Consider the following 57,671-nt stretch of genomic DNA (forward strand, 5'->3'; position numbering starts at 1 on the left):
ATGTGTTTCTGCTGTTTTTTCACCCAGATCGTCCACCTCGATTAACGTAGCAACAGGCATAAAATTATCAATCATCAGATGCAGCTTCTCGTGTTCGACAGTGCTAAACGCTAGGTATTGGACCTTTCCACAACTTTGAGCTAGTTCTCTTACGGTATTTTGCATGCCCTGTTTGATGATCTCATCGGCATCGTCAATGACAAAAGTCTGAATACGATTTAAATTAAGACCTAATTTTAGATATATAGCACGGGCACGGGTCGGGGTAGCTACTACAATATCTACACCACGTACCAGCTCTTCGATCTCTTCTTCCACACTTCCACTGGCTTTTAATCCCATGATATAGAGATTTCTATTGCCACTGATAGCTAGAAATCGATCAACTATTTCGGTAACTCTTTCTTCATTAGGAGCTAGAATTAAGACTTTTGGGGCCTCATCGTGCGTGTATTTTAATCGCATCAGTACTCCTAGTACATATGTAGTTGTTTTCCCGGCTCCTTCTGGCGCAATACCGATGATGCTGTGCCCACCGACAATTCGGGAAAGTGATTTTAACTGGAACTCTTTTGCTGTCAAATACCCCAGATCATTCATGGTTGCATGAAGATGTTTACTAAGCTTTAATTTCTCTAATGACACTGTTGAATGATTAAATTATATCAAACCACAAAGGTAGCTAAAATACTTTTCTTTTGTACGGAGTATCTAAATCAAACAATTTATCTCAATTCTTGTTAGACCAAATAGAAGTATATTGTTTTCGCAATTATTAGCCTTCCATCTGTCCGAAAGATTAACATTTACTTAAACATACATTAATATAATGTTGATGGATCATTGCTTACTTTATACCTGATTTACATATTTACGGAGATGGCATGAACCGACAACTGAACATGGATTTGACAAATGATGAGTTTCAGCAATTCTTAACTGGAGACGAGTTCGTATTTCGAAAGGTTTTCAACTGTTACCATCAGGTCTTATACCGTTATGCTTATGCCGTTATTAAATGCGATTTTGAAGCCGAAGAAGTAGTACAAGAAGCGTTTATTCAACTTTTTAAGGGTTGTCAAAGTATGAAAGATCCCGGCCAGCTCTATCCGTATCTGTTTGTTGTTGTGAAACGTCAGCTGATTCAGAGCTTCCGCAAGAAACTTGTTCAAGCTAAATACAATAGATATGTTGAACAAAATTGGACAGAAGTAAGCCGTTGTACCCAGCATCAGTTAGAGGCTAGCGATCTTACGAATATGCTGCAGTCTGCGATGGAGGATCTGTCTATTAAGGAAAAAGAAGTGTATACACTCAATAAACTTAGTGGACTTAGCTACGATGAAATTTCTGATTTTACCGGGGCGTCTAGAAATACAATTAAAAATCAGATTATATCAGCTTCAAAAAAAATAAGGATACAACTTCAGAAATATTATTTTCTCTTTTTGTTTTAAATCTTGTTTTTATCTCCGAGCATTATTTATTCCTCCTAATTCTTGCCAAAAGAGCATGCTTTTCGAACTTTCTTAACGATTTCTCGATTGGATTGCCTATCTGTTTTAACATATTTTAAAAAAATCTATCGAACAATAGTCCTATCGGTAGACCTTAAGCTATTATACTATTAAAAGCAAGGTATTATCAGTGACAAAGGATCAATTATTTCGTTTATTTATTGCCTTCCGCGATGGAAATATCAGTGGGGAGGATCTACATACATTGACGACATTCGTAAATCAGGATTCTGATGATCAATGGCTGGATCAATTGATGGATTCTTTCAAAGACGAACAGTCGCAACGGATGCTCTCTTCTTTACGATCGGATCGTTTGTTTGAAGCCGTTATGCATTCTGTAAATGAATCAAGGGCAACAGTGCCGCATTTTAAGAGATTCAAATCATGGTATGGTGCTGCTGCTGCGTTGTTGGTATTCTGTTTTAGTCTACTGTTCTTTTCTAAATCCAAAATGAAGGATGAAGCAACATACGCATCTAGTGTGGTTTTACCGGGGAGTCCGAAAGGAAATTTGTTGTTGGATAATGGCGAGGTTATCGATTTGGACAAGCTGAGTGCGGACACGACTATTGTACTTGATGGATACAGCGTGACAAAGGACAAGCAGGGTGAATTATCCTATACGCTGGCCGGTACAGGACAATCTGACCGAATAATATACAATACTATCGTGACCCCTAAGGGGGGGGAGTATAAGCTGTGCCTGCCGGATGGTACGCAAATATGGGTCAATTCTTCATCTCAATTAAAGTATCCACTGAATTTTGGGAAGGATCGACGTGAAGTAGAGCTGGATGGTGAAGCTTTTTTTGAAGTGACCAGATTGAAGTTCGGTCAAAAACATATTCCTTTTATCGTAAGAACCCGTAAGCAGGAGCTTGAGGTATTGGGGACAACATTCAATGTTAATAGCTACGATCCAGAGATACGTACGACCTTGGTTGAAGGGGCGGTACGATTGAGATTTGACGAAGAACAGCAGGTGCTAAAGCCTAATCAGCAAGCGATCTATAATCCGCAAAGTGAGAAGGTCTCTGTAAAGCCTATTGACCCATTTTATACGGTTGCTTGGCGCAATGGCTCTTTTGCATTCGACAACGCTAACCTTTATGATGTGATGGCTACGATAGCGCGATGGTACGATGTAAAGGTAGACTATAAGGGAGATTTTCAGGATGTTTACTTTTCGGGTACGATCTCCCGTTACGCGGATATCAATAAACTATTAAAGCTAATTACCCTCACTGGGGGTGTTCATTTTGAGCTGAAAGAAAGGAGGGTATCTGTTATGAAATAATTTCAGAATGGATAGCTAAAGATTCAGGAGCGTTGCGACCGCTCCTGAAATTTAGTCCTATAAAAAGACTACCGATTGAAAGATTAACGAATAAAAAATCAACCAGATGCAAATTAACAAAAAAAATCTGGTAGGATGTCCTGTTGTTGTACAGGAACATACTGCCAAAATCCCAATAGCTATGAAATTGTCTTTGGCAATACCGCTTTTATTGGCTGCAAGTCTGCAAGTTAAAGCGTTTACTTTTGGACAACGTATTACATTGAATAAGAAAAACGTCAAATTAGAGTCTGTTTTGAAAGATTTACAAAAGCAGACCGGTTATAATATTTTCTATTCGCAGTCCTTGTTGTCAAATAAGAAAAGGATAGACGTATATTACAGTAATGAGCCTTTAGAGAAAGTTTTAAAAAACGTGTTGTCGGTTCATCAATTGGGCTATCAAATCGTCGACAGAGACATCATATTGACACGCACGATAGCAACAGTCGAGCCGATGGTGGAATCATCGTCGATTGTCGCTTTGCAGCAGAAGATCTATTCTGGAATTGTAACTGATAGCAAAGGGCAACCGATAGAAAACGTCACAATAGTGGAAAAAGGTAAATCTAACCGTACGCTTACCAAAGCCAATGGCGAGTTTGAGATCAAAAGCGCTGCCGCAGATCCTACCTTTCAGTTTTCAATCTTGGGCTTTCAAAGCAAAGAGATTAAGCTTCGTGCGGGAGCGATCACCCAGGTGGCTATGCAAGAGTCTATATACGATATGGATGAAGTGGTAGTTGTTGGGTACGGCCAACAGAAGAAGGTAAATCTTACTGGTGCCGTGGACCAAGTAACATCCGAAGTTTTTGAGAATAGACCCATTACCAATGTAGCGCAAGGCTTGGTAGGTGTTGTGCCTAATTTAAATATCCAGATGCTTGATGGTAAGCCCAATCAGTCACCAGGTTTCAACGTACGCGGGACCACCTCCATCGGTCAAAAAGGAGATGCGTTAGTACTTATAGATGGCGTAGAGGGCGATCCGATGATGCTCAACCCCAATGATATTGAAACTATATCTGTTCTCAAGGATGCGGCATCGGCTTCCATTTATGGAGCTCGCGCTGCTTTTGGGGTAGTACTAATTACCACCAAGTCAGCTAAAGAAGGTAAGACCTCCATCACCTATAGTACCAATCTTTCTATCAAATCACCAACCACCGTTCCAGACAATATTACCGAATCTTATCCTTGGGCCAAAGGTTTTAATGATGCTTGGTCTCGCTGGAATGATAGCGGTACCACACCAACAGCAATCAATAAAACCTTACCATTTTCACAGGCCTACCTAGCTGAGATCAAGCGTCGATGGGAAGATCCCACATTGCCCCGCATTGATGTCAATCCAACGACAGGAGAGTACATGTATTTCTACAGCACAGATTGGTATAAGGAGTTATATAAGGATAATTTTATAGCGCAGGATCATAATATTTCCTTGTCTGGTGGTAATGATAAAGCGGTGTTTTATCTGAGTGGACGCTATAATGGTCAAGATGGCCTGTTTCGGTACAGCGAAGATAAGTATGATATGTACAATCTACGTGCGAAGGGCTCTATACAATTGACCGATTGGCTACAAGTAGATAATAATACGGAGTATTCCAAGATGCAATATTTTCAACCGATCAACGTCGGTGAAGGTAGTGGAGTATGGCGCAATATTGCCGACGAAGGACACCCATTGGCACCTTTACTCAATCCAGATGGAAGCCTTTCTTTTTCATCAGCCTATACCGTAGGAGATCACTATATGGGTAAAAATGGGATAAATTCTGATCATCGTTTTCTCAAAAATAGGACTGGGGCTGTTGCTAGTTTTTTTGATAAATCATTGAATTTTAGGACTGATTTTACCTTTCAAAGTACTGATATTGGTTCGCAGCAAAATAGAGTTCAGGTACCTTATAGCCGCTACGAAGGAGTGATAGGCTATACCGGTACGAATACGAACGATCTACAGGAGAGACGTAGGACTACTGAATATATGGCTACCAATATCTATGCAGACTATAAGACTTCTTTGGCAAATAGTCATAATCTATCGCTGTTGGTGGGCTACAACTATGAGCAGTCGAAATATAAAAACCTTACCGCCCAACGCAATGGTATAGTGTATGCCGATGCCAGTGATATCAACCTTGCCTTGGGACAGAGTATTGTTACTACTGGAGGCTATAAGAAATGGGCTATAGCTGGGGGATTCTTTAGGGTCAATTATGACTTCAAAGAACGTTATCTCTTGGAAATAAACGGCCGCTATGATGGTTCTTCCAAATTTCCGTCTAATCAGCAATGGGCATTTTTTCCGTCTGCATCAGCGGGCTGGCGCATTTCGGAAGAGGGTTTCTGGAAAGTAGATCAGAAATACATATCCAATCTGAAGCTGAGGGCCTCGTACGGTAGACTAGGTAACGGAAATATCGACCCCTACACATTTATGGAAAATTTTAGAGTGACGCAGTCGGGGAGAGTTATAAATGGAGTGCGACCGCAAAAGACCGAGCAGCCCAATGTGGTGCCAGGTGGTTTGACCTGGGAAAAATCGGCAACTAGTAATATCGGTCTTGAATTCGGTTCCTTCAGCAATCGCTTACAGTTTACTATGGACTATTACAAGCGAGCTACTACCGATATGTTTACAGTAGGTCCCACCTTGCCTGCTATATTTGGGACAGAGGTTCCAAAAGGTAACTATGCCGATTTGGAGACGCGGGGGTGGGAGCTCAGTGTTGCCTGGAAAGATCAGTTCGAAATGAAGAATGAGCCTTTTAAGTATGATGTACGCGTAGTATTATCTGATTATCAAGCTGAGATTACGAAGTATAACAATGCTGATATGCGCTTGAGTGATTATTACGTAGGACAAAAACTAGGTGAGATTTGGGGATATCAGGTCGAAGGTTTGTTCCGGTCGGAAGAAGAAATTAAAAATTCGCCATCTCAATCAAATATTCCGAATACCAATACCCGTAAAAACTATCCGGGCGATCTCAAATTCAAAGATCTTGATGGTGATGGAGTGATCTATCAAGGGTTGAATGAAGCAGATAATTCGGGGGATAAGACCGTTATCGGTAATTCGACGAGTAGATACTCTTTTGGTGTCAATCTGGGTGGCGAGTGGAATGGCATATTTGTTTCGGCGTTTTTTCAGGGAGTCTTAAAACAAGATTGGTATCCAGCTCCAGAGTCTCGTTTTTGGGGACAATATAATCGTCCATACAATTCATACCCGAAATGGCACGAAGCCAATATGTTTAGAGAAGAATTGGGTAATTATGATGCGTATTTGCCGCGCTTGGTCGGTTATATCGCCCAAGGGTCAGGTCGCGCATTGAATACACCGAATGACAGGTTTCTACAGAATGCGGCGTACATCCGTCTACGCAATCTGCAGGTCGGATACAATCTTCCACAAAAAGTAGCAGCCAAAATAAAAGCATCTAATCTAAAACTATACATGTCGGCGGAAAATATCTGGACCTGGTCACCTATGTACAAATGGACGAGAGATACTGATGTGACTAATATTTATGGCTCAGATAGAGATCTTAGTGCTGGAAACAGTGGCGATGGATATAACTATCCAATGCTGAAAGCTATGTCTTTTGGTCTGATGGTCGGATTTTAATCAATAATAGAAAACATGAAAACACTTAATTATATTTTCGTTGTATTTGCACTGTTTACGATGGTATCATGCGATCTGGAAGAGATGCCCGTAGATACAGCGACAAATCAGGCGATATTTGAATCCGTGGGTGGATTGGAACTGTATTCCAATTCTTTTTATGACATCCTTCCCAATACCGATGTCGGCGTGTTACAGCGCGATGATCTTTCTGATCTTGTTGCGCGTAATGGGGTGGATGACTTTCTGGCTCCAAATGCGTTGAGCCCGATTACTAGCGGCGGCTGGGAATGGAAAGATCTTAGGAATATCAATTATTTTATTGAAAATGCGGGTAAAAGTTCGGTGGTTAACAAGAACCACTTTGTAGGCGTAGCTCGTTTTTTTAGAGCATTGTTCTATTTCGAGAAGGTCAAGCGATTTGGTGACGTACCTTGGGTAGACCAAACCATCGCGATTGATAACGATGCAGTACTCTATGCCAAACGGGATGATCGATTTGTAGTGATGGAAAAAGTGTTGGCAGATCTAGATTATGCGATTGAGCATATCGAATTAGCTACCGATGCTTCAGCAACACGCATTACCAAAAATGTAGCTCGTGCCTACAAAACACGCATCTGTCTGTACGAAGCCTCTTTTCGTAAATACCATATCGATTACAATAAGCAGTCTACAGCACAGCAATGGTACCGTGAAGTGGTCAAAGAAGCCAACGCGATCACTGGATTTGTCTTACATAGATCATCTGATATAGAAAAATCTTATCGGGAGCTTTTTATTGCCAAAACCCCTTTTGTTGACGAGACTCTACTTGCTGTCGTACTCAATGCTAATTTGCAGGTGTTCAGTTCTGCCAATAGAAGATTTATCAGTCCTACTTATGGTAATAGACCTAGTCTCACCCGCGATTTTGTGAAGATGTATCTGAATGCGGATGGTTCGCGCTTTACCGACGATCCTAGTTACAAAACGAAACCTTTTGTCGACGAAGTCAAAAGTCGGGATTTAAGATTAAAGCAGACTATACGTTCTGGTAATTATGCACGTACGGAAAATGGGGTGCCTGTTGTTTCTGCTCCCAATTTTACACAGACTTATACCGGTTATCAGCCCATCAAGTGGTGTTACGATGAACGGTTTCCGTATGATGATGAGAGTCGCAATGATAATGCACACATCATCATGCGATGGGGAGAGATCCTGCTCAATAAAGCAGAGGCTTTAGCCGAACTAGGTGAGTTGACACCGACCGAGTGGAATAATACGATAGCGGCACTTAGAGAGCGTGCCGGTATACCGACAGCAGCGGCAAGACAACTACCTACAGTAGCTGATCCCTATTTGTTAAACTACTATAAGGGACGATTTACAGACCCGGTGCTATTAGAGGTTGTCCGGGAACGAGCGGTAGAGATGATTTTTGAAGGATTGCGCACAGATGATCTGATCCGTTGGAAATTAGGAGAGCTGTTTCAGACATCTGCCATGAATGGAATATACGTGCCTGGACTGGGTGAACATGATCTTAATGGTGACGGCAAGAAAGATGTATATTTTTATCAGGGACAGAAACCGACTTCAAGTACGGCAGGTATCGCATTTGTTAATGTCAGCCCTTCTAGTGCGGTGGGACAACTGCAATTATCTAATGGTACTTCAGGAGAGGTGTTATGGAATCCGGGTGAGCGTAAATGGGAAGATAGAAAGTATCTATATCCTATCCCACAAAATGCAAAAGATAGAAACAATAATTTAGGACAAAATAAAGGTTGGGAATGAAAAAAATAATTATAACATGCCTATTTATAATCGGCATCGCTGTTGGAACTAGAGCACAACATAAAAATGAAAATACGTATCAGGTAGCTACATTCAATATCCGTATGGATACTGAAAAGGATGGTCTCGATGCTTGGCCTAATCGTAAAGACATGGTCAATGGATTGCTACGCTACCATGAATTAGATATTATCGGCACACAAGAGGGGTTTAGACATCAACTCGATGATATAGGACGTATTGATTACCTCAAGTATGTTGGTGTGGGACGAGACGATGGCCAGCAAGGAGGTGAGCATTCGGCAATATTTTATAACGTTCACAAATTTTCAGTCTTGGACAAAGGTGATTTTTGGTACAGTGAGACTCCGGATAAACCGGGCAAAGGTTGGGATGCGGTCTGTTGCAACAGGATTTGCTCTTGGGTTAAGTTGAAGGATAAAAAAAATGGAAAGCAGTTCTTTGTTTTTAGTTCTCACTTCGACCATCAGGGAGTAAAGGCAAGAGCGGAATCCGCCAAATTAATGGTCAAGAAGATCGCTGAGATTTCCAAAGGAGCCCCGGTTATTGCGCTGGGCGATTTCAATGCGACGCCTGATAGCGAGCCGATTGTTACGATCAAGCATAGTCTCAAAGATGCCTTTGATATCACCCAAATTGCACCATATGGTCCAGTTGGTACTACCAATGCATTCAAATGGGATGCTCCTATGAAGCAACGTATTGATTATATTTTTGTAAACAATGGTGTTCAGGTGTTGAAATACGCATCATTGGTGGATGCGTTGCATATGCGTTTTCCTTCGGATCATCTTCCTGTTGTGGCGAAGCTGAAGATAGATTAGGGACGAAGTAATCACATTCTTTTATTGACCGTCTAAGTTCTCCGATTGTATTCGTACAATGTTGTTAATACTTAGACGGTTTTTTTATGTTTTATTTTGCGTAAATCTCTACAGCTTTCATGTTTTCCAGAGAAAGACTTTTGCCCTTAGCTTGTAGGGTGACACTTGTTTGCTTCAGATCGGAACTGATACTTACTCTTAAAATAAGTGACTCATTAGGATCATAAGCCAGCAATTTGAAAGTATTGTAAAGTTCTTGTTCATCAAATTCCAGATAAGCGTTATACTTCTTCCCGTCTTTAAAGAAAGTTAGAAGGAGATATTCAGGTAATGGGCGTTGTTCGAGCGTTTGTTGGATAATCGCTTCATTGAACAGTTGGTACCTTTCGCCGTTGAAGAATCCGAATTTCAAGCCCATTTTGGTTTGACCAAAATCAGTAATCTCTACCTTCCAATTGAATTTAGAACGGTATTTACCGGTCCATATGCCAAATGGGATAGGGGAGTTGTGATTTACTATTCTTCTAAATTGTCTATTGTCTTCGCAGCTACAGGTGTCGTTCAGGACCTCTTTACGTACATCTTCCCGTACGACGTCGTAGTCCTTTAGTGTAGTTCGGTTTATTTCTTCGGCTTTAAAGACAGCTATTTCTCGAGTATCATTAAAACTTGATATCCACAATACTACATCTCCGCCCGGGGCGATACCAGCGATCAGTTCATCATACTTTCCTTGTATTGTTTCTTCCAGTGTTCCATTGATGTCATGTCTAAAGCCTTTTTTGAAAAAGTTAGAGAGCATTGCTTTATCCACGGCTGTATTTAAAGCATAATACTTGTCTTCTAGAAAAGAATACCAGTAGAGGTTTAGGCTATCAGGCAGTACAATGTCGCCATCGTCTGATGATTTAAATGTAGATTGACCTACTCCCCATTGGTTTGAATATACCTTTCCTGTTTCCAGTAAGGTGACAGGGTTTCGGTCTCCTTTTACCGAGATCGCAAATCGACTTTCGGAAAGTAGTTGTATCGGGTAGCCTTCGGGTGTCGCGATCCCCTGTTGGTAGTTGTATTTCTCTGTTTTGGCGTATGCCATTTCGTTACTGTATCTTGCCCTTTCTTCACCGGAGGTGCCCCATAAGGCGAAAATACAGATGAGAATCAAGAGAGCCGATGTGATTTTAAGTGCCTTTCGGTTTCTTTTAAAAAGGAACGAAACCAAAAACAGTATGACAAAATGTATGGGTATGGCCGAAAGAATTAGCACAATAACAAATAGCTCCTGAGGTACATATGAGCTATTGTGTATAATTTGAAACTGCAGAAAGAACAAGTATATCAGAATGTCAACTATTCCAATAGCCACAGAAAGAAGAAATATTTTGAGATAGTATTTCATATAGGGTCAAAAGCAAGTTAAGTCTAGGAAGTAAAAGTAGTTTTCTTTTTATAAAACAACTAGAGATAATGGCAATTATTGTAATCTAGTATGCTGCTACTTTTTGGAATATCTTTAAAAATAATGCGCTCTATCCCGATGGTCCTAAGTGAGCCTGTTTTATTTTGAAGTTGTTGTTGAGTAGGGGCTTGAATTTATTTTCGGTGGATCTATTTACTATTTAGTAAGAGAATCCGCCCGGGATATCTAAACGGATGGATTGTTTGGTTTTGTCTCTGTCATTATCACATATGCAGCACATTGAACGTATGACCATCAGGATCTGCAAAAACAAAACCGTAATAGTGTTCTCCAAATTCCTGTGGTCTTGATAGAATTCTTCCTCCGGCCAGTTCAATTGTGTCGGCCCATCTATCTACTTCATCTTTGCTATCGGCCGAGAGTGTAAACATTACTTCAATAGCACTTTCAGCATCAGTAATTTTAATCTTCATGTTGCTCTCAAGTACATCTTTTAGAAAGAAGTTTATTACAAAATCATCTTTTCCTACCACGAAGCTTGTGAGATCATTTGTAGTAGCGTGTCTGCCATTTGGCCTAAATCCTATTGCGTTGTAAAACTTGGTTGTTGTTTCTAAATTATTTACTGCGAGATTTGCCCATATTTTCGTTGGATTCATGTATAGATTTTTATGTAAAAATAAGGATTAGAAGAAGATACTTCCTTTTCCCATGACAAGAAAAGTATTTCTATATTTTGCTGTAAACATAGATGATTTTAATATTCTAGACTTCGTATAATGTAAGACCTTGTCTATTGTCTTCCCAACAATTCCTTTATCCGTTCCCTTTCCTTATCCGATAACGGGATGGCCTGTTCTATGATTGGGAGGATTTCCAGCTTTCGGTCCGTTTGGAGCAATAGGTCTAAAAATCCGAGATATGTACGTATCAGATCTGCTTTAATGCTTACAAATGCACGTGGATCAGCGATGTAAAGCTCCTCTACCAGTTGCAGCAATGTGGATTTTCTTTTTTTGTCCTTTTCTGAGGTGTCGTATCTGGGGAGGAGATCCTTTTGAGCTAATTCTTGCATTTTGATAGTCACGGCTTGCTCACGGACATATTTTTTTTGTTTACGGTCCAACAGATCGCGGAGCTCCGTCATCAGTCTACGATATACCACTTGATGTTCCTTTTCGCTGAATAGATTGCCTTCATTGGATAATACGATTTCCGACTGTTCAAAATGGTTGAAAAAAGCAGATTCTACATACACTGAATGATGGAATTCTATTGCATTATTATTAAAACTACTCAGTACTTTGGCTACTTCCATTTTTTGACTGTTGAGGAAATAGTAATAGTAGCGGTCTCCAATCGGCTGCTTCCATCGTATATAGTTGACTTTAAATATAAACGAGTTCTCTTCTGGACTGTATATTGTAAATGATGTTGTATCTGTCTCTTGGATCAGTTGATCGTAAGCTATGACTTTTCCATTTATTTTGATGGTATAATCGAGATCTTTGTTTAGATGTAGGAACCAACCAAATTCCTGAGCTAGAAAATCTGTAAATTCCTCCGATTCCAACATTGCGGCATTTAAGCCAAATATACCCTCCAATACGACAGTCGTACCCGTAGACGCTGCATTTGATCGTTGAGGTTCTGAACTTTCATACTCCTCTTTTGATGCCCTGTCTATTACCAATCTGTATGTTATTACTTCATTATCCACCGCTACCACGGTGTGCCAGATAGCACGTGTTGCAAATAGCGAAAACGAAAACCGTCCTTTGCCTTTCTTTCCTCGGGTATAGGAGCTACGTTTGGGCGCTGTTTTTTTGAGTGAATCCAAAAAATTACCAAATGAATGGGGCAGTAGGTCAGGAACGATGCCTTCGCCGTTGTCCATGATACGGATACGTTCTATATAGCCGAGTTCATTGCTGGATATATCTATAGCTACAGAGGTGGCTTTCGCATCAAATCCATTCCAGATATACTCGGCAATAACCTGTTTGGGATCCTTTGGTAATCCCGCCGATTCTATACTTGCATTTGTTATTTTGGTACTGTTCTTCATTATGGATCAAGATTTCGTATTTCAAACCTACATAAATTCGCTCATTTATTTAGAAAACGCGTTCCAATTTTGAAAGGAACGCGTTTAGATGTTTTAAAAGAAAAGCACCAGAGATTAAATCCAGTATTTTTGTGGTTTGAAGAAGACTTTACTTAACTCCTTCCAATGCTCTATCAGCAAGTATATATTTAGTGCTAGTATAATCAGGTCAAAATAGAGAAAATCCATAGCCTGACTAATGTAGACATGACTGAAAAACATACCTAATGAGATAGGAACTAAAAATACAGCGCCAAAGAGCGATGTTCTCCTAAATAGTAGGAGCAAGCCACCTATAAGCTGCGCAGCGCCAATCACCCAGATAAATCCGGTGCGTTCCCATATCAGATAAAAATCAAGAAAATCGCCTTCAAGACCAAAGTCTATATACTCTTGCGGATCGATTTTGCTTGTCAGCTTCTCATATCCATGTGGTATATATACATAAGCTAAGAATGCCCTGAAGATATAGCTGACATAGGTTTTGATTTTCTTTAAAATATCCATATGCTATTTGTTGTTTATGATGTTGAAACCCATTAAACGTCCGCTACCTTTGAGACGGAATGTCTCCTTAGTCTCGCCGCTCTTTGGATTAAATTGATAAGCTCCTGCAAAATTTTCCTGCGAATTGTTTGTGATAAAATAAATATGTTCTTTATGAAAAAATGGGTTTTGGTAGGAATAAAAATTGTCGGGAAGCATATCTAAGCGGGTAGCTTTTTTTGTAGCGACATCAATCTCATTCCAATACCAAATATCTTTTCTATATCCTACACCATGTTGCCCACCACCATAGTAGGAAGTTGGTCTACTTGAGATTGTCGTATATATTTTGTTATTGTGGGCAAATATTCTGTTAAAATCGGAAGGATACTGATAGTCCGATATTTTGATCTCAAAGTTTTGGTCAAATTTTGTTTCCCCTTTTTTGATACGGAGTATTTTAGATTCCGGTTTCTGCGATTTCATATCGCCGATCGCGATCATATACAGGTCCTTGGTTATTTCATCGATACTCCATAACACATGATCGGCAAATAATCCCAAGTGAGTGGCGTTAGGGTAGGATGTTACGGCGTCTATTTTATTGCTTGCTAGATCGTAAACCACAATTTCAGCTTTTTGTTCTTTTGGAGTAATCTGCCAAGCCGAAGTGCGTTGTCCATGCTGTATGTCTACAAATAGCTTATTGTCTCTTTTTGCTAGTATCAGTTGGCCGGCAGCTTCGTAGGGACTTCCGTCAGACAGAGCAGAGAGATCAATTTCGCCCGTACGTTGCATAGTGCCGGGATTGAACTTCTGTATCTTTAATCCACCAGCAGATAAATCCCAGTAGTATCCCTCCGAATCATTGACTACCAAGAAATTGGTCTCATAGGTATTGTTTGGAGTTGCAATAAAGCCATTGTTAGAGAATTTTCCTGCTTCTAGCTTATATTTTGAAATACCTATATCTGTGGCAGCAGGGCCATCCTTCTTGTATAGTATGTTATCAACTATACGTCCTCCTGCCGAGTATCCTAGCTGGTAAAAAGGGACTGTTGATAGATTGATCTCCCGTGCCTTGTTGTCGCCTAGCGCATAGATTCCACCCGACCATTTTTCATTACCATTAAATATTACCCATGTCTCATCCTTCGGGAGATTATTGTTTATGGGAGCGATAGGCGTATCGTCCTTTTTGCAGGAAAATAACAGACATGTCGTCAATAGCGCCATGGCGGTCCGTTTAAAAGTAGTCTTTCTCATGATATAAATTGTTAAAAAATTTGATAAGCGATTTTTAGATGAAATGATCTTCCCGGCTTTTGTACATTAAAGTTGTCGTAAAGCCGGGTATTTCCGATATTTTGACACTCGACAGCTGTATTTATCTTATGATTGGCAAATTGGTAGTGTACCCCGATATCCTGTGCCCATTGCCCCAGTCGTGCATCGTTAGGTATAATTAGATCTGACTCGACCTGATCGGGATTTCCAAAGATTGTCGGTTCTTGACTTTTTGGGATATCTGTGAGGTAGAATCGGTGTACATAGTTGAGATTCCATCGTACGCTCAGTCTGTCTGTCGATTTCATGATGTTACGCACTTGTCCGTTTGCAAATAAGTTTCCAAATAGGAATGGAATATTTGCCACACGCGACCCTTGGTAGATTTTGAATTCATCTTTTTCATTGATACGACGAATATCCTGATATGTAGCATTACCGCCAAAATCTAGACGCTTATTGATGTTGTAATTTGCCTCTATTTCGATACCTTTGATTTCTACCTGATGAAAGTTAATATAGCGACTGTAAGGAATGTCGGGTTGTAGAAATATAGCCTGTTGCACATTCCGGTAAAATAGGCCCGCGGTCACACTTCCGTTGTTCTTCGGCTGACCAAAGCTGTAGTGGGAATTGATGTTTATGTTATGGCTTTTCTCAGGTTTTAGATCTAGATTTTCTTTGATTAGGATAGCGTCACCAAATACTTCTAATTCATCAGGGAGACGTGTCGCATATTCATAAGACAACTTTAATAAATAGTCATTTTTATTCCATCGAAGGCCAGCTAGATAGCCCAATCTATTGGAGGATTGATTTGATTGCCAGGCAAAATTAAACTTATCTGTCGTGAATCCTGATGTTTCGCTACGATAGTGTTTTAGCGCGAAAATACTCTCCATCTGTCTATCAAGCCAAAGTGATCTGGCTCCCAGAGCCACTATGTTTTTTTTATAGATAGCTGGAATACGCAGTACGTCAAGCTGATGTACTGGAGAAACTGCTCCTAATGGGTCGCTACCTTCTCTTCGTTGTGTATAGTACAATTCGCTGAGTTCGATATGATGTTTGTTGTTGATCTTATAGGTTCCGTTTATCCGCATCGATATCAAGTCGTAATGAAGACGTTGATCACTCCCTCCTTTATTTATTTCCCCACTCACTTGATCGTTGAGAATAATATTACCATCCCAATCATATCGAACACGGGCTGTATCTATAAAACGAGTGTTAAAGCGGCTATAATTAAAAGTAGAGTGCATCGCAAGCTTGGTATCAAAGAATTCTTTTTTATAGGATACCACTGTCCCGTAGTTCTGTTCTATGCCTTTGGCTTTGCCAAACACCTTTCCCATTTCACCATCATTTTGAATCTCTTTAGCAAAGTCCGAGAGTATGAACGATAGTCTGATGTCATCGGCCCATCTTTTGTTCCGTAGACCCGTAAATACTTCGGTATAGTATGATCTGGTAGCATCATGAAAGCGCTTTATATTTTTAAAGTATTTTTGACCGGTTTTCGCTTCTACAAAAGGAGCGTTTATTGTATAATTATTGTCCGAGTAATTGAAGCTACTGTTCGATCCCAGATATACAGAAGGATCGGAACGGCCTACTAGAAATAAATTAACGGTTGATCTATGCGTATTAAAAGAAGCTGCCTCATGTGCTACCTCCACAAAGGTAGATGTGGGATTGCGGGTCACTAAATTAATAGCACCCCCTAGTGCATCCGACGACAGATATACTGGTGTCGCCCCTTTGTACACTTCGATTCGTTCGAGCATATTGGTGGGGATAGTGCCGATGTTGAAGCCATGTCCATAAAGCTCAATAGGGATACCGTCCTTAAAAATCCGGATGGCCTTTCCTTGTAATCCACCTAGATTTACCTGTACCGGTGAGCCTACATTGCCATCGCTTCTGGTTTTGATACCTGTACTCTTATTGAGAAGATTGCCAATATCGCCTGCCTTATCGTACATTCCCTTCATATTGATTATTTGTACCGCAAAAGGCGAAGTCTCTAATTTTTCCTGTATAGATTGAGCTGCTACGACCACCTCTTCTAATTGTTTGAGTGTATCCTTTTGTACAATGGAATTTTCGAAACATAGTCCTCCTTGGCAAGGGTAGTATATTCCTATAAATAAGCAAAGAAAGAGACAATGCGACATATTTTTTATTTAGATTAGTTTTAAATAATGTATTTTTGTGCAAATCTATTTGCCGCAGCGATAATCTCTGTTACGAATTTGGATGAAAGATTTATTATAAAGGGTTTTTAATTATGTGCTATAGGATTGATGCTTCCGATTTTTTGGAAAAGATGAATTATAACAAGAGTATCGCTGCCGGCACCATCCCGAACCCAAGGAAAGTGGGGGAGGGCATACCCGGAGATATCGCTATATATGAGGAGACGATTAGAAACGATCTTCATATTTTTACTGCCAATTATCATTTTCAAGACAATCTGGTTTTGGATTGTCCTGAAGAGAATCCTTTTTTAGAGCTCCACCTTAACCTTTCCAAATCATCAATCTATTACAAAAACTCGTTTAATATTTCACACGAGGTGGCACCTATGACCGGTAATTTGGTATATATCACACCTACGGATGCGGTGGCAGAGATCCAATTTAAAAAAGGAATAACGTATCAGACGTTTGATATTCATCTTCCATTGGCGATACTGACTCCTTATTCCGGTCAAAACAGATTGTTGGATGCATTTTTAACAAAGATAGACCAGGGGCGAAGTGCTGGCCTCACAGACAATAATATCAAAGTTAATTCCCGGATATGGTTCGCCGCACAGGAAATCCGTAGCTGTACCTATGAGGGGCTGATGCGCAATATATACATCGAATCGAAGGTGCTCGAAATCCTAGCTTTGTGTTTTGAAGATGAAAATACCGATCATATACGCCTGTCAACAAGAGATGTCGATTGTATTCATGTTGCGGCAAGTATTATACGTGATCGTGTAAACAATCCAATTACGATCAGAGAACTCGCAAGAGAAATAGGTATCAATCAGACTAAGCTGAAAATAGGTTTTAAAAGCGTCTTTGGTACCACTGTTTTTGGGTATCTGCAGGAATTGAGGATGAATAATGCTAAACAGTATATTCAAGAAACAGAGCTGTCTATCGAAGAGATAAGCCAACAGTGTGGTTATATCAATATATCAAATTTCAGTACGGCTTTTAAAAAGCACTTTGGATTATCCCCTAGTAGCTTACGGAGGTCTGGTATTAAGGTGTTATAAAAACATTCTTTATTATATTTTTCAATCCCCAGACGTACTCGGGGATCATAGAAAAATATCCCTTTGCGAAACCCTATCAGCGAATTTGTGTTTTTTAGATGCGATGACTTTTGGCTAACGTACTCACTTTCTTGCCTTATGAGAAATATTATTAGAATATCTATTTATAGACTTGTAAAAGAATAGATCTTTAGAATAAGGTGATGCTCATGAATGATGAACCCTATAATAGCAATCCTTTTGCCAGTTGGGCAGATATAAACTTAGAAAAATATGAGGAAAGTAATAGCAGCAATGAATATGACGGTCGATGGATTTTGTGATCATACCTCGGGAATTCCTGACGAGGAAATACATCAGCATTATGCAGATCTGTTGCGAAGTGCAGGTGTCGCTTTATACGGTAGAATAAGTTATCAGCTTATGGAAATTTGGAAGACAGTGCTTTCAAATCCAACTGGCGATAAGGCTATGGACGATTTTGCGCTTGCCATAGACAGTACCCCTAAGCTTGTTTTTTCGCATACGCTGAAACAGATTGATTGGGAAACCGCAAAATTAGCTACGCAAGATCTACAGAAAGAGGTTTTACAACTCCGAAGACAATCTGGCAAGGACATTTTTGTGTGTAGCCCGAGTTTGATTGTAGCGTTGACGGGACTTAATCTGATAGACGAATATCAACTTTGTATTCATCCTGTTATTGCAGGTGGCGGATTGCCATTATTTAAGAATATTAGCGAGAAAATTAACCTCAAACTGATAAAGACCAAAACATTTAGTGCAGGTGCAGTTATACTGTATTATGAGCCTGTCAATGAAAAAAGGAGTGATCCATATTGAAGTATTTCTGTCTCTATGGAGTTGTAGGCTGGAGGTGGTCTCTTTGTAAGATTATGCTTCTTTGATTGGAAATATATAGCGTCATTTGTTGTTTTTTTTTTTTATATATTTTAAATACTTTGATTATAAGTTGTTTAGTTTTTGTTGTATGATGCTATTGTTTAGTTTTGGATTTCACAATCCGAATACAACTTACACACAATAGCCAGGAAATCCTTAGTTAAGATACTTCTATCCTACAGCGGGTAGTAGCTCTCTAGTAGCTCTTTGGTACCTCTCTAGTACCTCTCTAGTACCTTTCCGGTACCTTTTCAGTACCTTTCCCGTAGCTTTACAGTACCTTTTGGGTAGGTTATTAGTAAGTTACGTTAACCATAAACAATTAATCATTAACAATTATTCTGTCCCTTCCTGCCTCATTATGTCATATCCTGCCATTTTGGACAGGCTGTTGTCGTTGCCTTTGCACTTTTGATCTGTCAACAAAAAAATAATTATCATGGCAAAACAAAAAAGTTTTATCAAAATGCAAGGCAAGGTGGGAGACCTTTCATTCAGTAAGAGCAGAACGCGTCGCTACGAGGTGCGTACACCTGGTGGAGCGGACAAGCAACGGATCATGACCGATCCCAATTTTCAACGGACACGGGAGAATATGGCTGAGTTTGGTTCGGCAGCGGCGGTAGCCAAGCTGATCCATACACAGCTCACCAATCTGCTGTTGTGCCTTGGTGATACTATGTTGAGCAACCGTTCTACCTTTCTTGTGCTCCGTTTCCGTAACAATGATACGCGTCTTAGAAACGAACAATACGGCAACATTAACAACAATATCGTTGTTGTTTTAATACGTAAAGAAAATCTATACAATATTTTTTAAGTTTCTTTTTGTTAGGTTTTTAACTGTTTTATTATAATCTTTTAGTTTAATATTGGGAGTCCGAGAATCTATAAAAATAGAGGTAAGGGTTTTTGTCGTTCCTGTAGATTTTAAAAGTATCGGCGCTAGTTTTGTTTTATAGTAAAGTGTTAACTGGCTTATTGTTAGTGTATTAAAACAGAGGTAGAGGGGGCAAGAGTCTGATGTGTAAAGAACTGAGAAGCCCACAGAGCACGGTTGGAGACTCGGTCGAGTTAATTTCATCACCTTTTGTTTTCCAAATTAAATTCTGTATGTTCCATTTGTGTTTTTATAAGCTTTTATTATCAGGTTGTTATAGTGTTTTATATTAATTAATTCTTTGTGTAGTGTGTAGGCTTGATTACTGCGTATTGCAATAATCGATTGAAACGAAAAGCCGCCGAAAAGGCGCGTGTATAGAACAGATTGGAGAGGTGAGGAATTGGGCGTGCTTCTTTTTTTGTTATGATTAGTTTTCTCCAGATTAGATAGGGGGAAGTTGCTTATATCAAGGGAAAGGCTTCGGAGCAAAACATCGGGGATTGGAAACGATGGACGACAAAATTGGGATAGAGAAAATAGCAGTGGTTAAAAGATGTCTACGGAGAAGGGAGATTGGATCTGCTATCGGTAATGCTTAATACATAGGAGATAACATGAGTCGAGTAATTCTTCTAATCGACTCATGTTAGAAATATAAGGATATACTACTTCTTGTCCAGTAGTTGTATGTATTTTTCGTAACCTGCTTCCTTCATTTTTTCTTTAGGAATAAACTTAAGCGAAGCACTGTTTATGCAGTAGCGAAGACCTCCTTTATCTACGGGACCGTCTTCAAATACATGGCCAAGGTGAGCGTCTCCGGTCTTGCTTCGTACTTCGATGCGGCGCATTCCGTGAGAGTTGTCGGAGATCTCTTCAATCAGATTTTCACTGATTGGCTTGGAGAAAGCTGGCCATCCGCAGCCGGCATCAAATTTATCGGTAGAGATAAACAAAGGTTCTCCTGTCGTAATATCTACGTAAATGCCTTCTCGAAACTCTTGGTCGTATTCATTGCTAAAAGGACGCTCGGTGGCATTATGCTGCGTTACCTCATACTGAAGTGGTGTGAGTGTTTTTTTTAAGGTCTCTTTGTCTGCCTTTTTATAAGTTGCAGCTGGGGCCGGGTTAGCCTTTCGAGCTATTTCAAAGAGACTGGGACCGATATGGCAGTATCCGCCTGGGTTTTTGTCTAAATATTTTTGGTGATACGTCTCTGCGTCGTAGTAGTTATACAATGGTTCTACCTCTACGACAATCTCGGCATGGTATTGCTTCTTTAGCTCCGATAGACGCTCCTCGATAACAGGTATATCTGCAGTGTTGGTATAGTATATTCCGGTACGGTACTGTGTACCTACATCATTTCCTTGTTTGTTGAGCGTGGTAGGGTCGATGGTTTTAAAGAAAAGATCGATTAAGAGTTTGAGATCGATGACTGCTGGGTCATAGTTTACCTTTACGGTCTCAGCAAACCCCGTATTACCAGTGCAGACCTCCGTATAAGATGGGTTTTCGGTATCACCATTGGCGTAGCCCACCTCAGTTGATGTAACGCCCCGTACCTGTTTAAAAAAATGCTCAGTACCCCAAAAACAGCCGCCTGCAAAATATATGATCCGATTGTGTGGGTTTGTAGTATCTGTCGTGTCCATAGTATGTTGTTTTGTCGATTTCAAATCTGATGTTTTCTGCGAAAAGCCGATCTGGCTAAGTAAAAATATGCCTATAGCGAGCGCAGTAAGTGCTAATATCTGCTTCATTTTTTATTTCTCTTTCCATAAGAGCATAATTGATCTTACGCTATTTGATCTACAAAGATAATGCCTTGCTAGCTGTTATTTGCTAAAAAAGCTTTATGAATGATCATTGTGTGCTCTTTTTACAATAGGAAGACGAATATGGTCTGAGCATCACGAGGTGAGCCCGAAAAGGAACAAATTATCTAGATTAAATTTTAAAAAGGGTTGCTTTAAGCTTCAAATGCCTGTCTAAAGTCGCCAATGAGATCATCTATATGTTCTATTCCTACAGAGATACGGAGCATACCACGGTTTATTCCCGCTGTTTTTTTCTGTTGATTGGAATGATGGCTACCCCACATGCTCGCTGGGTGTACGATAAGAGATTCTACGCCACCAAGACTTGCTGCATTTGCAAACACTTTTAGATTTTTGAGAATATTTTGTGCGCGATTATATTGTTCGTCTTCGGTAGAGCCTGCAACTTCGATGCATAGCATGCCAGTAAAGCCCTTCATTTGTCTACGTGCGAGTTCGTGCTGTGGATGGGTGGGAAGTCCGGTGTAGATGACGGATTTTATGTGGTTGTTTTGGGACAGCCATTTGGCAAGCTGTAGTGCGTTTTCATTGATCTGGTGTACGCGCAGGGCTAAGGTCTTTAGTCCACGAAGGAGTAACCAGGAGTCAAATGGGCTAAGGCTGGCTCCCAATACTAACGATCGTCGCCAGACTTTATGAATATAATCCTTAGTACCACATACAGCACCTGCCGTCAAATCGGAATGTCCGCCTAGATATTTGGTTGCACTATGTACGATGACATCTATGCCAAATTCGGCAGGCACTTGATTGATGGGTGATGCAAAGGTATTGTCTACCATGGTCGTAATACCCTTTTCATGGCCTAGTCGACCGATGAAGGCAAGGTCGGTGATGTCTAGATTTGGATTGGATGGTGTTTCAATATAGATTAGTCGTGTATTGGTGCGGATTGCCTCGCTAAAAGATATATTATCTGTCTGGTCTATCTGTGTGATATCTACATCGTAATCTTTTAGAAACTCTTTTAGAAATAGGGAAGCACCGGAATAATGGGATTGCTGTGCAATAATATGGTCACCCGATTTGACTACGGCTAATATAGCGGTGCTGATCGCGGCCATTCCGGTAGCTAGTACTAGCGCATCTTCTGTTTTCTCAAGTGAAGCTAATATGGCGGCAACCTGACTGTTGGTAGGATTGCCATGACGATGGTAAAATTCGGGATGTTTCGTTTCGGTTGCTGCTATAACGTATTCATCTAGATTGTCACTAGCTAGATAGGTGGAGGTTTGAAATATAGGAGTCACTACGGCACTGGTTTGGTTATATTCTTTGCCGATATGTATACTGTTTGTTTCTAATCTTGACATGGTGGATCCGATTTTATAATTCTAATGTACGAATAATCTATTAATCTAGTGTAGATTAAGAAGCATTTATTACATGTGCTGATTTAATCCTTTTTATTAGCTTTTTTTGTTCGTATTATTTTGTACCGTATGGTTTGAATAATTTGGGTTATGAAAAGCTAGGCATACTATGTAATTAGTTATATTTCCTCTATAAAAGAATCTAAATGGATGAGGAGAGCTACAAAATTCGCTTTTATATTACGACGCAATCATATTGCGTGTAAGGTCGAATTTGTGTAGGTTTGTGTAGGTAAGACGCTAGCGAACATAGCGTAAAAGGTGTTTAATTTTTAATCAGAAAGTGATGATAAAATCAAAAGGTTATGCCGCTAAGGATAGTAATTCGAAACTGGAGTATTGGGAGTTCGAAAGAAGAGAGCTTGGTGCCAACGATGTGTTGATAGATATCTTGTATAGTGGGATCTGTCACTCGGATATCCATCAGGTGCGCGATGAGTGGGGAGGTACGCAGTATCCGATTGTCCCGGGCCATGAGATTGTAGGACGTATAAGTTCTGTAGGGACTGCTGTGACTAAATTCAAAAAAGGTGATCTTGCTGGAGTAGGTTGTATGGTGGCATCTTGTGGGCAGTGTGAAAACTGTAAGTCGGACCAGCAGCAGTTCTGCTTGGAAAAGAAAACGGTATGGACATATAACAGTAAAGATGTTATGCATGATCATACTTTTACATTTGGAGGTTATAGCAGTAATATTGTGGTAGATGCTGATTTTGTGCTGCATATACCACCATCTTTAGATATTAAGAAAGTTGCTCCTCTACTTTGCGCGGGAATCACGACATATTCGCCGTTAAAAAGGTGGAATGTGAAAGAAGGCCATCGTGTAGGTGTATTGGGATTAGGCGGATTAGGGCATATGGCTGTCAAAATCGCAGTAGCTATGGGAGCTGAAGTGACTATGATTAGTCATTCGCCTCGTAAAAAAGCTGATGCTACGCTGCTCGGGGCACAGCACTTCTTAAATACGAATGACCCTGAAGATATAACAGGGTTTTTAGGCTATTTTGATTTTATTATTGATACGGTGTCTGTGCCGCACGATTATAATATTTATCTGAATTTGCTGAAAACTCGAGGGGTGCATATTTGTGTAGGTATCCCTGCTTCTCCTATGGAGATTGACGGTCGTTCTATCATGGGGGGAAATAAAATATTAACAGCGTCGAGTATAGGAGGGATACAAGAGACGCAAGATATGCTTAACTTTTGTGCCCAACATAATATTCTTCCTGAGACGGAAATGATTGACATCGAGTATGTAAATGAAGCTTATCAACGCGTGTTGGATAGTGATGTGAAATATAGATTTGTTATTGATATGACCTCAATAGATGGATAAGTACCATTGATAACCACTGGGGTTGATTATCCGTTATATAATGATAACGCGTTCCGAATGAATTCGGAACGCGTTTTTTTTTTTTGCCTTTTAGCCAAAGGTTTTCCACTATTCTTTTTGCCATTTTTCAAATAGGAAAAACATGGCTCCTATAGCTACGGCTCCGATAGAAAGATATGTGTTTAATGTATGGAGTCCATCCGAAGTCTTCCCTGTTTTTTGACGATAAGATTTGACTACCTCGAAGGATGTTGACTGATTTGCAATTGAAGATTCCTGTTTTTCGGATTTAAGTTGTGTTGGTGTTCGCCAGGTGTCATAAGGTCTCGGACGAAAGTTAATACAGATCGCTAGTAGCTTGTAGATGTCTTCTGACGGATTGGATGTAATGCCCGATACATAGTTTTTTAACGGCCTTAGTTTGTCAAGGTCCATCAAACTGAGCTGATGGAGTACTATATCATAATCCGTTGAGCATGATAGAAATCTTCCAACGGTCTTGTTATCCCCCGGAATGGGGTCTTCTGATAACCGCTGTTTTATCAGTTTACGAAGTTTACCTGTTGACGGATTCTGTAATTCAATAGGTAATCCTCCTACACGTTTTTGTTCTAAAAAATATGCGACTACTTCGCTCTTAAATTGCTCAAACATAAACCAAAATTAATGGAGTATGGCTGTTTAAAATTACGGGAAACCGTAAAAAATCAATGAATAATATAAGCTAAAATGGTTCCGTATCCTTGGAATTTTTTGAATTCGACGGCACTATTGGAATTAATGGTGGAATAAAAGGTACGATTGGAATTACCATTAAATCAGGGGTTAAACTATGCTAGGTTTGCTCTCAGAATCTGGTCTAGGGGTCGCCACGATATTGTTGTGATCTAAAAAAAGATAAGATACTATCGAGAAGATATTGCAGGAACTGTTTGCCGGTTTGGGAAGCAGCATATAGCTCCCGCAATGGACACTCCCACTTCCCAAAAAAATCAGAAGGCCTTCTGAAAACAATGTAGTATTCCGGTGCGCGATGCATCGGAGCTACCCAGTTTTTGACTTTTAATTTTTTTAAAATGTGGGTATTAACCTTAGCGCTACTAGCAGGTAGCTCCTTGAATAATAGTGTGATTTCTAGTTGTCCTAATACAACTGCACAGGCCGTTTATCAGTCGCATCCTGAAAGTGAAATAGGGAAAGTGAAAAGTATTGTAAGGCCCATTCCTCCAGTGATTCGTATGGCAAATATTGACCAAGAAGGTGGTACAGGCGGAGATAAGGGCGGGACACGTCCCCCAGTGAAACCGTTGAAAATGTACTGCTATGTTGACCAAGAAGGTGGTACAGGCGGAGATAAGGGCGGGACACGTCCCCCAGTGAAACCGTTGAAAATGTACGGCTATGTTGACCAAGAAGGTGGTACAGGCGGAGATAAGGGCGGGACACGTCCCCCAGTGAAACCGTTGAAAATGTACAGCTATGTTGACCAAGAAGGTGGTACAGGCGGAGATAAGGGCGGGACACGTCCCCCAGTAAAACCGTTGAAAATGTATTGTTAACTATGAAATAGATTTGTGTAGAGGTATAACGAAATAAAAGGGGGATTCGTCTCCCTTTTATTGGTAAAGGTGCTGTGGTTGATAACGAGATCACGTTATTCGATTCTGAATCGTATAAATAGTGTCTTTTTAGTATCTTGATCAAAAAAAAAAATTGAAAATAAGTGTCGTTTCTTTTCTTCCAATTTTAACTCTGATTTCCTGTCAGAATAAACATGTAACTTCGATCGCAACGAACTCAGTAGAAGATAGTGTCTATATTAAAGCAATGGACTTCCTGGATAAAGGGCAGTCGGACAGTGCTTTTATTCTCTTTGATAAGGCAAAGGATGCTTATCTTGAAGTAAAAGATAGTACATGGGCTGCATTTTGTATGATTCAAATGGCTATAACGTTAACGGAAACGGGGGATTATTTTGGTGCAGAGGAACTGTCCTTTCAAACCTGGAAATACCTAGATCATACGGATACTAGTCATTAAATATGATTAGTTCAAATTACAACAATATAGCTAATGCCACTGGGCAGTTAGGCCATTTTGAAGAAGCGTTGCCCTTTTACGATAAAGCGCTAAATTATGCTACAAATCCAGAGCAGAAAAGAAATATTTTGAATAATAAAGCAATAGTATTATTTGATTTACGACGGTTTGAAGAAGCATTGAAGATATATGAAAAGCTAATAGTAGAAAAGAGAACTAAAAATGTTTCGTATGCTAGAGCGCTGACTAATTATGCGAGCACAAGGTGGCGGGTAGACAAGTCATATAATCCGTTGCCTGATTTTTGGAAGGCCAAGAGTATTAGAGAGGCTAGCCAAGATATGGGCGAACACAGTTCTATTTATTCTCATATGACAGCGTACTATGAAGGACGGAATGTGGATTCAGCAATTTTTTATGCGCGGAAGCGAATGGCTGTAGCTCTACATGTAGAGACGCCCGAAGATCTTCGAAATGCGCTCACGACGTTGATTCGTTTGGAACCTAGTGATTCTTCCAAAGGTTTAATCGACCGTTATAAGCTTTTGCAAGATAGTGTAAATAGCGCAAGGTCACTTTCTAAAAATCAGTTCGCCTCGGTCCGTTATGAAGCTGAGAAAAACAAAGTCGATAATGCACAGTTGAAAAATAGTCTCTCTGAAAAGATACAGAAGATCAATTTACAGCGAGTTTGGGCTTTAATCGGCGGAATCTTTATTTTGTTATTCGTTGTATGGGGATATGTTAGATCAAAACAGCGTAAAGAACGAATGAAGGGAGAAGCTGCCGAACGCATAAAGATAAATGAGTTGCGAACATCGAGAAAGGTACATGATGTTGTAGCTAATGGTCTGTATCGTGTGATGTCGGAAATAACATATGTTGACGTAATAGATAAAGAGGATATATTAGATAAGATCGAAGACATGTACAGTCGGTCTAGGGATATTTCTTATGAAGCGGAGATAGGCAATGAATCCGATTTTTTATAGTTCGACCAGGTTATTAGTAGCTTGTTGAAATCTTTTTCGAGGGTCAAGCATAAAGTATTTATTGTTGGTAATGAGGAGGCAATCTGGGACGGAATGTCAGTAATGGTAAAAGAAGATATATACCTTGTATTAGTGTAACTTATGATCGATATGAGAAAACAAAGTAGAGCTGAGACGGTCTTGGTCCGATTTGTACGGAAAGCACAGTATTTTAACATAACGTATAAGGATAATGGGGGAGGTGTGAAAGAAATTAATGGCAGGAATGGTATTCTGAATACGAAAACCCGTATTCAGGGGATGGGAGGAAAGATTATCTTTGAGAGTAAAGAAGTTGATGGATTGAGAATAAATATTCAGATTCCCGTCATTTAAACCATTTTTTTTATATATAAAAAAGTATCGATTGCTGAAGATCATGAGCTAGCTAATGTATCTGTACCAGCTCCCTCTTTTGCAGATTAGCGTCTGTGGAATTTTAATTCAACTATTTGTGATTTTCGAATGTTATAAATGATTGCGTTTTTAGTATCTTAATCGCAAAATTATAGCTTTGAAAATTGGTGCCGTTTTTTTTCTGTTATTACTGAGTGCGGTTTCATGTCAGTATAGGGAATCTGTGTCGATAAAAACGGAACCTGTCAATGAGTCCTTATATCGAGAAGCATTAAGATTTCTGGATAAAGGTGAGTTGGATAGTGCATTTGTTTTCTTTGACCGCGCTAAGGATTTGTACCTCGATGCTAAGGATGATAATGGTGTCGCATCATGCCTGATTCAAATGGCTATGACACTTTCGGATGTTGGTGATTATTTAGGTGCCCAAGAACTATCTTATCAAGCATTCAAATACCTTAATGTTAAAGATACTACCGAACATCACTTGATCAGTATCAACTATAATAATATTGGCAACGCAACGGCTCAGTTGGATGATTTTGATGAAGCTTTGCGTATTTATGATCAAAGCATTAGGTTCGCAACAGATACGGATCATAAGGAACAGGTCTTAAATAATAAAGCTGTAGTATTATTTGATGTACGACGGTTTAATGAAGCATTGAAAATATATGAAAAGCTAATCGCCGAAAAAAGAACTAAAGATATTTCGTATGCTAGAACGCTGACCAATTATGCAAAGACAAGGTGGCGGGTAGACAAGTCTTATAATCCTTTGCCTGATCTTTGGATGGGCAGGGATATTCGAGAAGAGCTTAAGAATCTTTGGGGACAAAACTCCAGTTATACCCACCTTGCAGAATACTATGAAGATCGGAATATAGACTCTGCAATTTACTATGCGCGAAGACGATTTGATGTAGCGAACCAGTTGAATAGTTGGAAAGATCTTATCAATGCTTTTGCAATGTTGATTCGACTGGAACCTAATGATTCTTCCAAAGGTTTAATCGACCGTTATAAGCTTTTGCAGGATAGTGTAAATAGCGCAAGGTCACTTTCTAAAAATCAGTTCGCTTCTGTCCGTTATGAAGCTGAGAAAAACAAGGTGGATAATGCCCAGTTGAAAAATAGTCTCTCTGAAAAGATACAAAAGATCAATTTACAGCGAGTTTGGGCTTCAATCTGCGGAATATTTGTTTTGTTATTCGTTGTATGGGGATATGTTAGATCAAAACAACGTAAAGAACGAATGAAGGGCGAAGCTGCCGAACGCATAAAGATAAATGAGTTGCGAACATCGAGAAAGGTACATGACGTCGTAGCTAATGGTCTGTATCGTGTGATGTCGGAAATAACATATGTTGAGGTAATAGATAAAGAGGATGTATTAGATAAGATCGAAGATATGTACAATCGGTCTAGGGATATTTCTTATGAAGCGGAGATAGGCAATGAATCCGATCTTTTATCGTTCGACCAGGTTATTAGCAGCTTGTTGAAATCTTTTTCGAGTGTCAAGCATAAAGTATTTATTGTTGGTAATGAAGAGGCAATCTGGGACGGAATGTCAGCAATGGTAAAAGAAGATATATACCGTGTATTACTGGAACTCATGATCGATATGAGAAAACAAAGTAGAGCTGAGACGGTCTTGGTCCGATTTGTACGGAAAGCAAAGTGTTTTAACATAACGTATAAGGATAATGGAGAAGGAGGGAAAGAAATTAATGGCAGGAATGTTATTCTGAATACGGAAACCCGTATTCAGAGGATGGGAGGAAAGATTATCTTTGAAAGTAAGGAAGCTGATGGATTGAGAATAGATATTCAGATTCCTGTCATTTAAACCATTTGATATTTTATGTTAAAAAAAGTATTGATTGCTGAAGATCATGAGTTAGCTAATATATCTGTACAAAAATCATTAAATGATTTTGGGGTCAAGGAGGCTAAATATGTCTACTATTGTGACCATGCTATGGCGTGGCTTAAAAAGGCATCTTTGAAGAAAGAACCGTATGATCTGTTGATTACTGACTTGGGATTTGAAGATGATAATACGGATCAGGAAATCAGACACGGTCTGATATTAATAGAAGCTGCCAAAGCTATCCAGCCGGAGTTAAAAATAATTATCCTTACGGCGGACCGCCGTAATAGCGAAATTGATAACTTGTTAAAATTAGGGGTAGTGAATGGATATGTACGTAAGGCAAGACGGGATGCGCAGTATCTGTTAGAGGCTTTGTGTGCAGTAAATGAAAATAGGCAATATGTTTCACCTGAAAACGGCCAAAAGTATTTTGGTAAAAATAGTTACGAGTTTAGTAGACAGGATATTGCAATTATATCTCTGTTGGCGGAGGGGGTAGCACAGAAGAATATACCGGTTTATCTCCAACAAAGGAATATTAGGCCCTGGGGATTGAGTAGTATTGAAAAAAGTCTTCGGCAAATGAAGGATATATTAGGAGTAGGTAAGAATGAACAGTTGGTCGCATATTGTAAAGATATTGGCCTCATATAACATAAGGGTACTTCCATACTCAACAAAATGGAAAAATTAATTTTGATACCATTGACTTTTTTAATCATTTGATATCCCTAAGAAAAGACAATAAAAAAAGGATAGACTGTAACAGTCTATCCTTTTTATAAGAAAGTATTGTTGTAATATATTATGCTAATTGCACGTTAACCGCATTGATACCTCTTTGAGTTCTTTCAGTGTCGAAAGTTACAACGTCACCTTCGGATACTTGGCTTTTTAGAGCAGATACGTGTACAAATACATCTGCGCTTCCATCTTCTGGAGTAATAAAACCAAACCCTTTAGTTTCATTGAAAAATTTAATTTTGCCTTTGTTCATTATATTTTAATTTAACACTCGCAAGGTAAGTATAATAAATGAATAATCATGCAATAAAAAAAAATACTCTAAACATTTGTTTAGAGTATTATGTACGCCCATCAGGATTCGAACCTGAGACCGACGGTTTAGAAAACCGTTGCTCTATCCAGCTGAGCTATGGGCGCCTGTCTTTCAGTGCAACAAAAGTAGCGTTTTGGATGTCAAATACAAAATATTTGTTCTTTTTTTTATAGCGTATATAATAACTGCTTGCATGACAGTTGTATAATTTATCTTAAAATCTTAATGTAGGTTAAGAGTAAAGTTTTTTTAGCTATTTACCTTTGTATTGTTAAGAACAAAAACAAGAAAAATTAGTTTATTACATTAACAAGTTATATAAAATAGTATTATGGCAACATGGAATTTGGACACGGCGCACAGTGAAATTGAATTTAAAGTGCGTCACATGATGATCTCTACAGTAAAAGGACAATTCAAAAATTTTGAAGTATCCATTAATAGTGAGTCTGATGATATCTCGAAAGGAACAGTGAGTGTAAAAATAGACACGACCTCTCTAGATACTAAAAATGAGCAAAGAGACCAACACTTGAAAAGCAGTGATTTTTTTGACGCAACAGAATTTCCTACTATTACGTTTGTATCAACTTCGGTCGTAGGAGATGTACAAGACGAGTTTAAGATTAATGGCGACTTAACTGTGAAAGGAATTACTAAACCGATCGTAGTCAAAGCCGAATTTGGTGGGATAGCGAAAGATCCTTGGGGAAATGAAAAAGTTGGGTATACCGTAAAAGGAGCTATTAATCGATCTGATTTTGGACTGACATGGAATGCAGCATTGGAGACAGGTGGGGTAATGGTCTCTGAAGAGGTGAAGTTTGAGGGGGAATTGCAATTTGTAAAAAGCTAATAATCAGCGTTTGTTGCGCTTCAGGAGCGCTTTTTTGAAATAAATTTTGGAAATCAAGGTAGAATTTCTACTTTTGTGGCGGAGAGCTGGCAGAGTGGTCGAATGCGGCGGTCTTGAAAACCGTTAACTGTCACAGGTTCGGGGGTTCGAATCCCTCGCTCTCCGCAGAAAAACCTTCATCGAAAGATGAAGGTTTTTTGCGTTTTACTGTCTCTTATTTTTGTTTTTTATTTGCAATTTTGAATATGAAGATTAGTTTGCTATGTATCGGAAAGACGGATGATAAGTTTATTCAGGAAGGAATTGATAAATATCTTAAGCGCCTGAAGCATTATGTGTCGTTTACGATAGGGATACTGCCGGATGTAAAGAATGTGAAGAGTATGTCTGAGGCACAACAAATGGATAAGGAAGGGGAGCTATTCTTTAAAAATTTGAACAATACGGATTATGTAGTTCTTTTGGATGAAAAGGGAAAAGAATTTAGATCTATTGAATTCTCCGAATATTTGGAGCAAAAGATGGTCGGGAGTGTACAACATGTAGTTTTTCTTATTGGCGGACCGTATGGGTTTGCTCCTAAAGTGAAAGAACGCTCAAATGCGAGCATGTCCCTTTCGAAGTTGACATTCTCGCATCAGATGGTTCGCTTATTTTTTGTGGAGCAGGTTTATAGGGCTTTTTCGATTATGAAGGGAGAACCCTATCATCATGAATAGTTTGTGGATTTAGTATATTCTTTGCATCTTTAAATAAAGACAATATTGTTATGGATAAGTATAAGAGAGATTATAGATTTAAAAGCGATGAGGGAGAACGAAGTCTTAAATGGTTGATTGTCGTTTGTGGGATTGTGATTGCTGCAGTAGCTTATTTCCTCAGTTAAAACAGATAAGTGGATATAAAATAAGGCGATATTTGGGATATCGCCTTAAAATCACACTAACTATAAATGTCGCTCCCAGAAAGGGGCTTCATTTGTGATAATCAAGCACCATATACTGGTAGGCATGATTTCAGTGTTATAAAAATATAAATCATTTTTAGAATAATCAAGCTTTTTTGAAAATAAAAAAATAGGAATAAAACCTAGCTGTTAGATTGGTATTCTGCTTTTTTGTAACTTTCCCAGGCTACTTGATCCGTTTTAAAAGTAAGGTGATCGCTATGTAATTCGTGGCAATCGATTAATCTAAAGACTTCCTCTTTATCTTGTGTATTAAGCGTCTTAAAATTCATAGGATGCTCCTGGAGAGGAATTGTTAATGGACCTAGTGCCTTCACCAAATAATAGACAGATAAAATCTGACTGCTATTGAAGCTTGATTTCTCATAAAAATCGGTTGTATACAAATGTTTGACTACTTCGATCTCTAGATTGCATTCTTCTATAAACTCCCGCTTTAAAGCATCTAACAATCCTTCACCATATTCTAAGCCTCCTCCGGGAAATTTAGTAAAAGATACACTTTGCGTACGTTCGTCACTCACTAATACTCTATTCTGTGCATCGATCAATATTCCATACACCCTTACATTGAACATGTACATACTACTTATCTTTTATTTTATTCTTGGGGGTTAAATCTTTGATGAATATATTTCTGAATTCTACAGGTTGTCCTTCACTTTGAAGCGCAATGAATCCGCTTTTTAGGGCTTTCCCATCAATTTTCATTCGAGGGTCAAAGTTGTTTACAACAGCCCCTCCAATATGAGGTTTGCTATAGGAGAGTACAGTGTCTCCCTCAATGATGTGGTGAATGATGGAATCTCCTAATACGATAAGCTCTGCTTTGACCCATTGGTCGCCATCATAGGTCTTGGATTTTGAATCGATGCAATGAGTTGTCAACAGTTTATCTTGGTAATATATATGCGTGCCGGGTGAGCACATGTTGCCGGTAGGTCTTGGCTTACCATCGCTCAGGCCTCCGAGAAACTGCATTTCAACAGAAATAGGCCAGTCTTGCTCGGCAGGCATTGTTTTAGGATCTTGTGAATGAAACATAATACCGCTGTTACGCAAGGTATAAGAGGGAGCTCCTGGATACAAATCACCGTAGAATCGGTATTCTAATTTTAAATGATAATTGGTAAATGGTACATCATAATAAAGATGCCCAAACCTATTGTCATAAGATTTGCCATAACCGTCATAATTCACTTGGATAACATCATTACTCACGCGAAAAGTATTCGCGAAATTGTTTCCACTCTCGTAAGGATAAATCTTCGCTGTCCAGTTTTTTAGGTCTTTACCATTGAAGAGAGAGTGCCACCCATTATCGACCTGACGTTGTGATGCGCAGGAGGCTGTCAAAAGTCCGAAAGCAAAAAGTGAAATTTTATGGTAGGTTTTAAGCATGATTAAATTTCCTGAAATCCATTTTTTATAGACATTTCGTCAATGAACAAAAAGGAGTAGTGTCTAGGAAGAAACCATGCTACCGTGCTCCCTATTTGTTGGAAGTCTTGTTCATTGGCAAACTGAGCCGGTGTAAAGTTGAAAACTAAATCTTGTTTGACCTGTGATTCATCTTCGAAATTACGGGCGATCAACATTGTTTTCGGTATATTAATTCCTGCGTGTTTTAGAAATTCGCGGAGTTGTTTCCGGATGTATTTTGGTAGTATAGCATCCGAAGGCTGACCTATTAATACTTTTTCGTCGTTGCCAATTACTACATTTTCTCTGTGATTGGAGAAAATACTGTCATCACTATAGAAGCTGTCATTTAACTCAAAATTGGCAATATCTCCATAAGTAAATATCCAATCAGGCTGTTCATTTTGTGCGTTGATTACAATACCGAAACCCTGTAATAAAAGTGTTGGAAGTTGCTTGCTGATTACAAAAGCATGAAAATGCTCATTTGATGTAACAGTCTCTAGCTGAACATAAGGGAAACCATCGCTCGCGATAATTACTTCAGGATTACCTAGTTTAAGGTTGGCATCAGCAATATTCTCGAGAAAAGTTGCTATCCATTTTTGATCGCGCTCAACAATCGGAGTTTGAATCAAAGTATTTATTATTACCGTCTTTTCTAAGTCCCCTAAGCCTATTTCGGTATTGTCTGCACTATTTTTCAAATTCATTAATGTGTTATTATTACGTTAAGTTGCGTTTAAAAGTACATAATAATACTGTATATTCTAAAGCCTGTTTAAAATTTACTTAATATTATAGGTTTAGATATCGGGTTCTATAACTGGTATTTTGAGGGAGTAGAGAGGAATCTGAGCTATGGTTAAAAAGGAAGTCTTTGTAGTACTTAAAATGGCTCAGAAGTTAAGATTGGAGATGTAGATCTAAATAGCTAATGAAAGTGATTAATATTACTAATACTTATATTGTAAGAACTAAATTTGCTACTTTTGCTAAAACAGAACATTAAATTAATGATAGATACTGATTTAAAAGTTTCCGTAGATTTATCTACTTCTAAATTAAGTTTTGATGATTTTCGTCAAATCATTAAGGCGGATTATGAATTTGCCGTACAGAGTAGGGTAGTGAGTCTATTGGGACGTAAGGAGGTACTGACAGGTAAAGCTAAATTTGGTATTTTTGGAGATGGAAAGGAGCTCGCCCAAATTGCGTTGGCGAAGGTTTTTGAGATTGGAGATTGGCGCTCCGGTTATTATAGGGATCAGACATTTGCTTTTGTATCAGGTATAACGACCATTTATCATTTTTTCTCCCAACTATATGCGCATCCAGATCTTGAGGCTGACACTTCGTCCGGGGGCAGACAGATGGTTGCCCATTTTTCGACGAATTTATTGGATGAGAACGGGAACTGGAAGGATCAAACATTGACAAAAAACTCCTTTTCCGATATCTCGACCACAGGGGGGCAAATGGCACGATCAATGGGGCTGGGGCTTGCATCAAAATTATACCGTAATAATAAAGATCTCTCTTATTTGAAGTACTTTTCGAATAATGGGAATGAAGTTGTATTCTGTAACATCGGTAATGCTGCTACTTCTGAAGGAGTATTCTGGGAAGTAATTAATGCTGCTGGCGTGCATCAAATACCAGCAGTCATATCTATTTGGGACGATGGTTATGGTATATCTGTGCCAAATTCAATCCAGACAACTAAGGGGGATATTTCGGAAGTACTGAAAGGGTTTCAGCGGGATGAAAATGGCGAGGGATTTGAGATTTTTAAAGTAAACGGTTGGGATTATCCTGGGCTGTGTGAAACCTATGAAAAGGCGGCCAAGATAGCTCGTGAAGAGCATAGACCCTGTATTGTACATGTTACAGAATTAACCCAGCCGCAGGGACACTCCTCGTCAGGATCGCATGAACGTTATAAAACGAAGGCACGTTTAGTTTGGGAAGTTGATTATGATTGTAATGTCAAAATGCGCCAATGGATATTAGATGCAGGGATAGCCACGGATGAAGAACTGATAGAAATAGAGGAAAAGGCAAAAGGATTTGTAAGAGAGGAGCAGCGTAGGGCTTGGTCTGATTATAGAAAGATGCTTCAGGCTGAGTTGGAGGAGGCGGTTTCATTACTTTCAGAGATTAAAGACGAAGTGGTTGAATTGCCGTTGAAGACCTTGATTAGTTCGTCTGAGGCGTCGTTAAAGGAAATATATTCTACGGTAAGGCAGGTGTTGAGAGAGCTTCGTTTTAAAGACTCTCCACAAAGGGAAGCATTGTTGTTGTGGTATCAAGATAAGCAGATCTTAAATGAAGATCGATATAATAGTACATTGTATGTGGAGTCGGATACAAGTCCATTTAACGTTGCTGTAGTCGATGCTGAATACGATCAAGATTCAACTGTCGTAGATGGGCGAGAGGTGCTGAATGCTTGTTTTGAAGCTAATTTTAGTAGAGACGAACGAATATTAGCTTTTGGTGAGGATGTTGGTAAGATTGGGGATGTGAATCAGGGATTCGCTGGTTTGCAGGAGAAGTTTGGTGAAATGCGCGTCTTTGATACAGGAATTAGAGAATCTACTATTATCGGGAAGGGGATAGGTCTGGCTGTGCGTGGACTGCGTCCCATCGCAGAGATACAGTATTTAGATTACTTATTGTACGCGATACCTGTGCTAAGTGACGATTTAGCCTCTTTGGGATATCGTACTAAAGGTCAACAGAAAGCACCACTTATTATACGTACACGAGGACATCGTCTAGAAGGGGTTTGGCATTCAGGATCACCCATGACGGTTTTATTAGGAGCTTTGCGTGGAATTCATATCTGTGTGCCACGGAATATGACGCAGGCGGCGGGGATGTATAATACATTATTGAAATCGGATGATCCGGCTTTAGTTATAGAATGTCTTAATGGTTATCGCCTGAAGGAGAAGATGCCAAATAATGTAGGTGAATTTACGGTACCTTTAGGAATTGCTGAATTATTGCGGTCTGGTACCGACGTGACGGTTGTATCGTATGGATCAACCCTTAGATTAGTGCAAGAAGCTGCTTTAGAATTGGATAAAATCGGAATTTCTATTGAGATCATTGATGCGCAGTGTCTTCAACCATTTGACAAAGAACATATCTGTGCAACTTCTTTAAAAAAGACTAATCGTCTTCTTGTGGTGGATGAGGATGTGCCTGGTGGTGCCAGTGCTTTTATATTGCAGCAGATTCTAGAAGAACAAGGTGGATATTACCATTTGGAAAGCAAACCTTTAACTTTAAGCGCGAAAGCTCATAGACCTCCATATGGTTCTGATGGTGATTACTTTACAAAACCATCCGTGGATGATATCATAGAGTCGGTATATAAGATTATGAATGATGTAAATCCCCAACAATTTCCATCATTGTTTTAAAAATATCTACTTTCCATAGCTTTGTTATTTAGTAACTTAGCTATGGAAAGTAGATGTCATTATTCAAATAGGGAAGCTGCCCCTATTAATGCTGCTTTCTCTTCGTATTCTCCGATGCGGATATTGAAATCAACAAATGAATTATCTTTATTGATGATCCCCCAAGCTTTGGCAATATTTCCGCCGATAACATAATTATTGCAATGATGTCTACCGGAAAAGAAAGTTAAAAATTGATGCAAGTTGGTACGATATTCTATCATTAGAGACTGAAAGAAATCTGTTTGATTGTGCTTCTGTATGATTTCTTTGAAACCAGGCTCTCGTAGGCCGGATAGTTCCTCAAAGCGTTTGGTGAACCAGCGAGTCACTAGGTATTCTTCAAAGATACTATCCTTATAAGGAGTATTCCATAAATTGGCATCGTAAGCTTTAGCTCCTTGTTGCCAAATGGCACTCCCCAGTCCAGTACCTAATGTAATTCCTAAGATGCAGTTTTCCTGATGGCGACCAGTAGCGAAAATTTCTCCCTGTAAAAACGCGGCAGCATCATTGATGTAGCGTATTTCGAGTGAAGGAGACTCCAATTCCTCACGCAAAGCGGAAGTAATATCAAGCTTGTAAAGGCTGTCATATTTGTTTTGTCCTTTCATTAACGAAATACCCTCTTCATAATCGAAAGGACCAGGCATAGCGATACCGATTTGATTTATAGGCTTATTGAAGTGCGAGATAGACTCTTTGATTGCACTTGTCCAGCTTTGAAAAATCGATTTAGCATTTTCGGAAGAATTAACTTCTGTACGGGTGATAGTCTCGGAAAGAATTGACCATGTACCACAAGCGACAATAGCGGAGGTAATGTGTGTACCTCCGATATCGCAAGCTAATATATATGTAGACTTACTTTGTGACATTTAAGTATGCGTTGTATTTTAATAGGTGATCAGCAATGACAAGAGCGGCCATGGCTTCGACGATAATAACAGCTCGAGGCACAACGCAGGGGTCATGCCTTCCTTTGCCTGATATCACGGTTTCTTCGCCTGCCTCATTTAATGTAGGCTGGTCACGCATGATTGTTGCAACGGGTTTGAATGCAACTTTGAAAGTGACATCCATACCATTGGATATCCCGCCCTGTATGCCTCCTGAGTAGTTTGTGCGTGTTATGGTTTTATCAGCTTCTTTGACAAATATATCGTTGTGTTCAGAACCTTTTAATCTAGAACCGTCAAAGCCAGATCCATATTCAAAACCGTGTACAGCATTAATACCCATCATTGCTTTGGCTAAATCGGCGTGTAGTTTGTCAAATACTGGTTCGCCTAATCCTACAGGTAAATTATGGATAATCGTCGATATACGTCCGCCAACCGTATCACCTGCTTTACGAATGCCATCAATATACTCTATCATCTCGTTGGCGGTGGCTGGGTCAGCGCAGCGGACAATATTGGACTCACGTAGTTCTAGTAGATTGTTTAGGTCTGAATTGTCTAGATTTGGAGATTCGATCGAGCCGACTCCTGACACGTGTGCGAATATGGTTATGCCCTGCTGTTTTAAGAACAATTTAGCTATAGCACCAGCTGCTACGCGCGCTGCCGTCTCTCTCGCTGAGGAACGGCCTCCGCCTCGGTAGTCGCGTATTCCATATTTCATCTGATAGGTATAGTCTGCATGCGAAGGACGAAACTTATCACTGATATGAGAATAATCTTTGGAGCGCTGATCTTCGTTTGGTATAACGATAGCTATTGGCGTGCCTGTAGATTTACCTTCAAATATACCAGATAGAATCTGTGCAGTATCACTCTCTTTACGTTGTGTGGTAATCTTAGATTGACCAGGGCGTCTCTTATCCAACTCAGACTGAATAAATGCTTCGTCAATTACTATGTTTGAAGGACAACCGTCCAATATAACACCTATCGCAGCGCCGTGGGATTCGCCGAAAGTAGTTATTCTGAATAGATCTCCAAATGAATTTCCCGCCATAATTTAATTAATTGAGGTAAATATATTAAATCGTCTATACTTTAGCGAAAAAATATAGACGATATATCTGATAATTATTTAGGATATGAAGAATCCTTGATTTCGAAGGTCTTCCCAAAATGTAGGATAAGACTTTTCGACTACTTGAGGTTCTTCAATGATGATGTTTTTAAAAAACAATGCTAGAGGAGCAAATGCCATAGCCATGCGATGATCTTCGTAGGTTTTTATGGTAATAGTGCCAGGGTCTGCTACCTTTTGCGTGTCTAGGTGGTAGTTAATCCCATCTTCCTCCAATCGGGCACCATATTTGGAGATTTCTTGTTGCAAGGCGGCGATACGGTCTGTCTCCTTAATCCTTAGGGTCTCTAATCCCGTGAATGAAATGTTTTGCTTTAGTGCTGAAGCGACAACAACGACAGTCTGAGCTAAGTCTGGACATGATTTGAAGTCAAATATTGTCTTGTTAGATACGGCGTCTGTTTTTTCAAGATAGATACCATCGGCTTCAAATGTGGTCTTAACTCCGAAATGTGTCATGATATCTGCTATGGCTATATCTCCTTGCAAACTGTTCTTTTTGAGTCCTGGCAATCGAATTGAACCATTTTTGGATAAAGCGATGATAGCATACCAATATGAAGCTGCACTCCAGTCGGGTTCGATATATAAGATACTTTCTTGTGCTTGCTGTGCTCGTATCTGAATACTGTTCTCAACCCACAGATGTTTGATACCAACTTCGCTCAGCATATTTAATGTCATAGTCACATAAGGTAAGGATGTAAGCTCGCCTTCAATCTCTAGAGTAAGCCCTTTTTCTAACGCCGAGGCTATCAAAAGAAGTGATGATATATATTGACTACTTACATCTCCTTCTATCTTTACAGATTCTTGGGTTTGAATCAATGGACCACGGATTCGTAATGGGGGATAGCCCTCATGTTGATCGTATTGAATGTCTGTCCCTATGCTATTCAATGCGCTAACAAGAATACCTATAGGGCGTTGTTGCATTCTTGAAGTTCCTGTCAATATAAACTCGCTTTGGAGTAGGTTGAGATAAGACGTTAAAAATCGCATAGCCGTACCTGCTGGACCAATATTTATAGTTTTAACGCTATTTTGGGCCTTATGCGCAGTTTTTAAAGCCTTAGTTAGTAATAATGTGTCGTCGGCACTGGAAAGATTTTGTATAGTAACTTTTCCTTGGCTAATGGCTTGGATAATAAGCGCGCGATTGCTCTCCGATTTTGAACCGGTGAGCTGTACCACGCCACTTATTTCCTTTGTTGGATGCGAGAGCTTAATGCTTGCTTGCTCCATTATGCCTCCGCATTTACTTTTGTGTTCATGATCTCATTCTGCTTACGAATAGATTCATTGTGCAATAGTTCTAAGTATTTGACGGTGAAATCTTCGCTAAGGTTCAAAGCTTTTGCTAACTGTACTCGTTTTTGGACGATTTCATCCCAACGTGAAACTTGTAAGATCGTAACGTGATTGTCGCGTTTGTATTCACCTATCTTTTCAGCTATCTTCATACGATCACCAATTTGTTTGATTATCTGATCGTCCAATTTGTCTATTTGCTGACGTAACTCGGCTAGTTTATCGTCAAATGCAGGATTGTTAGATGCAGCATGGCGAATTGAAAGATTGTCCAATAAATCTGAAAGTGCCGATGGTGTTACTTGTTGTTTGGCATCGGTCCAGGCCACAGAAGGATCGATATGTGACTCGATGATAAGTCCCTGCATATCCATATCCATTGCTTTTTGAGTAATGTATGGGATTAATTCTCTATTGCCACAGATATGACTTGGGTCATTTATAATAGGTAATTCAGGAGCAATTGTTTTCAACTGAATTGCAATATCCCACATCGGTTCATTACGGAATGCTGTCTTTTCGAATGATGAAAAACCTCTATGGATAGCTCCTAGTTTTTTAATACCAGCACCATTGATACGCTCTAATGCACCAATCCATAAGGAAAGATCAGGGTTGACTGGATTTTTAACTAAAACAGGAATGTCTACCCCCTTTAATGCGTCCGCAATCTCTTGAACTGTGAATGGATTTGCAGTTGAACGCGCACCTACCCATAGCACATCAACCCCTGCTGCCAATGCTTCTTCAACGTGTTTTGCCGTAGCAACCTCTGTTGCTGTAAGTAAGCCAGTTTCTTCTTTTGCTCTTTTTAACCATTGTAAACCGATACTACCAATTCCCTCGAATTCCCCTGGACGGGTGCGGGGTTTCCAGATACCTGCACGAAGGATATTTACCTTTCCTGTATTTGCTAAAAGGTGAGCCGTAGAAACAAGTTGTTCTTCAGTTTCGGCACTGCATGGTCCAGCTATTATTAAGGGTTTGTCCCCGATGTTGATCCAAGATTGTAAAGGAAGGATGTCTAATGAATGTTTCATTTTATTTTCAATTTTTTAATTTTATTGTTTACTGTGTTGTTCTTGTTATATTTTTTCGTTTTTGATATACTCACCCATAATACTGAAATTGACAGTGTGCTTAAGTACCTTGCGGATAGCTGCATCGTAATCAGCCTGCTTTTTCCATTCGACGTCGACATAAAAATCGTATTCATTGCGACGGCCAACGACAGGCATCGATTGTATCTTGCTTAGATTCACATTTTGTTCGGCAAAACATTGTAATACTGATGCCAATGCACCTACTGCATTACCTGTTTGGAAAGAGAGAGAGGCTTTGTTAGCACCTTTTTGTTCGACTACCTCGTTACTCAAAATCAAGAAGCGTGTTGCGTTTTTCTTGTTTGTCTCTATGCGCTTTTCAAGAATATTAAGGCCGTATATTTTTGCTGCAAATTCGCCTGCGATCGCAGCGGTGTTGGTGAGCTGTTCTTCTTTTATTTTTTTTGCACAACCAGCGGTGTCCAATCCCTCTTTGATAATCCAGTCTGGATGGTCAGAAAGAAATTCGTCACATTGCCTAATTGCGATAGGATGGGATTCTACGTATTGTAAGTCACTCAGTTTCACGCCAGGAAGTGCTAGTAGGTTTTGCTGTATATTAAGATGTACCTCGCCTACAATGTGGAACCTATAATCTCTTAATAAATTGTAATTAGGTAAAATACTTCCAGCAATAGAGTTCTCAATAGCCATAACTACATTGTCGGCTTTTCCTTGCTTGAGCATTTCACAAGTTTGTTTGAATGAGCTACATTCTAACGTTTCGATATCCTGTCCGAAGTATTTAAATGCAGCCTCTTCATGAAAAGAAGCTTTTACGCCCTGAATTGCAATTTTTGTTTTCATATTTAATACTTAAATAAAAAAGGTCCCGGATTCAATCCGGGACCTTTTTATATTTTATTCATGTTATGAACTCTATACATACTAGCCCCGGCTCTTATCGCTAAAATAAAAGAAGTAAAAATAGTTGTATGTAGTTGCTGTATGCATTGTCTCTGTTTTGATAGTCCAAAGGTATGTGATAGAAAATTTATATCCAAATTTTTTTAATTTTTAATTTTTTTAAACACTAAAAATACCTTCTTTTTTAGTGTGTTTTTTGTGTATAATAATGTCTTTTTTTTGTTCTTTATGACGATGGTTGAAAATGCTTAAATCATTGTTTATTTGTTTTTTAAATGAGTTTGTTTATCTATCTGGTGATTTTGGTACGTTTTTTTTGTTGTTTTTTAATCGCTTTTTTAGTTATAAACGTGTTTGTTTTTTGTTTTAATTTTATCATTTTTTTTATTGTTTTTTTTGGTGTATTTTATCTTGTTTTTTAGCCCCAAATAAAATTGGATTAATATTATACTGCGCTGTCAAGCTATAATTCCTCGCTTTTTAGTAGTATTGTAGTCTATTAGTCGTATCGAATATGTTGTATGTTATTTTAAGTGTTTTTTGTAGTGTTAGCGTAGCTGTGATACTAAAATTAGCACGTGGAAAGTCGTTGAATGTACAGCAACTTGTATTATGGAATTATCCAACTACAGTTGTATTGACATATTTTCTTTTGAAACCGTCTTTGACCGATATTCCTTGGCAGAAATTGCCGTATCAATTGTACGTCCCATTGACGGTATTATTGCCCACCCTTTTTATTTTTATAGCTTTGGCTATTAAGTATAGTGGTATTGTGAAGACTGATATTGCACAGCGTATGTCATTGTTTATACCTTTGTTTGCTTCTTTTTTGTTTTTTAATGAACAGGCTAACATAGGAAAGCTAATAGGCTTGGTGATCGGTTTGGTTGCTGTAATTTGTTCTGTGAGCTGGAATAAAGGTGGTGCTGACCAAAAATCAAGTAGTATACTATATCCGTCGATTGTTTTCGTTGGAATGGGAATTATCGATGTTTTGTTTAAACAGGTGGCACAACATAAAGAGTTAGCTTATATTGACTCTATGTTTTTTGTGTTTGTCGGGGCAATGTGCATCGCTTTTGTTATATTGACGTCCCGGTTATGGTTATGGAGAGAGAAAGCGGATTTAAGAAGTATTGTATGGGGGAGTGTTCTAGGGGTATTCAATTTTGCTAATATTTTTTTTTATATGAAAGCCCATCGCGCTATTCCAGAAAATCCATCCATTGTATTTACGACTATGAATGTAGGAGTTATTGTGTTAGGTTCTATAGTTGGAGTGTGGATGTTTAGGGAGAAACTTAGTTTTTTGAATAAGATAGGCCTCGTTTTGGCTATTGTCTCCATATTATTAATTACGTACCTGTGAGTTTATTTGAAGATACATACTTAACGATCGAGCGCCCCTCTGAGGGCATTTTTAGAGATAAAGGTAGTAAGTTCATTGCCTATGCTTATCCATTTAAAAAAGAGAAGGACCTAAAGGAGATTATTGCAACGCTGAAATCACTCCATCCAAAAGCAAGGCATCACTGTTGGGCATATCGTCTAGGCACAGACCGTAGTGTTTTTCGTCTTAATGATGATGGAGAACCTTCTGGCACTGCCGGTAGACCTATTTTAAATGTATTACTATCTAAGGATCTGACTAATATTTTGGTCGTGGTAGTACGTTATTTTGGAGGAACATTGCTTGGTGTCCCCGGCTTGATAAATGCATATAAGATGGCGACTCAGGAAGCATTAGCAGAGGTTGAGATCGTTGAAAAGACGGTCAATGATGTTTATGATCTGTCTTTTGAATATTTGCAAATGAATGATGTGATGCGTTTATTAAAGGAGGAAGAAATTGGTGTTTTGAACCAACAATTTGATAACAAATGTGTTATTACTGTAGAAATTAGAAAAAATCTTGTAAACACGGTGTTGTCAAAATTGGATAAAATTGAGAAGACCAGAGCTAAATATTTGTACACTTTATGATAGCAGATACTGAACTGATTTTGAATGCGGACGGAAGTATATACCATCTCAATATTCTTCCGGATGATTTGGCTGATACGATAATATTTGTTGGTGATCCCGACCGAGTACCTTTGGTCTCAAAATATTTCGATAAAATAGAGATAAAGAAAGGAAAGCGAGAATTTGTGACACATACAGGGCTGTTACGAGGGCAACGTTTGTCGGTGATATCAACCGGTATCGGTACGGATAATATTGATATAGTAATCAACGAAATAGATGCTTTGGTTAATGTAGATTTCTCAACGAAGACACTTAAGGATAAACTGAAAAGTGTAGATATTATACGTATTGGAACCTCTGGTTCCATACAGGGAAATATTCCGATAGGTACTATCTTGGCCAGCGAGTTTGCTATTGGCTTCGATAATTTAATGCAGTTTTACGTTAAAGCATACAGCCCCACGGAAGAAATCCTATCAGATAAGGTGGGGGTTCACTTTGCAAATCTGTCATTTCGTCCTTACATAGGCGCTGCGAGTTCTAAATTATTAGATCAATTCGCCTCAGAACTTGCACTAGGTATTACGATGACAGCTCCGGGATTTTATGGGCCGCAAGGGAGGAGTGTAAGATCACATAATATGTATCCGGATTTGATACATAAGGCAAGCTCTTTCGTAACGGATGATGGTCGGTATATCACTAATCTAGAGATGGAAACGGCTGGAATTTACGCGCTTTCGAACATGTTTGGTCATCATGCACTTTCCATCAATGCAATATTAGCATCACGACTTGACGAAGAATTTTGTCCCAACCCTGCAGAAGTAATTGATAGAGCTATACAATATGTATTAAATCGGATTTGATATTATTAATTGGGAGATAAACCTTTACGAGTAGAATCAAATTTTAACATTATAAAAAGTAAAATTGTAAAACTCCACAGTGAGGATCCTCCGTAACTAACAAATGGCAAGGGGATTCCGATGATAGGAACTAATCCAATGGTCATACTTAGATTGATGAAGAAATGGAAGAATAAAATCGATGCAACGCAGTAGGAGTAAATGCGAGCGAAGGCGGTTCGCTGCCTTTCTGCAATATGTATAATTCGAAACAATAAAAATATGTAAAGAGCTACTACAGTAACAGAGCCTACAAACCCCCATTCTTCACCTATAGTACAAAAAATGAAGTCAGTGCTTTGTTCAGGTACGAAGTTATATTTGGTTTGCGTACCTTGAAGATATCCTTTACCAAAAAGTTGTCCTGATCCGATTGCTATTTGTGATTGATTTAGATTGTAGCCTTGATCTAAGGGATCATGAACTTTACCAAGCAAAATCTCGATTCTGTTTCGTTGGTGTTGTTCCAAAATATTCTCCCAAACAAAATCAACACTCAATACATAAACAGATGAAGCTAAGCATAGTAGAGCGATATTAAGTATATGTTTTTGCTTTGATCTGTAAAAATATGCTAAGATTGTGCAAATTGCAAAGATAATTCCGATCAATATCCATTCGTTTTCAAGTATCAATGCAAATACAAAAAGTACAATCGCTAAGCCGCCTAGCAATAGTAACTTTGTGTTAACATATCCTTCTCTATAGAAGACAAAAATCAAAGAGAAAAAAACGAGAGCGGAACCAGTATCCGGTTGTAATTTTATTAAAATAACAGGTAATAATACTATACTGGCAGCGACAGCAAGCGAGGTCAGATTGGGGGTTTTGTTAGCTTGTGTATTAAGATAGTAGGAGAGTAATAGACAAGTGGCTAGTTTTCCAAACTCAGACGGTTGTAATCGAAAGAAGCCAAGATCAATCCATGATTGATTACCATTTACATTTTTTCCGACAAATAACACCACTATTAGAAGCAACATGACGAGGGCATACACAATAGGCGTGATCGATATAAAAAAACGTTGATCAATGATAAGTATGCTAAAACCGATGATCAGAGCTGTAAATATATATAATGTTTGTTTACCATAATTTGTAGATAAATTGAATATCTCTGGGTGTTGAGGGTTATAAGCAGCAGCGTAGATGTTGAACAAACCTATTAAGCACAGGGCGAGCCACAATACAATAGTAATCCAATCTATTCGACCTAAAAAGCTGTTTTTTGTGCTATTCATATCTTCCTTTTACTTGGCTGTGATGAACTAATAGAGTAGGCTTTTGTTGGATTGGGCCTGCCTTTTTTGTAGTTTTTAAAGTGTCCTTTTTGGCCGATGATGGAACGCTCTTCACCTCGTCGGTCTTAGTTTTTACTTTGGGCAATAAATTAGCGTTCAAAATACGGTCTTGCAAGTATTTGGGCAAGGTGATGGTATCCCTGAGATGTTTTTCTACGAGCATACTAGCTATAGGTCCAGCCCAGGTACCACCGTAACCAGCGTTTTCTACAAAAACTGCTATTGCTATTTTAGGATTAACGCGGGGTGCAAACGCAAAGAATACAGCATGATTTTCACCGTGAGGATTTTGTACGGTCCCTGTTTTTCCGCACATCTCTATTCCGTTGATGCGTACAGAGGCTCCTGTACCGCCAGCATTGACAGCACGACTCATTCCTTCTATAACAGGTTCATAGTGCTGAACATCTACACCAGCCCATATTTTCTCGGTAAATTCTTCTTTAATAATTTTTTTCTCTCCAATCCCTTTAATAAGATGTGGACGATAGTAAAAACCACGGTTAGCAACAATTGCCATAATATTTGCCATTTGGAGTGGTGTGATACCAAGTTCTCCCTGACCGATTGATTGAGATATACTATAGCTGGATCCCCATTTTTCACTGCCAAAACGTTTGGTGTAATAACTGGCCGGATAAACGTTACCTCCTTTTTCTCCAGGCAAATCAATACCTAGCGGATGGCCTAGACCAAATTTATTAAGACCTTCACGCCATAGTTCATATGCTTTGGGACCCGACATACCTCTAGAATCAATCATCCTCGCGTAAACATAACCATAGTATGTATTGCATGAACGTTGTATAGATTTGACTAAGTCTGTAGGGCCATCTACATGGGTACAACGCATGATTCTGCCTGCTCCATATCGATAGCCTCCCGGGCAATTAAATATAGTATGGGGTGTAATAACACCAGCCTGTAAACCTGTGAGTGCAGCGACAACCTTGAAAACAGATCCTGGAGGATAAGAGGCTTGGATAGGTCGATTAAACATTGGTTTATGAGGATCATATAACAGTTTCATGTAGTTATTTCCTCGTTGTCTTCCAACCATTAAATTAGGATTGTAACTTGGGCTGCTCACATATGTTAGTATCTCCCCAGTTGAAGGTTCGATAGCCACAACAGAACCGAGTTTGTTTTTCATCAACTTTTCAGCTAATAGCTGTAAGTCTTTATCCAGAGAAGATATTAGACCGTCTCCAGATACGGCTAAGGTGTCGAATTTTCCGTCTCTAAATGAGCCTTGAGCTCTACCGTGTTTGTCGACCATTTGGTTTCTTATACCGCGTTGGCCCCTTAAAAGCTCTTCATAGGAGCGCTCGACTCCTGAGGCACCAATATAGTCCCCGCGTTTGTAAAAGTTTTTTGAACGCTCAATGTCCTTTTCATTTACTTCTTGAATATAACCCAAAAATTGCGCAGCAATACTATCAGGATATTGACGTACAGTACGGGGTTGTGTTTGAAAACCCCTGAATTTATCTAAATGTTCCTGAAGTACGGCAAAGGTTTCTGCGCTCATCATTCCCTCAAATGTTGAAGCGCGGAAGGGGGAAAACGAACGGGCTTTATTCATCCGGGAGATAAAACCTGCTTTGTCAATTTCAAGTAATCGACACAACAATAATGTATCTATGTCTTTTACCTCACGAGGTATGACTAGTAGGTCATAGACTGGTTCGTTTTGAACAAGTACTTTTCCATTTCTATCCAAAATGACTCCTCTCGCGGGGTATACTACAGTTTTTCGAAGGACATTATTGTTGGCAGACAATAGATAAGAGTCATCTATAATCTGAAGATAGAAGAGTCGTGCTACAATGATCAAGGCTATTGCAATAAATATTCCTTGTATAATGTACTTTCGTTCGAAGAAACTATTGTTCATGTCACTTTAGTTAATCAATCTCGATTTACGATTGTAGGTAATCAAACTGATGATAAGAATGACTACTACAGTGAATAAGCTGCTGAAAAGTATACTCGCTAATGTGTATAGTATATTTTGAAAAGAGAAAACTTCAATTAGAAACAAGGTAAGGTGATGTATAAGCGTACCTAATAATAAATAAGTTGAAAACCACTTAAATCCCATATTGCCCCAACTTGGAGTTTGGAAAGAACCCTGCTCATCGATTTCCAACGTGATTTTGTGAAAAAAGATACGAAACCAAGCCAATGCGATACATGCAGCGGCATGTACTCCCATGCTGTCATAAAATGCATCTACGGTAAGACCTGTTAAAAAAGCTAATAGAAAAAGAAAGAAATTGGATATGCCTGTAGGTAATAATAGTATGATTAGAATGTAAGGAAATAATGCTGCTACATTGTAATATCCAATATTTTTGAATACGGCTACTTGTAATACAATTAGTATCAAGAAGCGGATGATATTGAAAATGATTACTCTAGCCATTATCTTTATTTTGTCTTTCCAATTCCATTTTCTCTATTGCCATTTTATCTTTTACGATATAGACATGATTTAGATTAACGAAGTTTGTTGTCAATAGAACTCTTATGTCTTTGAAGCTCTCACCTGATGTTAAGTCAGTCTGGACGATATGCCCAATCTTTATCCCTTTAGGAAACTTTGTGGAATATCCTGATGTAAAAACAGGTTGCCCTACATAGACCTTTACATGATTGGGAATATCTCGTACCATAGCATAGCGAGGGTCCTTGTTATTGCCCCAAACTAAGGAACCGAATGCTGTACTGCTGCTGTCCAATGTGACAGATATTTTACTGTCTGGGTGCAACAGTGATTTTACGGTGCTAAAATGCGCTGATACATTCAAAACTGTACCGACAACTCCATTCGAGGTAATTACTCCCATGTCTTTTTCTATACCGTCTATAGTACCTTTATCAATAGTTAGATAATTACTTTTTTGGTTGACACTATTGTTTACAACTGATGCGACAAGAAAGTCATAACGCGATTCATCTATACTATCAATAAAGTGTATGGCTTCTGTTGTACTATCGGAAGACATTATATTTTGTAATTGTTGACGTAGGAGTGCGTTTTCTTCTGCGAGCTGTTCATTTGTGGTACGTAACGAGAGGTATTCTTTCCATGAATTTACATTTTCATAAAAAGATCCAATAATCACATTCGAGGAATTTACAAACGAAGAACGTTGGTAATTGTTATTTTGGACGACGAGGAAAATGGAAAAAGTGAAAAAAAGTACAAACCAAAAAAAGGCGTTATATCTTACCAAAAAAAGCCATAGGTTTTTCATGTTTTTCCGTAGAGATTTATTTCGTTGTCTAAAAAATACGCGATATAGAAGAAGCTTAACTTTTCTATATCGCGCAGAAGTAATTATATTTTACCTTATTTATTAACCTTACTGCATCAAAAACTTGAATCGTCCAATATTCTTGAGCGCTATTCCTGTTCCTCTTACAACAGCGCGTAACGGATCTTCAGCAACGTGTATAGGTAATTTTGTTTTGGCTTGTAGTCTTTTGTCTAGACCTCTCAGTAATGCACCACCACCGGTTAAATATATTCCGGTCTGATATATATCCGCAGATAATTCAGGTGGAGTGATTTCTAATGCCTTTAGTATCGCCTCTTCAATTTTTGAAATAGACTTATCTAAACAATGTGCTATTTCAGTATAAGAAACGGTTATTTGTTTTGGAATACCGGTCATTAAGTCACGACCTTGTACTGCGAAATCTTCTGGTGGATCTGTAAGTTCAGGGAGAGCTGCACCAACCTCGATTTTAATTTTTTCGGCTGTTCTGTCGCCAATCATAATATTATGTTGACGACGAATGTATTGTACAATGTCAGAATCAAAGTTGTCTCCACCAACACGAATAGATTGATCACATACAATTCCTGATAGTGCGATAACAGCGATCTCCGTAGTACCGCCACCAATATCAATAATCATATTTCCTACAGGTTCCTCTACATCAATACCAATACCTACTGCAGCCGCCATAGGTTCGTGGATGAGATATACCTCTTTTGCTCCAGCAATCTCTGCTGAATCTCGAACAGCACGTTTCTCCACTTCTGTAATGCCTGATGGGATACATACCACCATGCGTAGTGACGGGAAGAACCATGATTTACCGTTGGTAACTAATTTAACCATTCCTCGGATTAAATGCTCGGCAGCTGTAAAGTCCGCTATAACACCATCTCTTAGAGGTCTAACTGTTTTTATGTTGTCATGGGTTTTGCCTTCCATTTGCATAGCCTGTCTGCCTATCGCAATCACTTTATTCGTCGTCCGATCAAAAGCTACGATCGAAGGCTCGTCCACTACGACTTTGTCATTATGTATTATTAAGGTATTTGCTGTACCCAAGTCAATCGCAACTTCTTGCGTGAACCAATTGAATAACCCCATTTAGTAAGTCCTAATTCTGTTTTTAATTTAATGCAAACCTAATGAAAAAAAATCTATTATAGTAACCGAACTCTACAAAAAAATCAAATAAAATTACAATGATTTTCGGTCACAAACTATCTGTTAGAAACGTTTTAGATCCCCTGATTATTGTATTAAAGTGCCGATATAATAGTTGTATGTATCTATTTCTATATTATCTTTTTGTAAGCCAGGTATCTCTATTTTTGTAAACCTATCCTTAAGTAATATACGGGCCTTTTTCTGGCCTTTTAATCCGATGTGTACTGGCATGTTGAAATCTGGGATATCACTAATCCATCTCCCTAATACGTTTCCGTCTGATCCGATTTGGATTTCCAATGTAGGTATACCTGTGGTTTGAACATATTGAGCAAAGAAGGGACGTAGATTGAAACCGGATTCAGTGCTTACAAAATTAACAATATCATCGTAATCTACTCCCGAATGGTAGAATTTTTCATTAAGACCTCTGAGTATTGATCTCCATTTTTCGTCGTTGTCAATTATTGTACGTATCATATTCTGTATTACGCCTCCTTTCAGATACATATCTCCAGAACCCTCCTTGTTTACATGGTAAGGCCCTTGTAGAGGTCTGTCATTGAGAATGCCTTTACGATTTCCATGAACATAATCTTGACTTGCTTTTTTACCATAGAAGTAGTCAATGAATAATGCTTCGGAGTAATTGGTGAAGCTCTCGTGTATCCACATGTCGCCCAGGTCTTTTGCTGTAATATTGTTGCCAAACCATTCATGGCCCGATTCATGAACAATGATGAAGTCCCATTTTTTACCCCAGCCTGTGTTAGATCCGTCGCTGCCTAGATATCCGTTTTGGTATTTGTTCCCGTAAGCAATTGCACTTTGGTGCTCCATTCCTAAATGAGCTGTTTCAACGAGCTTATATCCATCTTTGTAGAATGGATAAGGGCCAAACCAATGTTCAAATGCTTGTAGGGTTTCTCTCACATTTTTTTGTAGATGTTCTCTTTTATTTTTTTTATTATTCTCTCGCAGGACATAATAATCAAGATCCAAGTTACCATCTTCTCCTTTATAAGTTTCTTTAAAATGGATGTAGTCACCGATATTTAAAGCGACGTTATAGTTGTTTATAGGATTTTCTACTTTCCAATGAAATTTGCGATAGCCGTCTTTGAGATCTTCGGTATGCAGGAGTCTTCCGTTGGAAACGTTGGTTAAATTTTTTGGAACCGAAACAGAAATCAACATACTATCCACTTCGTCGGACTGATGATCTTTATTGGGCCACCATACACTTGCTCCCAATCCTTGACAAGCAGTGGCTATAAAAGGGAGACCATTATTGTCTGTTTTCCAATCAAATCCACCATCCCAAGGGGCACGAGTAGCCTGTAACGGATGTCCGGAATAATACACTGTAAAAGAATCTATTTTTCCTTGTTCAATAGTTTTGGGGAAATCTATAAATACAGCATTATAAGACCTTTCAAATGGTAGGTCTCTCCCTTGATATTTGATTTTGTCAATACTTAAGTTGTCGAACAAATCGAACTGTAGGCGGTTGAACGGATTGATTGCTTGGAATTTGAATAGATTAGAACCGGAAATAAATTTGTTGTCAATATCAACACGAACATCTAGATGGTAATATAAGATGTCGTAACAGGTTCGCAGAGGGGTTAATTGACCGCGTAACGAATCTGCTTTAGAGAATATCTCTTTGGCCTTCATCAGTTGCGCATTATTCTCCTTGGGTATAGTTGTGATTGTAAGGATAAGGAGAACAGAGAATAAATTTAAGGATCTATGCATTGATTTCAGCATAGTTTTCTGATTTTGGAATTTTTTCTAAAATTTCATACCAATCTGAAGGAATATCAGTAAGTTTTCTATCAACCAGGTTCAACCAAGCGCCGTCAACGTTTACTTCGGCTGCTTTTACCTGATTTTCTTTGTACACGATGTGTTGAAAGGAAAAACGTCCGTTGATTTTGTTTAATTTAGTGAGTTGTACGTCCACCTTTATAAATTCATCCAATTTGACTTCTCTAAAATAGATGAGCTCTTCCCGAAAAAGGATAGGTCCGATTTTCTGCTTGGCAAAATCATCTAAAGATAGGCCCATTTTGTTCAACATATTACTTCGCGCTTGCGCACAGAAATCGGCGTAAGCGGAATGTCTAAGATGACGATTTGCATCTATTTGAGACCATAAGACTTGACCTTCGTAAAAGGTTTTATTCTGCATAACGATGAGCTTTTATTAATTACTTCTGTGTTGTTTTGTATTTGATAATTGCAAGATAACTAACAAATGGGAAAAACGCTAGATAGGGGAAGCAATTTGCATAAGTATAGCTGTAAGCCAACCAGCATATGTACCAATGGCATAGCCAAATACAGCTAGTATAACCCCAACTGAAATTAACGATGGGTGAAAAGCTGCGGAAGTTACTGATGCAGAGGCTACTCCGCCAACATTGGCCATGCTTCCAACTGCAAAGTAAAAGAAAGGGACTTTAAAAATCTTGCCCACAATTAATAGGAACAGCGCATGGATACTCATCCAGATTATACCTACAACAAACAAGCCTAGATTGCCAGCTATAGCTGAAATATCCATTTGCATACCTATGGTGATGATAAGCATATACAATAAAACAGAACCGATTTTTGAAGCTCCTGCATGCTCTAAATTTTTGGCTGGAGTAAATGAAAGGATGATCCCAATCACCGTGGCAAATAATATAATCCAGAAAAAAACACTGGTTAAAGAAAACTGTTCCAATTGCGGGTAATTTGTAGATACAAAAGCAGCCACGGGGTCAGCAAGATACGTAGCAAGTCCTGTCCCGCCGAAAGCTAGAGCCAACATGATAATAAAATCTTTTGTCTGCGGAGTGCGCGCATTAGCTTGAGCCTTTATTTCCATTTTTTTCATTAATTGTTCTACATCAGCGGAATCAGCTTTGAAAAACTTATCAAATTTTTTGGCTTTACTTGCACCATATAATAAAAAAGCCATCCACAAATAGGCCACAAATGCATCTACAGCAATTATTGAAGAAAACAACTTGGGCGAAGGTTGTAAGATTTCTTTTAAAGCTACTTGATTTGCACTTCCCCCTATCCAAGATCCTGCTAATGCCCCTAGTCCTCGCCACACTTCGTCAGGACCTATTCCTCCAACGACCTGAGGCGCCACTAGTGATACGATCCATACGGCTAGCGGACCACCTAAAACTATACCTAAGGTTCCTGTAATGAACATTAGTCCAGCACGTTTTCGTAAGGCCCACATTTCTTTCAGATCCAGACTGATGACAAATAAAATAAGACAGGCTGGGAGCAAGTACCTACTGCCGACTGTTGTTAATGGAGAGTTTGCTCCGTCGAAGACATGTAAAGAATTAAGTATCCCGGGTATAAAATAACATAACAGCAATGGCGGGATAACATTATAAAAACCTCTGACATATTTGTTGGACAAGGACGAAGTGTAGAATATTAGTCCAAGAATAGCCATTAATATTCCGAGAATGACGGCAGTGTCTGTGATGAATGGTTCTGTAATGACTGTTTGGTTGTTCATTCTTTAAGTGTTTTTATTTTTGTTATTCAGGCAAGCCAACTCTTCAGGTAGGCAACTATATTTTATACAAATATTGTGTTATTCGAATTCCCCAATTTAGGGGGCTAGTTAGACGACCAGCTAAAGGGTTTTTGAAATTTTTGTGAATTTATGTAATATTTTTGATAAAAACAGTAACGAATTCTTTACTATTATGTGTTTACGTTGGTAATCCATATATATTATTATAACTTTAATTTCCTGTTTAAATAAAAACTATGAATTTGTCTAGACGTCATTTTTTAAAAAGTAGTGGTATGGTACTGGGGAGTATTCCTTTTATTTCATTGGCTAATCCATTTGGGATATCTAATACGATTAAGGTAGGACTGGTCGGATGTGGTGGTCGAGGGACAGGTGCTATAGTACAGTCATTGGTTGCAGACCCTAATGTCGTAGTGACGGCATTGGCGGATACTTTTCAAGACCAAATAGATCAAACACTCCTTATATTAAATAAGAAAGATGCCAAACGCGTTGATGTGCCCAAAGAAAGGCAATTTGTCGGTTTTGAAGGCTACAGAGCTCTGATTGACTCGGGAGTAGATGTTGTGCTATTGTGCAGTCCTCCTAATTTTAGACCCGACCACTTAGAATATGCAGTATCAGCTGGTAAACATGTTTTTTGCGAAAAACCAGTAGCAGTTGATATTCCTGGATTAAAGCGGGTTATGGAGAGTGTGCGTATATCAAAAGAGAAGAAGTTGAACTTAGTTTCTGGGTTTTGTTTTAGATATTCAGAACCTAATCGAGAGATCATGAGACGAGTGCAGGCTGGTGCTGTAGGTGATATTAAATCGGTGACTACATTTCGGTATGGCGGAGAGTTGACATTAAAGGAGCGAAAGAACACCTGGACTGACTTTGAATATCAATTACGGAATTGGTATTATTTTCAACGATATGCATCTGATTTAATTGTTGAACAGTCTATACACAGTGTGGATTATATGAACTGGATTATGGGAAATAAACTTCCCAAGGCGGTGAGTGCAACTGGTGGAAGGCAGAGTCGTCCTTGGGAAGCCGTCGGTAATACATTTGATCATTTTGCTGTCGAATATGACTATGGTGAAGGAGTAAAAGGTATGCATTTTTCGAGGCAGCAGAACGGAACTGAGTCTCGTAATTCTGTGGAAGTAAACGGTACTCAAGGCTTTGTTGATGTTAATATTATGAAAAATTATAATATTCACGGCAACAAGTCTTTTGAATATACCGGGAATATTAATAATATGTATCAAACACAGCACGACGAGCTGATGGCTGCGATATCAAGTGGCGGGACGGTCAATGATGGCGACTTTATGGTCAATTCAACGCTTCTAGCTATTTGGGGCAAAATAGCAGCTTACACAGGGAGACGTATTTCTTACGAACAGATTATGGATTCTAAAGAAGAATTAGGTCCGCATTCGGATGGATACAATTGGTCTATGTCTCCCGATGTTACACCTATTGCACAACCTGGTTTTAAATCTTTCGTTTAAAGGATGGTAGAGCGTATCAAAATATTAGTTGTTGGTTGTGGTAATATGGGAGCTTCACATGCAAAGGCTTACCATGAGATGGATGAATTTGAAATTGTAGGTCTTGTGTCGAGAGGAAGTAGCAAAGATGCTCTCAATGTTATGCTTGGTGCCGACTATCGCTGTTTTGATGATTACAAGACAGCTCTTTCAGTGACTCAGGCAGATGCCGTTTGTATCTCAACTTATCCTGATACCCATGAAGAATACGCTCTTTTAGCGTTTGAGCATGGGGCTCATGTTTTTATCGAGAAACCTCTGGCAGATACTGTTTTGGGCGCAAAACGTGTTGTGGAAGCAGCTGTTCGATCGAATAAAAAACTCGTTGTTGGTTATATTTTAAGACATCATCCGTCCTGGTTGAGATTTGTGGAGGAAGGGAAGAAGATGGGGACTCCATTGGTGTTTCGGATGAATCTGAATCAACAAAGTCAGGGATATATGTGGGACGTACACCGAAACCTGATGAAAAGTTTAAGTCCCATTGTAGATTGTGGGGTGCACTATATTGATGTTATGTGTCAAATGACAGCAGCTGCCCCTGTCTCGGTGTACGCTATTGGAGCTAGGCTGACAGAAGATATCCCTGCTGATAATTACAATTATGGACAGCTTCAGATTCGGTTTGACGACGGTAGTGTCGGTTGGTATGAAGCTGGGTGGGGACCAATGATGAGTCAAACTGCTTTTTTTGTTAAAGATGTGATTGGTCCTAAAGGTTCGGTCTCGATTGTTGCAAAAGAAGCTTCGAAAGACGGTCAATCCGATTCTGTCGAAGCACATACTAAAACTGAATCTATCCGAGTACATTACGCAGATCTGGATGCTGACAATAATTTTGTCAAAGCCGATGAATGGGTCGATCTTACGGACGAACCTGATCACCAAGAACTATGTAATCGTGAACAACGCTTCTTTTTGAATGCTATTTTGAATAATGTTGATTTGACAAAGTCTATGGAAGATGCTGTAAATAGCCTTCAGATAGCATTAGCGTGCGATGAGTCTGCACGTACAGGATATGTCGTACAGCTTTTCTAGCTAGCGTATAATAATTTCAGTACGGCGATTACGTTGCTTTCCTGCTATAGTAGCGTTATCACCGATTGGTTTGGTATCCCCATAACCTGTGCTGACTACTCTAGATGCGGGGATACCCTTCGATAAAAGGTACGTCGAAATTGCTATTGCACGATTTTTGGAGAGCTTTTGGTTGTGTATCTTATCGCCTGTATTATCAGTATGACCCGCTACTTCTATAATGACGTCGGGATTGGTTTGGAGAAATGTTAGTATAAGTTGTAGTTCGGTGGTGGAGCTTTGTAAAGGGATAGAGCTGTCTGTGTCAAAATAAATATTATTTAGCTGCATTATTCCACCCTTTTTAAGCGGACGAAGATAAATATCATCTTTAAATACCTCATCTTTTAAGATAGTGTTCGAAATGTCGTATTGTCTTGACTCAAACATGTAACCT

51 protein-coding genes and 2 tRNA genes (2 of these 53 cut by a window edge) are annotated in these 57,671 nt (G+C 39.0%); 24 read left to right on the forward strand and 29 right to left on the reverse strand.

Features of this window, described 5'->3' with window-relative positions; genetic code table 11:
- A protein-coding gene (locus B5X76_RS06965; protein WP_176141007.1) for a DEAD/DEAH box helicase crosses the window boundary here: on the reverse strand, nt 1-645 show its 5' portion. It extends 630 nt beyond the left edge of the window; only the first 645 of its 1,275 coding nucleotides appear in the window; the start codon lies at nt 643-645; the stop codon falls past the left edge of the window.
- 239 nt (nt 646-884) lie between these two features.
- On the opposite strand from B5X76_RS06965, the gene B5X76_RS06970 reads away from it, so the two are divergent.
- The 5 genes from B5X76_RS06970 to B5X76_RS06990 all read left to right on the forward strand — a co-directional run bounded on the left by B5X76_RS06970 (nt 885) and on the right by B5X76_RS06990 (nt 9,123).
- Entirely contained in the window at nt 885-1,457 is a 573-nt protein-coding gene (locus tag B5X76_RS06970) for an RNA polymerase sigma factor (RefSeq protein ID WP_079642393.1), read from the forward strand.
- Nucleotides 1,458-1,647: 190 nt separating this feature from the next.
- Nucleotides 1,648-2,817 carry a FecR family protein gene (locus B5X76_RS06975; RefSeq protein WP_079642394.1) on the forward strand — a complete coding sequence of 390 codons (1,170 nt, stop codon included), beginning with the start codon at nt 1,648-1,650 and terminating at the stop codon, nt 2,815-2,817.
- A gap of 106 nt (nt 2,818-2,923) precedes the next feature.
- Complete coding sequence (locus tag B5X76_RS06980) at nt 2,924-6,496, forward strand: TonB-dependent receptor (RefSeq protein WP_217699629.1); 3,573 nt, start codon at nt 2,924-2,926, stop codon at nt 6,494-6,496.
- 15 nt (nt 6,497-6,511) lie between these two features.
- Nucleotides 6,512-8,278: a RagB/SusD family nutrient uptake outer membrane protein gene (locus tag B5X76_RS06985; RefSeq protein WP_079642395.1), complete on the forward strand. Its 1,767-nt coding sequence runs from the start codon at nt 6,512-6,514 to the stop codon at nt 8,276-8,278.
- A complete protein-coding gene (locus B5X76_RS06990; RefSeq protein WP_079642396.1) occupies nt 8,275-9,123 on the forward strand; it encodes an endonuclease/exonuclease/phosphatase family protein in 849 nt (282 codons plus the stop codon). The genes B5X76_RS06985 and B5X76_RS06990 overlap by 4 nt, the downstream gene beginning before the upstream one ends.
- A gap of 91 nt (nt 9,124-9,214) precedes the next feature.
- On the opposite strand, the gene B5X76_RS06995 is transcribed toward B5X76_RS06990, so the two are convergent.
- The 6 genes from B5X76_RS06995 to B5X76_RS07020 all read right to left on the reverse strand — a co-directional run bounded on the left by B5X76_RS06995 (nt 9,215) and on the right by B5X76_RS07020 (nt 16,600).
- Nucleotides 9,215-10,522: a DUF2931 family protein gene (locus B5X76_RS06995; protein WP_079642397.1), complete on the reverse strand. Its 1,308-nt coding sequence runs from the start codon at nt 10,520-10,522 to the stop codon at nt 9,215-9,217.
- 284 nt (nt 10,523-10,806) lie between these two features.
- Complete coding sequence (locus tag B5X76_RS07000) at nt 10,807-11,202, reverse strand: VOC family protein (RefSeq protein WP_079642398.1); 396 nt, start codon at nt 11,200-11,202, stop codon at nt 10,807-10,809.
- 134 nt (nt 11,203-11,336) lie between these two features.
- Nucleotides 11,337-12,611 carry an ATP-binding protein gene (locus tag B5X76_RS07005; protein WP_079642399.1) on the reverse strand — a complete coding sequence of 425 codons (1,275 nt, stop codon included), beginning with the start codon at nt 12,609-12,611 and terminating at the stop codon, nt 11,337-11,339.
- A gap of 114 nt (nt 12,612-12,725) precedes the next feature.
- Nucleotides 12,726-13,157: a DoxX family membrane protein gene (locus B5X76_RS07010; RefSeq protein WP_079642400.1), complete on the reverse strand. Its 432-nt coding sequence runs from the start codon at nt 13,155-13,157 to the stop codon at nt 12,726-12,728.
- 3 nt (nt 13,158-13,160) lie between these two features.
- Nucleotides 13,161-14,402 carry a hypothetical protein gene (locus B5X76_RS07015; RefSeq protein ID WP_079642401.1) on the reverse strand — a complete coding sequence of 414 codons (1,242 nt, stop codon included), beginning with the start codon at nt 14,400-14,402 and terminating at the stop codon, nt 13,161-13,163.
- A gap of 11 nt (nt 14,403-14,413) precedes the next feature.
- Nucleotides 14,414-16,600, reverse strand: a complete 2,187-nt coding sequence (locus tag B5X76_RS07020; protein WP_079642402.1) for a TonB-dependent receptor plug domain-containing protein — start codon at nt 16,598-16,600, stop codon at nt 14,414-14,416.
- A 113-nt stretch (nt 16,601-16,713) separates the two neighbouring features.
- On the opposite strand from B5X76_RS07020, the gene B5X76_RS07025 reads away from it, so the two are divergent.
- The 3 genes from B5X76_RS07025 (at nt 16,714) to B5X76_RS07035 (ending at nt 19,420) form a co-directional block, all read left to right on the forward strand.
- Nucleotides 16,714-17,697, forward strand: coding sequence for a helix-turn-helix transcriptional regulator (locus tag B5X76_RS07025; RefSeq protein WP_079642403.1), 984 nt, complete (start codon nt 16,714-16,716; stop codon nt 17,695-17,697).
- A 273-nt stretch (nt 17,698-17,970) separates the two neighbouring features.
- Nucleotides 17,971-18,540: a dihydrofolate reductase family protein gene (locus B5X76_RS07030; protein WP_079642404.1), complete on the forward strand. Its 570-nt coding sequence runs from the start codon at nt 17,971-17,973 to the stop codon at nt 18,538-18,540.
- Nucleotides 18,541-19,039: 499 nt separating this feature from the next.
- Nucleotides 19,040-19,420 carry a hypothetical protein gene (locus B5X76_RS07035; protein WP_079642405.1) on the forward strand — a complete coding sequence of 127 codons (381 nt, stop codon included), beginning with the start codon at nt 19,040-19,042 and terminating at the stop codon, nt 19,418-19,420.
- A 728-nt stretch (nt 19,421-20,148) separates the two neighbouring features.
- Here B5X76_RS07035 and msrB read toward each other — a convergent pair.
- Complete coding sequence (msrB, locus tag B5X76_RS22490) at nt 20,149-21,246, reverse strand: peptide-methionine (R)-S-oxide reductase MsrB (RefSeq protein ID WP_079642406.1); 1,098 nt, start codon at nt 21,244-21,246, stop codon at nt 20,149-20,151.
- 209 nt (nt 21,247-21,455) lie between these two features.
- Complete coding sequence (locus B5X76_RS07045) at nt 21,456-22,637, reverse strand: trans-sulfuration enzyme family protein (RefSeq protein WP_079642407.1); 1,182 nt, start codon at nt 22,635-22,637, stop codon at nt 21,456-21,458.
- A 346-nt stretch (nt 22,638-22,983) separates the two neighbouring features.
- Here B5X76_RS07045 and B5X76_RS07050 point away from each other — a divergent pair, with 346 nt between their 5' ends.
- A complete protein-coding gene (locus tag B5X76_RS07050) occupies nt 22,984-24,039 on the forward strand; it encodes an NAD(P)-dependent alcohol dehydrogenase (protein ID WP_079642408.1) in 1,056 nt (351 codons plus the stop codon).
- 108 nt (nt 24,040-24,147) lie between these two features.
- Here B5X76_RS07050 and B5X76_RS07055 read toward each other — a convergent pair whose 3' ends face one another.
- Nucleotides 24,148-24,693 (reverse strand): hypothetical protein, encoded by a 546-nt coding sequence (locus tag B5X76_RS07055; protein ID WP_079642409.1) that lies wholly within the window; start codon nt 24,691-24,693, stop codon nt 24,148-24,150.
- A 422-nt stretch (nt 24,694-25,115) separates the two neighbouring features.
- On the opposite strand from B5X76_RS07055, the gene B5X76_RS07060 reads away from it, so the two are divergent.
- From B5X76_RS07060 to B5X76_RS07085, 6 genes are all read left to right on the forward strand, one after another.
- On the forward strand, nt 25,116-25,598 hold the full coding sequence (locus B5X76_RS07060; protein ID WP_079642410.1) for a hypothetical protein: 483 nt from the start codon (nt 25,116-25,118) through the stop codon (nt 25,596-25,598).
- Nucleotides 25,599-25,752: 154 nt separating this feature from the next.
- A complete protein-coding gene (locus B5X76_RS07065) occupies nt 25,753-26,079 on the forward strand; it encodes a tetratricopeptide repeat protein (protein WP_079642411.1) in 327 nt (108 codons plus the stop codon).
- Nucleotides 26,080-26,081: 2 nt separating this feature from the next.
- Nucleotides 26,082-27,071, forward strand: a complete 990-nt coding sequence (locus tag B5X76_RS07070) for a tetratricopeptide repeat protein (protein ID WP_079642412.1) — start codon at nt 26,082-26,084, stop codon at nt 27,069-27,071.
- Nucleotides 27,072-27,221: 150 nt separating this feature from the next.
- A complete protein-coding gene (locus B5X76_RS07075) occupies nt 27,222-27,446 on the forward strand; it encodes a sensor histidine kinase (protein WP_139375226.1) in 225 nt (74 codons plus the stop codon).
- 244 nt (nt 27,447-27,690) lie between these two features.
- Nucleotides 27,691-29,319: a tetratricopeptide repeat-containing sensor histidine kinase gene (locus B5X76_RS07080; protein WP_139375227.1), complete on the forward strand. Its 1,629-nt coding sequence runs from the start codon at nt 27,691-27,693 to the stop codon at nt 29,317-29,319.
- Between the two features lie 15 nt (nt 29,320-29,334).
- Nucleotides 29,335-30,000 (forward strand): response regulator, encoded by a 666-nt coding sequence (locus tag B5X76_RS07085; protein WP_079642415.1) that lies wholly within the window; start codon nt 29,335-29,337, stop codon nt 29,998-30,000.
- Nucleotides 30,001-30,151: 151 nt separating this feature from the next.
- Here B5X76_RS07085 and B5X76_RS07090 read toward each other — a convergent pair whose 3' ends face one another.
- Together B5X76_RS07090 and B5X76_RS07095 are read right to left on the reverse strand one after the other, a co-directional pair.
- The gene (locus tag B5X76_RS07090) at nt 30,152-30,343 is read right to left on the reverse strand and encodes a cold-shock protein (protein ID WP_079642416.1); all 192 of its coding nucleotides are present in this window, start codon (nt 30,341-30,343) and stop codon (nt 30,152-30,154) included.
- Between the two features lie 93 nt (nt 30,344-30,436).
- Nucleotides 30,437-30,510, reverse strand: a tRNA-Arg gene (locus tag B5X76_RS07095).
- Between the two features lie 227 nt (nt 30,511-30,737).
- Here B5X76_RS07095 and B5X76_RS07100 point away from each other — a divergent pair.
- The 3 genes from B5X76_RS07100 (at nt 30,738) to rlmH (ending at nt 31,981) form a co-directional block, all read left to right on the forward strand.
- Nucleotides 30,738-31,262 (forward strand): YceI family protein, encoded by a 525-nt coding sequence (locus B5X76_RS07100; protein ID WP_079642417.1) that lies wholly within the window; start codon nt 30,738-30,740, stop codon nt 31,260-31,262.
- Nucleotides 31,263-31,342: 80 nt separating this feature from the next.
- Nucleotides 31,343-31,427: transfer RNA gene (locus B5X76_RS07105), tRNA-Ser, on the forward strand.
- Nucleotides 31,428-31,507: 80 nt separating this feature from the next.
- A complete protein-coding gene (gene rlmH / locus B5X76_RS07110) occupies nt 31,508-31,981 on the forward strand; it encodes a 23S rRNA (pseudouridine(1915)-N(3))-methyltransferase RlmH (protein ID WP_079642418.1) in 474 nt (157 codons plus the stop codon).
- Nucleotides 31,982-32,351: 370 nt separating this feature from the next.
- On the opposite strand, the gene B5X76_RS07115 is transcribed toward rlmH, so the two are convergent.
- Genes B5X76_RS07115 through B5X76_RS07125 form a run of 3 tightly spaced genes read right to left on the reverse strand, consistent with a single transcriptional unit; the run spans nt 32,352 to nt 34,364 of the window.
- Nucleotides 32,352-32,813 (reverse strand): NUDIX domain-containing protein, encoded by a 462-nt coding sequence (locus B5X76_RS07115; protein ID WP_079642419.1) that lies wholly within the window; start codon nt 32,811-32,813, stop codon nt 32,352-32,354.
- A gap of 1 nt (nt 32,814) precedes the next feature.
- Nucleotides 32,815-33,630: a 3-keto-disaccharide hydrolase gene (locus B5X76_RS07120; protein ID WP_079642420.1), complete on the reverse strand. Its 816-nt coding sequence runs from the start codon at nt 33,628-33,630 to the stop codon at nt 32,815-32,817.
- A 2-nt stretch (nt 33,631-33,632) separates the two neighbouring features.
- Nucleotides 33,633-34,364: a hypothetical protein gene (locus B5X76_RS07125; RefSeq protein WP_079642421.1), complete on the reverse strand. Its 732-nt coding sequence runs from the start codon at nt 34,362-34,364 to the stop codon at nt 33,633-33,635.
- A gap of 303 nt (nt 34,365-34,667) precedes the next feature.
- Here B5X76_RS07125 and B5X76_RS07130 point away from each other — a divergent pair, with 303 nt between their 5' ends.
- On the forward strand, nt 34,668-37,085 hold the full coding sequence (locus B5X76_RS07130) for an alpha-ketoacid dehydrogenase subunit alpha/beta (RefSeq protein WP_079642422.1): 2,418 nt from the start codon (nt 34,668-34,670) through the stop codon (nt 37,083-37,085).
- A gap of 59 nt (nt 37,086-37,144) precedes the next feature.
- Here B5X76_RS07130 and B5X76_RS07135 read toward each other — a convergent pair whose 3' ends face one another.
- From B5X76_RS07135 to B5X76_RS07155, 5 genes are all read right to left on the reverse strand, one after another.
- A complete protein-coding gene (locus tag B5X76_RS07135; RefSeq protein ID WP_079642423.1) occupies nt 37,145-38,002 on the reverse strand; it encodes an ROK family protein in 858 nt (285 codons plus the stop codon).
- On the reverse strand, nt 37,989-39,086 hold the full coding sequence (gene aroC, locus B5X76_RS07140; protein WP_079642424.1) for a chorismate synthase: 1,098 nt from the start codon (nt 39,084-39,086) through the stop codon (nt 37,989-37,991). Before aroC ends, B5X76_RS07135 begins: the two co-directional genes overlap by 14 nt.
- A 78-nt stretch (nt 39,087-39,164) precedes the next feature.
- Nucleotides 39,165-40,412 (reverse strand): 3-phosphoshikimate 1-carboxyvinyltransferase, encoded by a 1,248-nt coding sequence (aroA, locus tag B5X76_RS07145; protein ID WP_079642425.1) that lies wholly within the window; start codon nt 40,410-40,412, stop codon nt 39,165-39,167.
- Entirely contained in the window at nt 40,412-41,518 is a 1,107-nt protein-coding gene (locus B5X76_RS07150; protein ID WP_079642426.1) for a chorismate mutase, read from the reverse strand. The genes aroA and B5X76_RS07150 overlap by 1 nt, the downstream gene beginning before the upstream one ends.
- Nucleotides 41,519-41,563: 45 nt before the next feature.
- A complete protein-coding gene (locus B5X76_RS07155; protein WP_079642427.1) occupies nt 41,564-42,388 on the reverse strand; it encodes a prephenate dehydratase in 825 nt (274 codons plus the stop codon).
- A gap of 619 nt (nt 42,389-43,007) precedes the next feature.
- Between B5X76_RS07155 and B5X76_RS07160 the strand changes: the two genes are divergently transcribed.
- The 3 genes from B5X76_RS07160 to B5X76_RS07170 are packed head-to-tail and all read left to right on the forward strand — an operon-like array spanning nt 43,008 to nt 45,288.
- Nucleotides 43,008-43,820, forward strand: coding sequence for an EamA family transporter (locus B5X76_RS07160; RefSeq protein ID WP_245800985.1), 813 nt, complete (start codon nt 43,008-43,010; stop codon nt 43,818-43,820).
- Entirely contained in the window at nt 43,817-44,434 is a 618-nt protein-coding gene (locus tag B5X76_RS07165; protein ID WP_079642429.1) for a YigZ family protein, read from the forward strand. The genes B5X76_RS07160 and B5X76_RS07165 overlap by 4 nt, the downstream gene beginning before the upstream one ends.
- Nucleotides 44,431-45,288 carry a nucleoside phosphorylase gene (locus B5X76_RS07170; RefSeq protein WP_079642430.1) on the forward strand — a complete coding sequence of 286 codons (858 nt, stop codon included), beginning with the start codon at nt 44,431-44,433 and terminating at the stop codon, nt 45,286-45,288. Before B5X76_RS07165 ends, B5X76_RS07170 begins: the two co-directional genes overlap by 4 nt.
- 5 nt (nt 45,289-45,293) lie before the next feature.
- Here the strand turns inward: B5X76_RS07170 and rodA are convergent, their stop codons facing one another.
- The 8 genes from rodA to B5X76_RS07210 form a co-directional block, all read right to left on the reverse strand.
- The gene (gene rodA, locus B5X76_RS07175) at nt 45,294-46,568 is read right to left on the reverse strand and encodes a rod shape-determining protein RodA (protein WP_079642431.1); all 1,275 of its coding nucleotides are present in this window, start codon (nt 46,566-46,568) and stop codon (nt 45,294-45,296) included.
- Nucleotides 46,561-48,525 carry a penicillin-binding protein 2 gene (gene mrdA / locus B5X76_RS07180; RefSeq protein WP_079642432.1) on the reverse strand — a complete coding sequence of 655 codons (1,965 nt, stop codon included), beginning with the start codon at nt 48,523-48,525 and terminating at the stop codon, nt 46,561-46,563. Before mrdA ends, rodA begins: the two co-directional genes overlap by 8 nt.
- Nucleotides 48,526-48,531: 6 nt before the next feature.
- Nucleotides 48,532-49,056 carry a rod shape-determining protein MreD gene (locus tag B5X76_RS07185; RefSeq protein ID WP_079642433.1) on the reverse strand — a complete coding sequence of 175 codons (525 nt, stop codon included), beginning with the start codon at nt 49,054-49,056 and terminating at the stop codon, nt 48,532-48,534.
- On the reverse strand, nt 49,049-49,891 hold the full coding sequence (mreC, locus tag B5X76_RS07190) for a rod shape-determining protein MreC (RefSeq protein ID WP_079642434.1): 843 nt from the start codon (nt 49,889-49,891) through the stop codon (nt 49,049-49,051). The genes B5X76_RS07185 and mreC overlap by 8 nt, the downstream gene beginning before the upstream one ends.
- A 108-nt stretch (nt 49,892-49,999) precedes the next feature.
- On the reverse strand, nt 50,000-51,022 hold the full coding sequence (locus B5X76_RS07195) for a rod shape-determining protein (protein ID WP_079642435.1): 1,023 nt from the start codon (nt 51,020-51,022) through the stop codon (nt 50,000-50,002).
- Nucleotides 51,023-51,169: 147 nt separating this feature from the next.
- On the reverse strand, nt 51,170-52,846 hold the full coding sequence (locus B5X76_RS07200) for a M1 family metallopeptidase (RefSeq protein ID WP_245800987.1): 1,677 nt from the start codon (nt 52,844-52,846) through the stop codon (nt 51,170-51,172).
- Nucleotides 52,839-53,282, reverse strand: a complete 444-nt coding sequence (locus B5X76_RS07205) for an acyl-CoA thioesterase (protein WP_079642437.1) — start codon at nt 53,280-53,282, stop codon at nt 52,839-52,841. Before B5X76_RS07205 ends, B5X76_RS07200 begins: the two co-directional genes overlap by 8 nt.
- Nucleotides 53,283-53,360: 78 nt before the next feature.
- The gene (locus B5X76_RS07210; protein WP_079642438.1) at nt 53,361-54,626 is read right to left on the reverse strand and encodes a DUF819 family protein; all 1,266 of its coding nucleotides are present in this window, start codon (nt 54,624-54,626) and stop codon (nt 53,361-53,363) included.
- Between the two features lie 257 nt (nt 54,627-54,883).
- On the opposite strand from B5X76_RS07210, the gene B5X76_RS07215 reads away from it, so the two are divergent.
- Both B5X76_RS07215 and B5X76_RS07220 read left to right on the forward strand, forming a co-directional pair.
- Nucleotides 54,884-56,155, forward strand: coding sequence for a Gfo/Idh/MocA family protein (locus B5X76_RS07215; RefSeq protein ID WP_079642439.1), 1,272 nt, complete (start codon nt 54,884-54,886; stop codon nt 56,153-56,155).
- Between the two features lie 3 nt (nt 56,156-56,158).
- Complete coding sequence (locus tag B5X76_RS07220) at nt 56,159-57,235, forward strand: Gfo/Idh/MocA family protein (protein WP_079642440.1); 1,077 nt, start codon at nt 56,159-56,161, stop codon at nt 57,233-57,235.
- Here B5X76_RS07220 and B5X76_RS07225 read toward each other — a convergent pair whose 3' ends face one another.
- A protein-coding gene (locus B5X76_RS07225; RefSeq protein WP_079642441.1) for an OmpA family protein crosses the window boundary here: on the reverse strand, nt 57,236-57,671 show its final stretch. 1,454 nt of this gene lie beyond the right edge of the window; 436 of the gene's 1,890 nt are visible here — the last part of the coding sequence; the start codon falls outside the window, past its right edge — the gene reads right to left on this strand; its stop codon occupies nt 57,236-57,238.

It is taken from the genome of Sphingobacterium nematocida, assembly GCF_900168125.1.
GTDB lineage: Bacteria > Bacteroidota > Bacteroidia > Sphingobacteriales > Sphingobacteriaceae > Sphingobacterium > Sphingobacterium nematocida.

What these genes read in the sequence shown, in the direction of transcription:
- B5X76_RS06970 (WP_079642393.1), top strand. Translation starts at nt 885, where the DNA reads ATGAACCGACAACTGAACATGGATTTGACAAATGATGAGTTTCAGCAA.
- B5X76_RS06980 (WP_217699629.1), top strand. Translation starts at nt 2,924, where the DNA reads ATGCAAATTAACAAAAAAAATCTGGTAGGATGTCCTGTTGTTGTACAG.
- B5X76_RS06985 (WP_079642395.1), top strand. Translation starts at nt 6,512, where the DNA reads ATGAAAACACTTAATTATATTTTCGTTGTATTTGCACTGTTTACGATG.
- B5X76_RS06990 (WP_079642396.1), top strand. Translation starts at nt 8,275, where the DNA reads ATGAAAAAAATAATTATAACATGCCTATTTATAATCGGCATCGCTGTT.
- B5X76_RS06995 (WP_079642397.1), bottom strand. Translation starts at nt 10,522, where the DNA reads ATGAAATACTATCTCAAAATATTTCTTCTTTCTGTGGCTATTGGAATA.
- B5X76_RS07000 (WP_079642398.1), bottom strand. Translation starts at nt 11,202, where the DNA reads ATGAATCCAACGAAAATATGGGCAAATCTCGCAGTAAATAATTTAGAA.
- B5X76_RS07005 (WP_079642399.1), bottom strand. Translation starts at nt 12,611, where the DNA reads ATGAAGAACAGTACCAAAATAACAAATGCAAGTATAGAATCGGCGGGA.
- B5X76_RS07010 (WP_079642400.1), bottom strand. Translation starts at nt 13,157, where the DNA reads ATGGATATTTTAAAGAAAATCAAAACCTATGTCAGCTATATCTTCAGG.
- B5X76_RS07015 (WP_079642401.1), bottom strand. Translation starts at nt 14,402, where the DNA reads ATGAGAAAGACTACTTTTAAACGGACCGCCATGGCGCTATTGACGACA.
- B5X76_RS07020 (WP_079642402.1), bottom strand. Translation starts at nt 16,600, where the DNA reads ATGTCGCATTGTCTCTTTCTTTGCTTATTTATAGGAATATACTACCCT.
- B5X76_RS07025 (WP_079642403.1), top strand. Translation starts at nt 16,714, where the DNA reads ATGTGCTATAGGATTGATGCTTCCGATTTTTTGGAAAAGATGAATTAT.
- B5X76_RS07030 (WP_079642404.1), top strand. Translation starts at nt 17,971, where the DNA reads ATGAGGAAAGTAATAGCAGCAATGAATATGACGGTCGATGGATTTTGT.
- B5X76_RS07035 (WP_079642405.1), top strand. Translation starts at nt 19,040, where the DNA reads ATGGCAAAACAAAAAAGTTTTATCAAAATGCAAGGCAAGGTGGGAGAC.
- msrB (WP_079642406.1), bottom strand. Translation starts at nt 21,246, where the DNA reads ATGAAGCAGATATTAGCACTTACTGCGCTCGCTATAGGCATATTTTTA.
- B5X76_RS07045 (WP_079642407.1), bottom strand. Translation starts at nt 22,637, where the DNA reads ATGTCAAGATTAGAAACAAACAGTATACATATCGGCAAAGAATATAAC.
- B5X76_RS07050 (WP_079642408.1), top strand. Translation starts at nt 22,984, where the DNA reads ATGATAAAATCAAAAGGTTATGCCGCTAAGGATAGTAATTCGAAACTG.
- B5X76_RS07055 (WP_079642409.1), bottom strand. Translation starts at nt 24,693, where the DNA reads ATGTTTGAGCAATTTAAGAGCGAAGTAGTCGCATATTTTTTAGAACAA.
- B5X76_RS07060 (WP_079642410.1), top strand. Translation starts at nt 25,116, where the DNA reads ATGTGGGTATTAACCTTAGCGCTACTAGCAGGTAGCTCCTTGAATAAT.
- B5X76_RS07070 (WP_079642412.1), top strand. Translation starts at nt 26,082, where the DNA reads ATGATTAGTTCAAATTACAACAATATAGCTAATGCCACTGGGCAGTTA.
- B5X76_RS07075 (WP_139375226.1), top strand. Translation starts at nt 27,222, where the DNA reads ATGAGAAAACAAAGTAGAGCTGAGACGGTCTTGGTCCGATTTGTACGG.
- B5X76_RS07085 (WP_079642415.1), top strand. Translation starts at nt 29,335, where the DNA reads ATGTTAAAAAAAGTATTGATTGCTGAAGATCATGAGTTAGCTAATATA.
- B5X76_RS07090 (WP_079642416.1), bottom strand. Translation starts at nt 30,343, where the DNA reads ATGAACAAAGGCAAAATTAAATTTTTCAATGAAACTAAAGGGTTTGGT.
- B5X76_RS07100 (WP_079642417.1), top strand. Translation starts at nt 30,738, where the DNA reads ATGGCAACATGGAATTTGGACACGGCGCACAGTGAAATTGAATTTAAA.
- rlmH (WP_079642418.1), top strand. Translation starts at nt 31,508, where the DNA reads ATGAAGATTAGTTTGCTATGTATCGGAAAGACGGATGATAAGTTTATT.
- B5X76_RS07115 (WP_079642419.1), bottom strand. Translation starts at nt 32,813, where the DNA reads ATGTACATGTTCAATGTAAGGGTGTATGGAATATTGATCGATGCACAG.
- B5X76_RS07120 (WP_079642420.1), bottom strand. Translation starts at nt 33,630, where the DNA reads ATGCTTAAAACCTACCATAAAATTTCACTTTTTGCTTTCGGACTTTTG.
- B5X76_RS07125 (WP_079642421.1), bottom strand. Translation starts at nt 34,364, where the DNA reads ATGAATTTGAAAAATAGTGCAGACAATACCGAAATAGGCTTAGGGGAC.
- B5X76_RS07130 (WP_079642422.1), top strand. Translation starts at nt 34,668, where the DNA reads ATGATAGATACTGATTTAAAAGTTTCCGTAGATTTATCTACTTCTAAA.
- B5X76_RS07135 (WP_079642423.1), bottom strand. Translation starts at nt 38,002, where the DNA reads ATGTCACAAAGTAAGTCTACATATATATTAGCTTGCGATATCGGAGGT.
- aroC (WP_079642424.1), bottom strand. Translation starts at nt 39,086, where the DNA reads ATGGCGGGAAATTCATTTGGAGATCTATTCAGAATAACTACTTTCGGC.
- aroA (WP_079642425.1), bottom strand. Translation starts at nt 40,412, where the DNA reads ATGGAGCAAGCAAGCATTAAGCTCTCGCATCCAACAAAGGAAATAAGT.
- B5X76_RS07150 (WP_079642426.1), bottom strand. Translation starts at nt 41,518, where the DNA reads ATGAAACATTCATTAGACATCCTTCCTTTACAATCTTGGATCAACATC.
- B5X76_RS07155 (WP_079642427.1), bottom strand. Translation starts at nt 42,388, where the DNA reads ATGAAAACAAAAATTGCAATTCAGGGCGTAAAAGCTTCTTTTCATGAA.
- B5X76_RS07170 (WP_079642430.1), top strand. Translation starts at nt 44,431, where the DNA reads ATGATAGCAGATACTGAACTGATTTTGAATGCGGACGGAAGTATATAC.
- rodA (WP_079642431.1), bottom strand. Translation starts at nt 46,568, where the DNA reads ATGAATAGCACAAAAAACAGCTTTTTAGGTCGAATAGATTGGATTACT.
- mrdA (WP_079642432.1), bottom strand. Translation starts at nt 48,525, where the DNA reads ATGAACAATAGTTTCTTCGAACGAAAGTACATTATACAAGGAATATTT.
- B5X76_RS07185 (WP_079642433.1), bottom strand. Translation starts at nt 49,056, where the DNA reads ATGGCTAGAGTAATCATTTTCAATATCATCCGCTTCTTGATACTAATT.
- mreC (WP_079642434.1), bottom strand. Translation starts at nt 49,891, where the DNA reads ATGAAAAACCTATGGCTTTTTTTGGTAAGATATAACGCCTTTTTTTGG.
- B5X76_RS07195 (WP_079642435.1), bottom strand. Translation starts at nt 51,022, where the DNA reads ATGGGGTTATTCAATTGGTTCACGCAAGAAGTTGCGATTGACTTGGGT.
- B5X76_RS07200 (WP_245800987.1), bottom strand. Translation starts at nt 52,846, where the DNA reads ATGCATAGATCCTTAAATTTATTCTCTGTTCTCCTTATCCTTACAATC.
- B5X76_RS07205 (WP_079642437.1), bottom strand. Translation starts at nt 53,282, where the DNA reads ATGCAGAATAAAACCTTTTACGAAGGTCAAGTCTTATGGTCTCAAATA.
- B5X76_RS07210 (WP_079642438.1), bottom strand. Translation starts at nt 54,626, where the DNA reads ATGAACAACCAAACAGTCATTACAGAACCATTCATCACAGACACTGCC.
- B5X76_RS07215 (WP_079642439.1), top strand. Translation starts at nt 54,884, where the DNA reads ATGAATTTGTCTAGACGTCATTTTTTAAAAAGTAGTGGTATGGTACTG.
- B5X76_RS07220 (WP_079642440.1), top strand. Translation starts at nt 56,159, where the DNA reads ATGGTAGAGCGTATCAAAATATTAGTTGTTGGTTGTGGTAATATGGGA.